General features: G+C 73.0%; 50 protein-coding genes, 1 tRNA gene and 1 riboswitch. Of the genes, 25 read left to right on the plus strand and 26 right to left on the minus strand.

Annotation, left to right across the window (positions count from 1 at the left end):
• Window positions 1-150 precede the first annotated feature (150 nt).
• Genes V6U82_RS22800 through V6U82_RS22810 form a run of 3 tightly spaced genes read left to right on the plus strand, consistent with a single transcriptional unit; the run spans window position 151 to window position 4,923 of the window.
• The gene (locus tag V6U82_RS22800; RefSeq protein WP_334464329.1) at window positions 151-1,968 is read left to right on the plus strand and encodes an ABC transporter; all 1,818 of its coding nucleotides are present in this window, start codon (window positions 151-153) and stop codon (window positions 1,966-1,968) included.
• Window positions 1,969-1,985: 17 nt separating this feature from the next.
• Window positions 1,986-3,644: a GTPase gene (locus V6U82_RS22805; protein ID WP_334464417.1), complete on the plus strand. Its 1,659-nt coding sequence runs from the start codon at window positions 1,986-1,988 to the stop codon at window positions 3,642-3,644.
• Between the two features lie 52 nt (window positions 3,645-3,696).
• On the plus strand, window positions 3,697-4,923 hold the full coding sequence (locus V6U82_RS22810) for a hypothetical protein (RefSeq protein ID WP_334464331.1): 1,227 nt from the start codon (window positions 3,697-3,699) through the stop codon (window positions 4,921-4,923).
• Window positions 4,924-5,013: 90 nt separating this feature from the next.
• Here the strand turns inward: V6U82_RS22810 and V6U82_RS22815 are convergent, their stop codons facing one another.
• Complete coding sequence (locus V6U82_RS22815) at window positions 5,014-5,775, minus strand: hypothetical protein (protein ID WP_334464333.1); 762 nt, start codon at window positions 5,773-5,775, stop codon at window positions 5,014-5,016.
• A 487-nt stretch (window positions 5,776-6,262) separates the two neighbouring features.
• Here V6U82_RS22815 and pdhA point away from each other — a divergent pair, with 487 nt between their 5' ends.
• From pdhA to V6U82_RS22845, 6 genes are all read left to right on the plus strand, one after another.
• Window positions 6,263-7,441, plus strand: a complete 1,179-nt coding sequence (pdhA, locus tag V6U82_RS22820; RefSeq protein WP_128138857.1) for a pyruvate dehydrogenase (acetyl-transferring) E1 component subunit alpha — start codon at window positions 6,263-6,265, stop codon at window positions 7,439-7,441.
• A complete protein-coding gene (locus V6U82_RS22825; RefSeq protein WP_334464336.1) occupies window positions 7,441-8,433 on the plus strand; it encodes an alpha-ketoacid dehydrogenase subunit beta in 993 nt (330 codons plus the stop codon). The genes pdhA and V6U82_RS22825 overlap by 1 nt, the downstream gene beginning before the upstream one ends.
• A gap of 5 nt (window positions 8,434-8,438) precedes the next feature.
• On the plus strand, window positions 8,439-9,908 hold the full coding sequence (locus tag V6U82_RS22830) for a dihydrolipoamide acetyltransferase family protein (protein ID WP_334464418.1): 1,470 nt from the start codon (window positions 8,439-8,441) through the stop codon (window positions 9,906-9,908).
• A 223-nt stretch (window positions 9,909-10,131) separates the two neighbouring features.
• A complete protein-coding gene (locus V6U82_RS22835; protein ID WP_013283356.1) occupies window positions 10,132-10,269 on the plus strand; it encodes a hypothetical protein in 138 nt (45 codons plus the stop codon).
• 347 nt (window positions 10,270-10,616) lie between these two features.
• Complete coding sequence (locus V6U82_RS22840) at window positions 10,617-13,433, plus strand: LppU/SCO3897 family protein (protein WP_334464339.1); 2,817 nt, start codon at window positions 10,617-10,619, stop codon at window positions 13,431-13,433.
• A 119-nt stretch (window positions 13,434-13,552) separates the two neighbouring features.
• Window positions 13,553-15,388: an NHL domain-containing thioredoxin family protein gene (locus V6U82_RS22845; protein WP_128138761.1), complete on the plus strand. Its 1,836-nt coding sequence runs from the start codon at window positions 13,553-13,555 to the stop codon at window positions 15,386-15,388.
• 9 nt (window positions 15,389-15,397) lie between these two features.
• Here the strand turns inward: V6U82_RS22845 and V6U82_RS22850 are convergent, their stop codons facing one another.
• Genes V6U82_RS22850 through V6U82_RS22860 form a run of 3 tightly spaced genes read right to left on the minus strand, consistent with a single transcriptional unit; the run spans window position 15,398 to window position 17,611 of the window.
• Complete coding sequence (locus V6U82_RS22850; protein ID WP_334464342.1) at window positions 15,398-16,147, minus strand: LamB/YcsF family protein; 750 nt, start codon at window positions 16,145-16,147, stop codon at window positions 15,398-15,400.
• Complete coding sequence (locus V6U82_RS22855) at window positions 16,131-17,000, minus strand: biotin-dependent carboxyltransferase family protein (RefSeq protein ID WP_334464344.1); 870 nt, start codon at window positions 16,998-17,000, stop codon at window positions 16,131-16,133. The genes V6U82_RS22850 and V6U82_RS22855 overlap by 17 nt, the downstream gene beginning before the upstream one ends.
• Window positions 16,997-17,611 (minus strand): 5-oxoprolinase subunit B family protein, encoded by a 615-nt coding sequence (locus tag V6U82_RS22860; RefSeq protein ID WP_334464346.1) that lies wholly within the window; start codon window positions 17,609-17,611, stop codon window positions 16,997-16,999. The genes V6U82_RS22855 and V6U82_RS22860 overlap by 4 nt, the downstream gene beginning before the upstream one ends.
• Before the next feature lie 75 nt (window positions 17,612-17,686).
• Between V6U82_RS22860 and trhA the strand changes: the two genes are divergently transcribed.
• Complete coding sequence (trhA, locus tag V6U82_RS22865) at window positions 17,687-18,364, plus strand: PAQR family membrane homeostasis protein TrhA (RefSeq protein ID WP_121685723.1); 678 nt, start codon at window positions 17,687-17,689, stop codon at window positions 18,362-18,364.
• Between the two features lie 63 nt (window positions 18,365-18,427).
• Here the strand turns inward: trhA and V6U82_RS22870 are convergent, their stop codons facing one another.
• Window positions 18,428-18,718, minus strand: coding sequence for a DUF6458 family protein (locus V6U82_RS22870; protein WP_091413749.1), 291 nt, complete (start codon window positions 18,716-18,718; stop codon window positions 18,428-18,430).
• Window positions 18,719-18,835: 117 nt separating this feature from the next.
• Here V6U82_RS22870 and V6U82_RS22875 point away from each other — a divergent pair, with 117 nt between their 5' ends.
• Window positions 18,836-19,372: a SixA phosphatase family protein gene (locus tag V6U82_RS22875; protein WP_334464350.1), complete on the plus strand. Its 537-nt coding sequence runs from the start codon at window positions 18,836-18,838 to the stop codon at window positions 19,370-19,372.
• 10 nt (window positions 19,373-19,382) lie between these two features.
• Here V6U82_RS22875 and V6U82_RS22880 read toward each other — a convergent pair whose 3' ends face one another.
• Window positions 19,383-19,793 (minus strand): winged helix-turn-helix transcriptional regulator, encoded by a 411-nt coding sequence (locus tag V6U82_RS22880; protein WP_334464352.1) that lies wholly within the window; start codon window positions 19,791-19,793, stop codon window positions 19,383-19,385.
• 134 nt (window positions 19,794-19,927) lie between these two features.
• Here V6U82_RS22880 and V6U82_RS22885 point away from each other — a divergent pair, with 134 nt between their 5' ends.
• Window positions 19,928-20,794: an aldo/keto reductase family oxidoreductase gene (locus tag V6U82_RS22885; RefSeq protein ID WP_334464354.1), complete on the plus strand. Its 867-nt coding sequence runs from the start codon at window positions 19,928-19,930 to the stop codon at window positions 20,792-20,794.
• Between the two features lie 9 nt (window positions 20,795-20,803).
• Here V6U82_RS22885 and V6U82_RS22890 read toward each other — a convergent pair whose 3' ends face one another.
• The 4 genes from V6U82_RS22890 to V6U82_RS22905 form a co-directional block, all read right to left on the minus strand.
• On the minus strand, window positions 20,804-21,073 hold the full coding sequence (locus V6U82_RS22890; RefSeq protein ID WP_013283345.1) for a DUF6458 family protein: 270 nt from the start codon (window positions 21,071-21,073) through the stop codon (window positions 20,804-20,806).
• Window positions 21,074-21,258: 185 nt separating this feature from the next.
• Window positions 21,259-23,115 (minus strand): acyl-CoA dehydrogenase, encoded by a 1,857-nt coding sequence (locus V6U82_RS22895; RefSeq protein WP_334464358.1) that lies wholly within the window; start codon window positions 23,113-23,115, stop codon window positions 21,259-21,261.
• Window positions 23,116-23,232: 117 nt separating this feature from the next.
• A complete protein-coding gene (locus V6U82_RS22900; RefSeq protein WP_128137471.1) occupies window positions 23,233-24,360 on the minus strand; it encodes a PP2C family protein-serine/threonine phosphatase in 1,128 nt (375 codons plus the stop codon).
• A gap of 68 nt (window positions 24,361-24,428) precedes the next feature.
• Window positions 24,429-25,061: a septal ring lytic transglycosylase RlpA family protein gene (locus tag V6U82_RS22905; protein ID WP_334464361.1), complete on the minus strand. Its 633-nt coding sequence runs from the start codon at window positions 25,059-25,061 to the stop codon at window positions 24,429-24,431.
• A 160-nt stretch (window positions 25,062-25,221) separates the two neighbouring features.
• Here V6U82_RS22905 and V6U82_RS22910 point away from each other — a divergent pair, with 160 nt between their 5' ends.
• A complete protein-coding gene (locus V6U82_RS22910; RefSeq protein ID WP_334464363.1) occupies window positions 25,222-25,770 on the plus strand; it encodes a phosphoribosyltransferase in 549 nt (182 codons plus the stop codon).
• A 53-nt stretch (window positions 25,771-25,823) separates the two neighbouring features.
• Window positions 25,824-26,237 carry an ASCH domain-containing protein gene (locus V6U82_RS22915; protein ID WP_334464365.1) on the plus strand — a complete coding sequence of 138 codons (414 nt, stop codon included), beginning with the start codon at window positions 25,824-25,826 and terminating at the stop codon, window positions 26,235-26,237.
• Here V6U82_RS22915 and V6U82_RS22920 read toward each other — a convergent pair.
• The 4 genes from V6U82_RS22920 to V6U82_RS22935 all read right to left on the minus strand — a co-directional run bounded on the left by V6U82_RS22920 (window position 26,234) and on the right by V6U82_RS22935 (window position 29,786).
• On the minus strand, window positions 26,234-27,145 hold the full coding sequence (locus tag V6U82_RS22920) for an LLM class flavin-dependent oxidoreductase (RefSeq protein ID WP_128137468.1): 912 nt from the start codon (window positions 27,143-27,145) through the stop codon (window positions 26,234-26,236). The two genes, V6U82_RS22915 and V6U82_RS22920, sit on opposite strands and share 4 nt — an antisense overlap.
• A gap of 21 nt (window positions 27,146-27,166) precedes the next feature.
• Window positions 27,167-28,219, minus strand: a complete 1,053-nt coding sequence (locus V6U82_RS22925; RefSeq protein WP_334464368.1) for a MerR family transcriptional regulator — start codon at window positions 28,217-28,219, stop codon at window positions 27,167-27,169.
• A gap of 77 nt (window positions 28,220-28,296) precedes the next feature.
• Window positions 28,297-28,863: an NUDIX hydrolase gene (locus tag V6U82_RS22930; RefSeq protein WP_334464370.1), complete on the minus strand. Its 567-nt coding sequence runs from the start codon at window positions 28,861-28,863 to the stop codon at window positions 28,297-28,299.
• 29 nt (window positions 28,864-28,892) lie between these two features.
• On the minus strand, window positions 28,893-29,786 hold the full coding sequence (locus V6U82_RS22935; RefSeq protein WP_334464372.1) for a LysR family transcriptional regulator: 894 nt from the start codon (window positions 29,784-29,786) through the stop codon (window positions 28,893-28,895).
• An 88-nt stretch (window positions 29,787-29,874) separates the two neighbouring features.
• Between V6U82_RS22935 and V6U82_RS22940 the strand changes: the two genes are divergently transcribed.
• Complete coding sequence (locus tag V6U82_RS22940) at window positions 29,875-30,270, plus strand: VOC family protein (RefSeq protein WP_334464374.1); 396 nt, start codon at window positions 29,875-29,877, stop codon at window positions 30,268-30,270.
• 9 nt (window positions 30,271-30,279) lie between these two features.
• Complete coding sequence (locus V6U82_RS22945; RefSeq protein WP_334464376.1) at window positions 30,280-30,801, plus strand: GNAT family N-acetyltransferase; 522 nt, start codon at window positions 30,280-30,282, stop codon at window positions 30,799-30,801.
• Here V6U82_RS22945 and V6U82_RS22950 read toward each other — a convergent pair.
• On the minus strand, window positions 30,780-31,391 hold the full coding sequence (locus V6U82_RS22950) for a dihydrofolate reductase family protein (protein WP_334464378.1): 612 nt from the start codon (window positions 31,389-31,391) through the stop codon (window positions 30,780-30,782). The two genes, V6U82_RS22945 and V6U82_RS22950, sit on opposite strands and share 22 nt — an antisense overlap.
• Before the next feature lie 154 nt (window positions 31,392-31,545).
• On the opposite strand from V6U82_RS22950, the gene V6U82_RS22955 reads away from it, so the two are divergent.
• Window positions 31,546-32,283 carry a hypothetical protein gene (locus V6U82_RS22955; RefSeq protein WP_334464379.1) on the plus strand — a complete coding sequence of 246 codons (738 nt, stop codon included), beginning with the start codon at window positions 31,546-31,548 and terminating at the stop codon, window positions 32,281-32,283.
• Window positions 32,284-32,304: 21 nt separating this feature from the next.
• Here the strand turns inward: V6U82_RS22955 and V6U82_RS22960 are convergent, their stop codons facing one another.
• From V6U82_RS22960 to V6U82_RS22970, 3 genes are all read right to left on the minus strand, one after another.
• Window positions 32,305-33,267, minus strand: a complete 963-nt coding sequence (locus V6U82_RS22960) for an alpha/beta hydrolase (protein ID WP_334464381.1) — start codon at window positions 33,265-33,267, stop codon at window positions 32,305-32,307.
• A 99-nt stretch (window positions 33,268-33,366) separates the two neighbouring features.
• Window positions 33,367-34,125 (minus strand): helix-turn-helix domain-containing protein, encoded by a 759-nt coding sequence (locus V6U82_RS22965; RefSeq protein ID WP_334464383.1) that lies wholly within the window; start codon window positions 34,123-34,125, stop codon window positions 33,367-33,369.
• A gap of 229 nt (window positions 34,126-34,354) precedes the next feature.
• A tRNA-Gly gene (locus V6U82_RS22970) sits at window positions 34,355-34,428 on the minus strand.
• Between the two features lie 179 nt (window positions 34,429-34,607).
• Here V6U82_RS22970 and V6U82_RS22975 point away from each other — a divergent pair.
• Window positions 34,608-35,600 carry a zinc metalloprotease gene (locus V6U82_RS22975; RefSeq protein WP_013283326.1) on the plus strand — a complete coding sequence of 331 codons (993 nt, stop codon included), beginning with the start codon at window positions 34,608-34,610 and terminating at the stop codon, window positions 35,598-35,600.
• Between the two features lie 69 nt (window positions 35,601-35,669).
• On the opposite strand, the gene V6U82_RS22980 is transcribed toward V6U82_RS22975, so the two are convergent.
• On the minus strand, window positions 35,670-36,215 hold the full coding sequence (locus tag V6U82_RS22980; protein ID WP_334464389.1) for a pyridoxamine 5'-phosphate oxidase family protein: 546 nt from the start codon (window positions 36,213-36,215) through the stop codon (window positions 35,670-35,672).
• 78 nt (window positions 36,216-36,293) lie between these two features.
• On the opposite strand from V6U82_RS22980, the gene dcd reads away from it, so the two are divergent.
• Window positions 36,294-36,872: a dCTP deaminase gene (dcd, locus tag V6U82_RS22985; RefSeq protein ID WP_013283324.1), complete on the plus strand. Its 579-nt coding sequence runs from the start codon at window positions 36,294-36,296 to the stop codon at window positions 36,870-36,872.
• Between the two features lie 64 nt (window positions 36,873-36,936).
• Here dcd and V6U82_RS22990 read toward each other — a convergent pair whose 3' ends face one another.
• Entirely contained in the window at window positions 36,937-37,968 is a 1,032-nt protein-coding gene (locus tag V6U82_RS22990) for a C40 family peptidase (protein ID WP_334464391.1), read from the minus strand.
• Between the two features lie 13 nt (window positions 37,969-37,981).
• Window positions 37,982-38,116, minus strand: a riboswitch (cyclic di-AMP (ydaO/yuaA leader).
• Between the two features lie 238 nt (window positions 38,117-38,354).
• Here V6U82_RS22990 and V6U82_RS22995 point away from each other — a divergent pair.
• Window positions 38,355-40,388: an N-acetylmuramoyl-L-alanine amidase gene (locus V6U82_RS22995; RefSeq protein ID WP_334464392.1), complete on the plus strand. Its 2,034-nt coding sequence runs from the start codon at window positions 38,355-38,357 to the stop codon at window positions 40,386-40,388.
• 73 nt (window positions 40,389-40,461) lie between these two features.
• Here the strand turns inward: V6U82_RS22995 and V6U82_RS23000 are convergent, their stop codons facing one another.
• The 3 genes from V6U82_RS23000 to V6U82_RS23010 form a co-directional block, all read right to left on the minus strand.
• On the minus strand, window positions 40,462-41,472 hold the full coding sequence (locus V6U82_RS23000) for a C40 family peptidase (protein WP_334464394.1): 1,011 nt from the start codon (window positions 41,470-41,472) through the stop codon (window positions 40,462-40,464).
• Window positions 41,473-41,642: 170 nt separating this feature from the next.
• On the minus strand, window positions 41,643-42,647 hold the full coding sequence (locus V6U82_RS23005) for a hemolysin family protein (protein ID WP_128137973.1): 1,005 nt from the start codon (window positions 42,645-42,647) through the stop codon (window positions 41,643-41,645).
• Window positions 42,640-43,947 carry a hemolysin family protein gene (locus V6U82_RS23010; protein WP_334464396.1) on the minus strand — a complete coding sequence of 436 codons (1,308 nt, stop codon included), beginning with the start codon at window positions 43,945-43,947 and terminating at the stop codon, window positions 42,640-42,642. Before V6U82_RS23010 ends, V6U82_RS23005 begins: the two co-directional genes overlap by 8 nt.
• A gap of 82 nt (window positions 43,948-44,029) precedes the next feature.
• On the opposite strand from V6U82_RS23010, the gene V6U82_RS23015 reads away from it, so the two are divergent.
• The gene (locus V6U82_RS23015; protein ID WP_334464398.1) at window positions 44,030-44,704 is read left to right on the plus strand and encodes a GOLPH3/VPS74 family protein; all 675 of its coding nucleotides are present in this window, start codon (window positions 44,030-44,032) and stop codon (window positions 44,702-44,704) included.
• 21 nt (window positions 44,705-44,725) lie between these two features.
• On the opposite strand, the gene V6U82_RS23020 is transcribed toward V6U82_RS23015, so the two are convergent.
• Window positions 44,726-46,969: a (Fe-S)-binding protein gene (locus V6U82_RS23020; protein ID WP_334464400.1), complete on the minus strand. Its 2,244-nt coding sequence runs from the start codon at window positions 46,967-46,969 to the stop codon at window positions 44,726-44,728.
• 179 nt (window positions 46,970-47,148) lie between these two features.
• Entirely contained in the window at window positions 47,149-47,412 is a 264-nt protein-coding gene (locus V6U82_RS23025; RefSeq protein WP_013283316.1) for a cell division protein CrgA, read from the minus strand.
• Window positions 47,413-47,642: 230 nt separating this feature from the next.
• Here V6U82_RS23025 and V6U82_RS23030 point away from each other — a divergent pair, with 230 nt between their 5' ends.
• From V6U82_RS23030 to V6U82_RS23045, 4 genes are all read left to right on the plus strand, one after another.
• The gene (locus V6U82_RS23030) at window positions 47,643-48,449 is read left to right on the plus strand and encodes a DUF881 domain-containing protein (RefSeq protein ID WP_128137976.1); all 807 of its coding nucleotides are present in this window, start codon (window positions 47,643-47,645) and stop codon (window positions 48,447-48,449) included.
• A gap of 803 nt (window positions 48,450-49,252) precedes the next feature.
• Window positions 49,253-50,149 (plus strand): class E sortase, encoded by an 897-nt coding sequence (locus V6U82_RS23035; protein WP_334464403.1) that lies wholly within the window; start codon window positions 49,253-49,255, stop codon window positions 50,147-50,149.
• A 3-nt stretch (window positions 50,150-50,152) separates the two neighbouring features.
• On the plus strand, window positions 50,153-50,425 hold the full coding sequence (locus V6U82_RS23040) for a hypothetical protein (protein ID WP_334464406.1): 273 nt from the start codon (window positions 50,153-50,155) through the stop codon (window positions 50,423-50,425).
• 5 nt (window positions 50,426-50,430) lie between these two features.
• Complete coding sequence (locus V6U82_RS23045) at window positions 50,431-51,081, plus strand: aminodeoxychorismate/anthranilate synthase component II (RefSeq protein ID WP_334464408.1); 651 nt, start codon at window positions 50,431-50,433, stop codon at window positions 51,079-51,081.
• Between the two features lie 178 nt (window positions 51,082-51,259).
• On the opposite strand, the gene pknB is transcribed toward V6U82_RS23045, so the two are convergent.
• On the minus strand, window positions 51,260-53,095 hold the full coding sequence (pknB, locus tag V6U82_RS23050) for a Stk1 family PASTA domain-containing Ser/Thr kinase (RefSeq protein WP_334464410.1): 1,836 nt from the start codon (window positions 53,093-53,095) through the stop codon (window positions 51,260-51,262).
• Window positions 53,096-53,555: the final 460 nt, after the last annotated feature.

Here is a 53,555-nt window from a genome sequence, read left to right on the forward strand (position 1 = left end):
GGAAGCGACCGCACCACAAGTTGAGTGAACTTGACTCAATAGTGCCACGCGATCGCCAATCCGCAAGTCGGGGTTGAGCCGACCCGGCGCAACCCGACCGTTACTACTGTCCGGTTGTCTTACCTTGCGTCGGTCGGGCACGCTTTAGCGGTGACGACGCATGGCGATTCCGCCACCCGTGCCGGCGCGCCCGCCGTCGCAGCCCGCACCGGAGCCACCACGGGCGACGACCAGCCTGCTCACGCCGCCGACGGCCTGCCCGCCGCGCTCACCGGCCTGCGCGCGGCGATCGGTGCGGCCCGCTTCCCGCTCGCCCTGCCCTCGGCCGAGCCGGCCCGGCACGCCGCCACGAGCCTCACCGACCAGCTCGACGACTACCTGCTGCCCCGGCTGGCCCGGCTCGACGCGCCGCTCCTGGTGGTCGTCGGCGGCTCCACCGGCGCCGGCAAGTCGACGCTCGTCAACAGCCTGGTCCAGGCGCGGGTCAGCGCGGCGGGCGTACTGCGCCCCACCACCCGTTCCCCGGTGCTGGTGTGCAGCCCGACCGACGCGGCCTGGTTCCGGCAGGGCGAGCTGCTGCCCGGCCTGACCCGGACCACCGAGCCCAGCGAGCAGCCGGGCACCCTGCACCTGGTCACCGCACCGGCGCTGCCGCCCGGCCTGGCCTTCCTCGACGCGCCCGACATCGACTCGGTGGTCGACGCCAACCGGGCGCTCGCCGGTCAGCTGCTCGCCGCCGCCGACCTCTGGCTGTTCGTCACCACCGCCGCCCGGTACGCCGACGCCGTTCCCTGGGAACTGCTGCGCGGCGCCCGCGCCCGCGGCACCGCCGTGGCGATGGTGCTGGACCGGGTGCCCCCGGAGGCCGTCGACGAGGTCGCCGCCCACCTGTCCGAGATGCTCGCCGAGCAGGAGCTGGGCGCCTCGCCGCTGTTCGTGCTGCCGGAGACCTGGGTGGACGGGCAGGGGCTGCTGCCGGACCGGATGACCGCGCCGCTGAGCGACTGGTTCGCCCGGCTCGCCGCCGACGCCGGGGCCCGCGCCGCTGTGGTCCGGCAGACGCTCGACGGCGCGCTCGCCGCACTGCAGCCGGTGGTGGAGGCGCTGGCCGAGGCCGCCGACGATCAGGTCACCGCCGCCGACGCGCTGGACGAGCGGGTCCAGGCCGCGTACCGGAGCGCGGAGCGGAGCGTCGACCAGGGGCTCAGGGACGGCCGGCTGCTGCGCGGCGAGGTGCTGGCCCGCTGGCAGGAGTTCATCGGCACCGGCGACTTCTTCCGTGGGCTGGAGGCCCGCATCGGGCGGCTGCGCGACCGGGTGGTCGCGGCGGTCACCGGGCGGCCCGCTCCCGCCGCCGAACTGCGTACCGCGATCGAGTCCCAGCTCGTCACGCTGCTGCGCGGGGTGGCCGCCGAGGCGGCGGAGAACGCGTACACCGGCTGGAAGGCGCACCCGGCGGGCGCGGCGCTGCTGGAGCCGGACCTGGCCCACCCCTCGGCCGACCTGCCGCAGCGCGCCGAGCAGCTGGTCCGCGACTGGCAGCGCGGCGTGCTGGAGCTGGTCCGGGTCGAGGGCGGCGACCGGCGGTTCGTGGCCCGCACGGCCGCGTACGCGGTGAACGCCACCGGTCTCGCCGTCATGATCGGTGTGTTCGCCTCCACCGCGTTCATCCCCACCGGGCTGGAGGTCGCCGCGGGCACCGGCACGGCGGTGGCCGGGCAGACCGTGCTCCAGGCGATCTTCGGCGACCAGGCGGTCCGCAATCTGGCCCGCAAGGCCCGCGTCGACCTGCTCGACCGGGTCGGCAAGCTGCTCGCCGAGGAGGCCGCGCGCTACCTGAGCCGCACCGAGGCCGAGCGCCCGGCCGCCAACGCCGGTGCGGCGCTGCGCTGGGCCGCCGTCGAGGTCGAGCGGGCCCGGCACCGCAGCGGCCTGTTCCCGAGCCCCGAGCAGGACGGTCGCCCGTGAGTAACGTTGTCGGACGGATGCGCGAGGCGATGCGGGGTGACCAGCGGGTCGACCCGGACACCCTGATCGCACGGCTGACCGCGATCCAGCGGTTCCTCGGCGCGGTCGACGGCGACGTGCCCGACGCCCAGCTCGTCGCCGCGCACACGGTGGTCGAGCGCGCGGGCGACCGGCTCGCGCTCTCCGGCCGGCACACGGTGGTAGCGCTGGCCGGTGCGACCGGCAGCGGCAAGTCGAGCCTGTTCAACTCGCTGGCGCGGCTCGACCTCTCGCCGGTGGGCGTACGCCGGCCGACGACAGGTGTCGCGCACGCCTGCGTGTGGGGTCCGCTCGACGGCGCGGTCCGGCTGCTCGACTGGGTCGGGGTGCTGCCCCGGCACCGGTTCGTCCGGGAGAGCCCGCTGGACGCCGACGACGAGTCGAACCTGCACGGCCTCGTCCTGCTCGACCTGCCCGACTTCGACTCGGTGCAGCACGGCCACCGGCTGGAGGTCGACCGCCTGCTCGGCCTGGTCGACCTCGTGGTCTGGGTGGTCGACCCGCAGAAGTACGCCGACCGCGTGATCCACACCAGCTACCTGCGCGAGTTCCACAGACACAAGGACGTCACGGTCGTGGTGCTCAACCAGGCCGACCGGCTGCACCCGACCGAGCTGCCGAAGGTCCTCGACGACCTGCGCCGGCTGCTCGACGCCGACGGGCTGGGCGGGGTTCCGCTGCTGCCGACCGTCGCGGTGGACCCGAACGGGCTGGACGGGCTGCGGGCCGAGCTGGAGCGTACGGTCGCCGAACGGCAGGCCGCCCTGCGCCGCCTCTCCGGCGACGTGGACGCCGTGGTGGCCGGTCTCGAACCGCTCGTGGGGCCGGAGCCGCCGCCTACCCGGCCCGGTGACGCCTCGGCGCAGGAGCTGACCCGGGCACTCGCCGTGGCGGCCGGGGTGCCGACGGTGGCGGCGGCGGTCGAGGGCGCGTACCGGCACCGGGCGGTGGGCAACACCGGCTGGCCGCTGCTGCGGAGCTGGCGCAAGCTGCGGCCGGATCCGCTGCGCCGGTTGCACCTGTCCGGGCGGGATCCGGACGCGCCGGCGGAGAGCCTGGTCGCGGCCACCTCCGTACCCGATCCGACAGCCGCGCAGCGCTCGGCGCTGACGCTGGCGATCCGCGCGGTGGCCGACCGGTCCGGCGCCGGGCTGCCGGCGCCGTGGCCGGCCGCGGTGACCGCCGCAGCCCGGGCCCGGGAGGCCGACCTGCCGGGCGCGCTCGACCACGCGGTCGCCGCGACCGACCTGGGCATGGACCGCCGACCCGCCTGGTGGCGGGCGGTCGGCGTGCTCCAGTGGGTGGTCACCCTCGCCGCGCTCGCGGGCCTGGTCTGGCTGCTCCTCGGGTACGCGGTACGCCTGCTCGGCCTGCCGGCGCTGGAACACCCGACGCTCGGCGTGGTGCCGTGGCCCACCGTCCTGCTGCTCGGTGGCCTGCTGGCCGGGCTGCTCGTCGCGGCGGTCACCCGGCCGGTGGTGGGGTGGGCCGCCCGGCGGGCCCGGCGGCGGGCCGAGGAGCGCCTGCTCACCTCGGTGGGCAGCGTCGGGGAGAAGTACGTGCTGGACCCGGTCTGGGCGGTGCTGGCGCGCTACGGCACGGCCCGGGAGGCGCTGCGCGAGGCGGGACGGCGCTGAACCCGGCGCGCTGACCGGTGTGGGGGCGGCCGGTGCGGCGTAGGGTCGATGCATGGCCACGCCACAGACCCCCTACGACGCGGTACTGCACGCCGCGCGCGACGTGACGAGGCTCGACTCGGCCCTGGACGCGGAGATGCTCGGCGCCGCGTTGCTGGGCAGCGTCTACGCCGTCGCGGAGCACGACCGGGAGCAGGCCGTCCGCGAGTTCGTCACCGGCTTCCTCGCCGCCACCTCCCGGCGCCGCAGCGCCGCCGCGACCACACTGCGGGCCGTCTTCGCCGCCCTGGTGCCCGACGCCGAGGGCGCCGCCCGGGTCCGGCCCGGCGCGTACGCCCCGTCGTGGGCCGGCCAGCTCGGCCGGGTGCGCGTCACCGGCGCCTGGGCCTACGGCGACGTGTACGGCGACCAGACCTCCTACCTCGCCACGTTCGCGTACGACGACGAGGAGGAGGGCGGCCCGGAGCACGCGCTGGTGGCCCTCGTCGACCACAACATCGGCATCACCAAGGACGTGTTCGTCGGCGGCCCGGCCGGACGGATCGTCGAGCAGGCCCGGGAGATCTGCACCGAGGACGAGTTCACCTGGTTCCGCACCGAGGACCCGGCCCGGATGCACGCCGAGGTGAGCCGCCACCTGGCGGTCACCGACGACCTCGCCGAGCTGCCCGCGCAGGGCTCGCTCGCCACCGACCGGGCGCTCGTGGGCGCCCGGCTGGCCGTGCTCCCGGGGCCGACCCCGCCGGCCGGTCCGGCGGTCGTGCCGCCGCCCACCGACGAGGAGCGCACCCGCCTGATCCGCGCCTTCCTCGACTCGCCCGAGGCGACCCGGTTCGGCCTGCCCGAGGTGGCCGACGGCGAGCTGGCCTCGCTGCACTTCTGCCTCGGCCTGCTGCTCGACCACGCGGCCAGCTTCCCGGATGCCGACCCGATGCGGTGGAGCCCGATGGTCGCCGAGCTGTTCCTGCTCGACTGGGTGCACCGCCGGGCCGTGCTGGACATGGACGACGCGGCGATGCTGCCCCGGGTGCTGCGCGCCTGGGCGGCGTACGCGGCCCGGCAGCGCGGGCTGTCGCAGTCGGCCGCCGCCCGGACGGACGAGGCGATCACCGAGATGGTCCCGGAGTTCGCGCGGCTCTACAGCACCGGCGAGCGGCGCAGCCCGGCCACCGCGGCGGTGGCCCAGCTCATGGCGGACGGCGTGGACCCGGACGACCCGGAGGCGCTGAACGCCTGGATCGAGGCGAACCGCCACCGCCTCACCGACGACCCGGCCTAGGCGGCCGCGCCTCGCACGATCGGCGCCGTCTCGGCGAGGTGGCGGCATCGGGCCGACCGGGACCACACCACCAGGCCGTAATGGTGTCGATCATGGCGTGTGGGAAACCGACGGGCTGGCCGCGCCGGACGGATCGGCGGGACCGGACGGATCGGCGGAACCGGACGGGTCGGCGGGCCCGGACGGGTCGGCGGAACTCGACGGGTCGGCGGGGCCGGACGGATCCGATGGGCTGGACGGCTCGGACGAACCTGCCGAGGGCGTCGGCTCGGCGGTCGTGACGGACGGCTCGGGGCTGGGGCTCGGCTCGGGCGTACCCGGGTCCGACGGCGACGGCGACGGTGACGGCGAGGGCACCGGCGACGGGCGCGGCGGGCGGACCGGAGTGGGCCGGACCGGCGTGGACGGCGGCGGGGGCGCGGCGACCGGGCGGGACCGGTGCCGGGAGCCGAGGTCGCTGTCGTCGGGCAGCGCCGGTGCCGCCGGGAGCACCGGCCGCGCCGGGGGCACCGAGGTCACGTCGACGGCCGGGGTGGGCGTGGACGGCACCGGGGCCTGGGTGCCCTGGGGCATCGGGATCACCACCGGGCCGACCGAGGGGGTCGGCAGGAACGGCGTGCTGGTGTCGGGGAGGGCGCTGTTGCCGACGGTGGCCGATCCGGTGCTGATCGCGGCGAGGATCGGCATCGACGCGGTGCCGGCGAGCAACGCGACGGTGAGCAGGTAGCCGCGGCTGGGACCGCCCGTCCCGGGGGCGCGGTGCGCGCCCACGACCCGGCGGTACGGGGAGCCGGGCAGTGCCCGATGCCGGCCGAGGAAGGGCGTACCGGGCGGACCCTCTGGTTCGGACACCGGCACACTCCTCACGCACGGACGGGACGGGAGAGCACACGCGGATATTAGGACAAATGCCGCGTGGAGGCTCATCGCCAGCTTGACCCAGTGACGCTCAGTTCACCAGCCGCAACCGCGTGTCGACACACATTTTGTCCGACGGCCGCACCCGCCACAGCGGACAAAAGCGCTTATCCGTCATGAACCCGATGGAACCTCACCGGCGAGGGAGGCCATACTGTGGGCCCGCTCACCTCCTCTGCAATCATTCAGACACGACGGCAACGCAGCCGCCACCTCCGCGTACCCCGCGGCTGGTGCGGAACGGCGCCGGCGCTCCCGGGCCTGGGTCTGTCACCGACCGACTCCGGCTCACGCCGCGCGGCAACCCCTACCGGGGTCAGGCGCGGTCGCCAGGGACCGACCCGGCACCAGCCGGGCGGGCGCACGAGGTGCTCGGCTCGGGTAACCCCCGGCGCCGGCGCAGACAGACAGGGAGAGACGGATGGCAAAGGGCGACCCCGGGGCCGCCACCCGCAGCAAGCGGGCCGCACCCCGCACCAGACGCGCCGCCGCGACCGGTGAACCGGAACTCGTACAGCTGCTGACCCCCGAGGGTGAGCGGATCGAGAGCGCGCTCGGGCCGGACGGGACCGAGTACCGCGTCGACTTCACCGACGAGGAGTACCGCGGGCTCTACCGCGACCTCGTCCTGGTCCGCAAGCTGGACGCCGAGGCCACCGCCCTGCAGCGCCAGGGCGAGCTGGGCCTGTGGGCCAGCCTGCTGGGCCAGGAGGCCGCGCAGGTCGGCTCCGGCCGGGCGCTGCGCACCCAGGACATGGCCTTCCCGACCTACCGCGAGCACGGCGTGCTCTACTGCCGCGGCATCGACCCGATCATGCCGCTGGGCCTGTTCCGCGGCGTCGACCAGGGCGGCTGGGACCCGAACGAGTTCAAGTTCAACATGTACACGATCGTCATCGGGGCGCAGACCCTGCACGCGACCGGGTACGCCATGGGTGTCGCCATGGACGGCAAGACCGGCGGCGAGGACGGCGAGGCGGTCATCGCCTACTTCGGCGACGGCGCCACCAGCCAGGGCGACGTCAACGAGTCGTTCGTCTGGGCCAGCGTCTTCAACGCCCCGCTGGTGTTCTTCTGCCAGAACAACCAGTACGCCATCTCCGAGCCGCTGGAGCGGCAGACCCGCGTGCCGCTGTACCGGCGGGCCGGCGGGTTCGGCTTCCCCGGCGTCCGGGTGGACGGCAACGACGTGCTCGCGTCGTACGCGGTGACCCGGCACGCGCTGGACAACGCGCGAAACGGCCAGGGCCCGAGCCTGATCGAGGCGTACACCTACCGGATGGGCGCGCACACCACCTCCGACGACCCGACCCGCTACCGCATCGCCAGCGAGGTCGAGGCGTGGCAGGCCAAGGACCCGATCGCCCGGATGAAGGCGTTCCTGACCAAGCAGAAGATTGCCGACGAGTCGTTCTTCACCGAGGTCGACGAGCAGGCCCGCGCCGAGTCGGTGCACCTGCGCGAGCGCGTGCTCGCCATGCCCGACCCGCAGCCGGTGACCATGTTCGACCACGTCTACCCCAACGGCTCTCCCGAGCTGGACGAGCAGCGGGCCCGGTTCACGCAGTACATGGAGTCCTTCGAGGGGAGCGCGCACTGATGGCCACGGAGACGCTCACCCTCGGCAAGGCGCTCAACACCGGCCTGCGGCGGGCCCTGGAGAACGACCCCAAGGTCGTCATCATGGGCGAGGACGTCGGCAAGCTCGGCGGCGTGTTCCGGATCACCGACGGCCTCCAGAAGGACTTCGGCGATCAGCGCGTGATCGACACCCCGCTGGCCGAGTCCGGCATCATCGGCACCGCCGTCGGCCTGGCCATCCGCGGCTTCCGGCCGGTCTGCGAGATCCAGTTCGACGGCTTCGTCTACCCCGCGTACGACCAGATCGTGTCGCAGGTGGCGAAGATGCACTACCGCTCGCAGGGCAAGGTGCGGATCCCGATGGTCATCCGCATCCCGTTCGGCGGCGGCATCGGCGCGGTCGAGCACCACTCCGAGTCGCCCGAGGCGTACTTCGCGCACACCGCCGGTCTCAAGGTGGTGAGCTGCGCGAACCCGCAGGACGCGTACGTGATGATCCAGCAGGCGATCGCGTCGGACGACCCGATCGTCTTCCTGGAGCCGAAGCGGCGCTACTGGGAGAAGGGTCCGGTGGACCTGGACGCGCCGATCGCCGACGCGTACCCGCTGCACTCGGCCCGGGTCGCGCGGCCCGGCACCGACGCGACGGTGCTGGCGTACGGCCCGATGGTGCGTACCGCGCTCGACGCGGCCACCGCCGCCGCCGCCGAGGACGGCCGCGAGTTGGAGGTCATCGACCTGCGGACGATCTCGCCGCTGGACCTGACCGCCGCGTACGAGTCGGTGCGGCGCACCGGCCGCTGCGTGGTGGTGCACGAGGCCCCGGGCAACCTGGGTCTCGGGTCGGAGATCGCGGCCCGGATCACCGAGGAGTGCTTCTACTCCCTGGAGTCCCCGGTGCTGCGGGTGACCGGCTTCGACACCCCCTACCCGGCCGCCCGGGTGGAGGAGGAGTACCTGCCCGACCTGGACCGGGTACTCGACGCCGTCGACCGCACGTTCGGCTGGTGAGCGGCATGTCCCGGATCAAGGAGTTCAACCTTCCCGACCTGGGCGAGGGCCTGACCGAGGGCGAGATCCTCGCCTGGCTGGTCAAGGTCGGCGACGACATCGAGCTGAACCAGCCGATCGTCGAGGTGGAGACCGCCAAGGCGGCGGTCGAGATCCCGGCGAAGTGGGCCGGCCGGGTGCAGGCGATCTTCCACCCGGAGGGGTCCACAGTCGAGGTCGGCGTGCCGATCATCGCGATCGACACCGACCCGAACGCCGGGCCGATCGAGGAGTCGACCACCGCGACCCCCGCGTCGGACCTGCCCGCACCGTCGGCAGCGTCGCTCGCCGCGGTCCAGGTCGCGCCCGCCGAGGGCATGGTCGAGCCGGGCCTGATCGGCGGTGTCGCCCCGGGTGGGCGTACCGCCGTGCTGGTCGGCTACGGCCCGCGCAACGCCCCGGCCAAGCGCCGCCCCCGCAAGGGTGACGCACCGGCCGCGGCACCGGCTCAGGCCGCCGCCCCGGTGGCGCCCGCGCCGGTCGCTCCCGCGCCGGTGGCGCCCGCTCCCGCCCCGGCGGTCAACGGCAACGGCCGGGTCTCCGGTCCGGTGCTGGCCAAGCCGCCGGTCCGCAAGCTGGCGAAGGATCTCGGCATCGACCTGGCCACGCTCACCGGCTCGGGTCCGCTCGGCTCGATCACCCGTGAGGACGTACAGCGGGCGGCGAGCGCGACCCCGGCGGCGGCCGAGCCGCTGACGGTCGCGGCACCGGCCGCGTCGGCCGCGAGGTTCGGCGCGGACCGCGAGCAGCGCATCCCGGTCAAGGGGGTACGCAAGCTCACCGCGGAGAACATGGCCCGCTCGGCGTTCACCGCCCCGCACGTGACGGAGTTCCTGACCGTCGACGTGACCCGGGCGATGAAGGCGCTGGACCGGCTCCGCGACCGGCGCGAGTGGCGCGACGTCCGGGTCTCGCCGCTGCTGCTGGTCGCCAAGGCGGTGCTGCTGGCGGTCAAGCGGCACCCGATGGTCAACTCGACCTGGGCCGGCGACGAGATCGTGGTGAAGGAGTACGTCAACCTCGGCATCGCGGCGGCCACCGAGCGCGGCCTGATCGTGCCGAACATCAAGGACGCCGGGCGGCTCTCGCTGCGCGAGCTGGCGGGCGCGATGACGGATCTGGTGCAGACCGCGAAGTCGGGGAGGACGTCCCCGGCGGACATGTCCGGCGGCACGCTCACCATCACCAACGTCGGCGTCTTCGGCGTCGACACCGGTACGCCGATCCTGCCCCCGGGCGAGTCGGCGATCCTCGCCTTCGGCGCGGTACGGGAGCAGCCGTGGGTGCACAAGGGCAAGGTGAAGCCGCGCCTGGTGACCACGCTGGGCCTGTCCTTCGACCACCGGATCATCGACGGTGAGCTGGGCTCGAAGTTCCTCCGCGACATCGGGGACTTCCTGGCCGACCCGGAGGCGGCGCTGCTCGCCTGGACCTGACGCACCACGCTCCGGTCACGGCCGGTGTGCCACGGGTGAACGCCCGGCACACCGGCCGTGACCTTTTTGGGAACGGAATCATCGGATCCGGGGGCGTGAAGACCTACGATCCGTAGGTGCGTGGTTCAGCTCACCTAATAATCGATGGCGATGGGCGGCCTGGTGCGCTTAAATAGAGACATCAAGGGGCTGACAACCGAATAGCCAGGAGGAGAGACCCAAGATGAGCATGATCGAGCGAATCCGCACCCGCCGCGACGCCAACCGCCGCGCCCGCGCCATCGAACACGCGCTGCGTTCCGCCAACTCGCCCGCGGTCCGCGAGGAGCTTCTCGCCATCGCCCAGCGTCACATGAGCTGACGCCACAGACCTTTCTCACCTCCTCCAGTCCGAAGACCCGCCCGGCACCGGGCGGGTCTTCGGCGTATCGGCATCGGTCGGCACCGGGATTCCACCTCGCTCCACCGCCCGGTACGGTTGGCACGGTCGCCAACCGGCTGACTCCGGACGGACGCGGGACAACGAAACCCATCGACGTCGTCCGGTGACTTTCGGTGACCGCTGATGCTCCCCCGGGCGGCCCCGGGCGACCACCGGATACGGTGCGGGGAGCCCGCACGGCCGGTACCCGCCGGCGACGCCGGTAGCCATGCCGACGGTCCCCCGACCGGCATCGGCGGCCGACCTGTGATGGAGGAGGCGCACCCATGACGTCCGAGGCTCCGCACCGCCCCGGCCAGGAGCCGGGCGAGGTGTCGCCGGGCACCGGCGGACCGGTGCCGTACGGCGATCAGCCGGCGCAGCAGGACAACGGGTACAACGGCGCACCCGACCTCGGCTGGGCACCGCCCCCGCCGGCCGGTCGGCCCGCGCAGCCGGCCCCGGCCTGGGCCGCGAACGACGACCAGCCGCCCGCATGGGCCCCGCCCGCGGGCCAGCCGGTGACCGGGCGGGCGACCGCCCAGGTCCCGCAGCCCGCCTGGGGCGGCAACGACCAGGGCAGTCCCGCCTGGGCCGGTTCCGGTGGCCCCGCCTGGGGCAACCAGGAGCAGCCCGGCCCGGACCGCGGCGCCGAGCAGGCTCCGCCCGCCTGGGCCGCCACGCCGCCGGGCAGCCCGGCCGAGCCGTCGCAGGCCCCCTGGGCCGCCGAGCAGAACCGTCCCGGATGGAACTCCGGCGAGCAGCAGCAGGGCTGGTCTCCGTCCGGTGACCCGGCCGCCCGCGGCACCGGTTACGTGCCCGCCCCGGCCACCGTGCCGAACGAGACCTGGGTCACGCCCGCCCCCGCGGACGACCCGCACCGCTCCGGCGGCTTCGCGCCCACCGGCGGGCAGCACGACGACGCCTCCGGTCGCGCCGGCGGCTGGGCCGCAGCCCCGCAGCCGGACGACCCGAACCGCTCCGGCGGCTGGACCCCGCGCGACGAGCAGCCCGCCGCGTCCGACGACCCGAACCGATCGGGCGGCTGGAACCCGCGGGAGAGCCAGCCGGCCTGGGCGCCGGGTCAGCAGACCGGCGCCACCTGGCCGCCGGCCGACCCGCCCGCCCGGGCCGCCGCAGCGGTCTCGGTGCCCGGCGCCGCCCGGCCGGACAACGCCTGGTCCACTCCGGAGCAGTCCGATCAGGACAACCGCTCGGCCGAGGACAGCGGTGGCTGGCGGGCGACCGGCGGGCCGCAGCACGACGAGGGACAGCGTTCCGGCGGCTGGCCCGCCCCGCAGGCCGAGAACCGGTCCGGCGGCTGGGACGAGCCGGCCCGCGCCGAGGACCCGGACCGCTCCGGCGGCTGGGCCGCCGGGCGTGCCGCGAACCCGGCCGAGCCGGCACAGCCGGGCGGCTGGGAGCCGAACCAGAGCCGGCAGTCCGGCGGCTGGGGCGACGCTGCCGCCGTACCGCAGCAGCGTGACTCCGGCGAGCAGGCCGGCGCCTGGAGCGGCGCGGCCTCCGTACCGCAGCAGCACGAGCCCGGGCGGCCGTCGGACGAGCCCGCGCAGCCCGCCTGGGGCGCCGCCGCGCCGGCCGAGGCCCGCGCGAGCGTGTCCGTGCCGTCACCCGACGCGCCCGCCGGCTGGGGCGGCAACCAGGACGAACGTGCGCCCGAGCCGTGGTCGCCGGCCGAGGCGTGGGGCCGGTCCGAGGACTCCGCACCGGCCTACCAGCCCGCCCCCGCGCCGGGCATCTCCCCCGGCAACGCCGTGCCGCTTCCGGCGCAGCAGCAGCGGGTGCCGGGCGCCGCGCTCGCCGCCTCGCCGCCCGCCGACCACCCGGGCACCGAACCCCAGGGGTACGAGCCGGAGCGCGGCGACGGCGCCTGGGGCGCGTCCCGTGCCGAGGAGCCGCAGCCGCCTGCCGTTCCCGGACCGCGTACCTCCCCGGAGGGCGGCCCGGTCTCGGCGAGCGCGTCGGTCCCGGTGGCCAGCCGGGTCACCCCGCCGTCCGACCAGCCGCTGCCGACCAGCGGCCCCACCCCGCAGCCCCGGGTGTACGGCCGGCCCGCGCGCCCCGAGCCCGAGGACGCCCCCGAGCAGGACGAGCCCGGGTTCCCCGCCCAGGACGGGCCGCCCGGCAACGGCTTCCCCGGCCCGCAGCCACGGTCCGAGGACGCCGACGGCCCGCACGGGTACGCCGGCGCGCCCTCCTCGCCCGCCGCGCCGCCGTCCTTCCCGGTTGGTGTGCCGTCCTTCGTGGACCCGCCCGGCAACACCCGTCCCGCCAACGGCGTGCACCCGGGCGGCGAGCAGCCCGACGCCGCCCGTGACCCGTTCGGCGGCCAGCAGAGCCCGTACGGCGCTCCCGGCGGCCAGGACCCGTTCGGCGGCCCGGGTGGCCGGCCGGACCCGTTCGGCGCGCCGGGCGGCCAGCCCGAGCCGTTCGGCGGCCCCGGCGGCCAGCAGGACGCGTTCGGCGGCCCGGGCGGGCAGCAGGACGCGTTCGGCGGCCCGGGCGGGCAGCACGCGCCGTTTGGCAGCCCGGCCGACCGGCCGGAGCCGTTCGGCGAGCCGGACCGTTTCGGCCCGTCGGCCGGTGGACGTGCCTCGGTCGCGGTGCCCGGCCAGGGCCCGGCGGGTGGCGCGAACGCCTTCCCGCCGCCGCCCCAGCAGGCCCCGCCGGCCTGGTCGCAGGACGGGCCCGGCGCCGAGCCGGAGCAGGGCCGCTTCGACGCGTTCAAGCCGGATGCCACCGAGTCGCAGACCGAGGCGCCCCCGCCGAAGGTGCGCAACGGCCGGGTGCTCGCCGCCGTGCTGGTCGCGGCGGTGCTCATCCTCGCCGTGCCGCTCGGTCTGCTGACGCTGCTCGGCAAGGTCGGCGACGACAAGCCGACCGGTTTCGACCCGGCGGTCGGCTCCTGCGTGAAGCAGTCCGGCACGAGCGCGGTGGCCGCCGACTGCGGTGAGCCGGGCGCGTTCAGCGTGGTGTCGAAGGTGGACAACAAGGACAAGTGCGCCGATCTGTCGCAGCCCTCGGTGTCGGTCGAGGGCGGCGGGACCACCCGGGTCCTCTGCCTGAAGCCCGCCGGCCAGTAACCGCACGTACGCGGAGCGCCCATCCCCCGCCGGGGTGGGCGCTCCGCGCCGTTCCGGTGTGCGTCTGTTCACCCCGGGATCGCCGGGAGCGCGCCGGGCCGGTGCGGCACGATGGGGGCATGAGCGCACGCGTACGGGCACCGGAACTGCGGGGTCGGGCCTGGCTGAACACCGGCGGCAGGGCCGTCACGCTGGCCGACCTGCGGGGCAAGATCGTTCTGCTCGACTTCTGGACGTTCTGCTGCATCAACTGCCTGCACGTGCTCGACGAGCTGCGTCCGCTCGAGGACAAGTACGGCGACGTCCTGGTCGTGATCGGCGTGCACTCGCCGAAGTTCGAGCACGAGAAGGACCCGGCGGCGCTGGCCGCGGCCGTCGAGCGGTACGGCGTGCACCACCCGGTGCTCGACGACGCCGAGATGGACATGTGGCAGCAGTACGCGGCCAAGGCGTGGCCGACGCTGGCCGTGGTGGACCCCGAGGGGTACGTGGTCGCCACCATGGCCGGCGAGGGGCACGCCGAGGGTCTGGCCCGGCTGATCGACGAGCTGGTCGCCACCCACGAGGCGAAGGGCACGCTGCACCGGGGCGAGGGCCCGTACGTGCCGCCGGCCGAGCCGGACACCGTCCTGCGGTTCCCCGGCAAGGCGCTGCCGCTCGACGGCGGGAACCTGCTGGTCAGCGACTCGGCCCGGCACTCCCTGGTCGAGCTGGCCGCCGACGGGGAGACGGTGGTCCGCCGCATCGGCGCCGGTTCCCGGGGGCGTACGGACGGCCCGGCCTCCGCCGCCACGTTCGCCGAGCCGCAGGGCCTCTGCCTGCTGCCGCCGCACGTGGCCGAGGTGGCCGGTTACGACGTGGTGGTCGCGGACACGGTGAACCACCTGCTGCGCGGCGTACGGCTGTCCTCCGGCGAGGTGGTCACGGTGGCCGGCACCGGGCGGCAGTGGCGCTCGACCGTCGACGACCACGCGCACGACGCCCGCGCTGTCGACCTGTCCTCCCCCTGGGACGTGGCCTGGTACGACGACCGGGTGGTCGTGGCGATGGCCGGCATCCACCAGCTCTGGTGGTTCGACCCGATCAAGCGGACCACCGGCATGTACGCCGGGACCACTGTCGAGGCGCTGCGCGACGGTCCGCTGCCGGACGTGTGGATGGCCCAGCCGTCCGGGTTGTCCGTGTCGGCCGACGGCGCCCGGCTCTGGGTGGCCGACAGCGAGACCAGCGCGATCCGCTGGGTCTCCGGCGGCGTGATGCACACCGCCGTCGGTCAGGGCCTGTTCGACTTCGGGCACGTGGACGGCCCGGCCGACCAGGCGTTGCTCCAGCACCCGCTGGGTGTGTGCGCGCTGCCCGACGGCTCGGTGCTGATCGCCGACACGTACAACGGTGCGGTGCGCCGCTTCGACCCGGAGACCGGGCAGGTGGGCACCGTGGCGGACGGGCTGGCCGAGCCGAGCGACCTGGTGCTCACCGCCGACGGCGACGTCCTGGTGGTCGAGTCGGCCGCGCACCGGCTGACCCGGCTGGCGCCGGGCGCGCTGACGTCGGCCGGGGCCGACACGGTGGACGGCCCCCGGCACCGGCTGGAGCGCAAGCCGACCGACGTGGCGGCCGGTGAGCTGACGCTCGACGTGATCTTCACGCCGGCGCCGGGGCAGAAGCTCGACGAGACGTACGGGCCGTCGACCCGGCTCGTGGTCTCGGCGTCCCCGCCGGAGCTGCTGGTCGAGGGCGCGGGCACGACCACCGACCTGTCCCGCAGGCTGGTGGTCAGTGGCGACGTGGCGCAGGGGGTGCTCCAGGTGACCGCTCAGGCGGCGACCTGCGACGCCGATGTGGAGCACGCTGCCTGCCACCTGACCCGGCAGGACTGGGGCGTGCCGGTGCGGGTGGTCAACGGCGGCGCGACCCGCGTGCCGCTGGTCCTGCGCGGCATGGACGAGGCCTGACCGTCCCGGTCAGGCGAACGGGGTGGGGGTCACCCCGGCGTCGATGAGCGCTGCGCGGACCAGCTCCGCGCAGCGCACCGCGCCGGGGGTGTCGCCGTGCAGGCAGATCGACTCGACCGGGGCGGGGACGACCGTCCCGTCCACGGCGACCAGCGCGCGCTCGACGGCCATCCGGACCGCCCGGACGGCCACCTGCTCCGGGTCGGTCACCAGCGCGTCCGGTGAGCTGCGCGGCACCAGCGTGCCGTTGGGGAGGTAGTTGCGGTCGGCGAAGCCCTCGGCCACCACCCGCAGGCCGGCGCCGGCCGCGAGCTGGGCCAGTACGGTGCCGGGCTGGCAGAGCACCGGCAGCTCGTGGTCGTACCCGCTGATCGCCGCCACCAGCGCGGCGGCCTGCGACTCGTCGCGGGCCGCGGCGTGGTAGAGCGCGCCGTGCGGTTTGAGGTAGCGGACCCGGGTGCGGTACAGCCGGCAGAAGGCGTCGAGCGCCCCGAGCTGGTAGATCGTCTCGTCGCGCAGCTCGGCGAAGTCGTACGCGATGTGCCGCCGGCCGAAGCCGGCGAGGTCGCGGTAGCCGACCTGCGCGCCCACCGCGACGCCGCGTTCGGCGGCGCCGGCGCAGACCCGGTGCATGGTGGCCGCGTCACCGGCGTGGAAGCCGCAGGCGACGTTCGCGGAGCTGATCAGGTCGAGCAGCGCGTGGTCGTCGCCCAGCCGCCAGCTTCCGAATCCCTCGCCCAGGTCAGCGTTGAGGTCCATGGAACGTCACCGTAGTGCCTGGCCGGGCCTGGGCGAGCGGGGTCACGTCGTCCACCACTCCGATGACCGGGTACCCGCCGGTGGTGGGGTGGTCGGCCAGGAAGACGAGCGGCCGGCCGTCCGGCGGCACCTGCACCGCGCCGAGCACCAGGCCCTCGCTGGGCAGTTCGCCGGCGACCGCGCGGGTCAGGGCCGCGCCGGCCAGCCGCGCGCCGACCCGGTTGCTGTCCGGGCTCACCGTGTACGCGCCGCGGCACAGCACGTCCAGCGCCCCGGGGGTGAACCAGTCGTGCCGTGGGCCGGGGCGCACGGTGAGCCGCAGTTCGTCCGGGAGCGGCCCGGTGACGGCGAAATCGACCGGGGCGGGTGGACCGGCCGGGGTGCCGAGGGGCAGCCGGTCCCCGTCGCGCAGCGGCGGCGGTCCGAGGCCGGAGAGCGTGTCGGTGGCGCGGCTGCCGAGCACCGGTTCGACAGCGATCCCGCCGCTGACCGCCAGCCAGGTGCGCACCCCGGCGCGGGCCGGTCCGACGCGCAGCACCGCCCCGGCGGGCAGGGCGAGTGGCCGTCCGACGTCCCCCGGGCGTCGCTGTGCGGCCCCGGCCCGCCACTCGACGGCCACGTCGGCCGGGGCGCCGGTGAGGGCCACGGCCACCGCCCGGGTGACGCGCAGCGCGCAGCCGGTCAGGGTGATCTCCAGCCCGGCGGCGTGCTCGTCGTTGCCGACGAGCCGGTTGGCCAGGCGCAGGGCGGCCGGGTCGAGCGCGCCGGAGCGGGGTACGCCGAGGTGCGCCCACCCGGACCGGCCCTGGTCCTGAACGGTGGTGAGCGCCCCGGCCCGCAGCACGTCGATCACGGCGCGTCGACCAGCCGGACGCGGGTGCCGGGGGTGAGCCGGGCCGGCGGGTCGGCGTGCACGTCGAACAACGGCAGGTCGGTGCGGCCGACGAGCAGCCAGCCGCCCGGTGACGCGGCGGGGTAGATGCCCGCGTACGGGCCGGCGAGCGCGACCGAGCCGGCCGGTACCCGGGTACGCGGCGTGGCGAGCCGGGGCACGGCCAGCTCGGGCGGCAGCCCGGTCAGGTACGCGAACCCGGGCGCGAACCCGCAGAACGCCACCCGGAACTCGGTACGCCGCAGCCGGTCGACGACGGCGGGGACGTCCTCGTGCCAGTGGTCCGCGACCTGCGGCAGGTCTTCGCCGTCGTACACGACCGGCACCCGGACCTCGGCGGTGGCCGCGCCGGAGACGGCGGTCCGGGGACGCCAGCCGGCGATCCGCGCGGCGGCCGCCTCCGGGTCCGGTACGCCGTCGAGCAGCACGGTGACCGCGCCGGGGACGATCTCGGTGGCGGTCAGCTCACCGGCCTCGCGCCGGTGCCACAGCTCGGCCCGCCACGCCTGTGCCTGCTCCGGGTCGTCGCAGTCGAGCAGCAGGGCGTACGCGCCGACCGACCGGATCCGCATCCGGTCATCCTCCCGCCGGCTGACGTGACGGTCCACACTACTTGCAAGTAACCTACGCCGTCGTAACCTATTGAGGTGACGACCTCCGCACCGTTCCGGCTCCGGCCGGCCGACATCGGGAAGCCGCGTATGCGCGGCTGGCTGCACGCGTACGCGTTCTTCGCCGCTCTCGTCTGCGGCATCGTGCTGTGTTCGATCGCCGCCGGCCGTCCCGGCTGGGCACCGCTGGTGAGCTGCCTGATCTACAGCTTCACCGTGTGCGGGCTGTTCGGCACCAGCGCGCTCTACCACCGGCGGGTCTGGTCCGAACGCGGCTACCAGATCATGCGCCGGATGGACCACTCGATGATCTTCGTGTTCATCGCCGGCACCTACACACCGTTCTGCGCGCTGCTGCTGGACAACCGGCAGGCCACGATCATGCTGAGCCTGGTCTGGGGCGGCGCGATCGCGGGCGTGGCGGTGAAGCTGATCTGGCCGCACGCGCCGCGCTGGGTCTCCGCCCCGCTCTACCTGGCGCTCGGCTGGGTGGCGGTGGCCATGCTGCCGCAGATCCTGCACGCCGGTGGCGTCACCGCGCTGGTGCTGCTGAGCGTGGGCGGCGCGATCTACAGCGTGGGCGCGGTGTTCTACGCGCTGCGCCGGCCGAACCCGTGGCCCACCGTCTTCGGGCACCACGAGTTCTTCCACGCCTGCACGCTCGTCGCCGCGATCTGCCACCACATCGCGATCTACTTCGCGTTGTTCGCCTGAGCCGGGCGGACCCGGACATGCGCGAGGGCCCCGCGCCGTTGCGGGGCCCTCGGGTTCGGGAGGTCAGGCCGGGTAGCCCGAGCCCGGACGGCGTACCTCGCGGTACTCCTCGCGCACGACGCGGTCGTCGCGCACCGGCACCACCGGCTCGGCGACCACCTGCTCGCGTACCGGGGCGGCCACCACCCGGCGGCGGCTGTTCCAGAAGTAGAGCGTGGTGAGCAGGCCGGCGACGCCGGCGAGCATGAGCACCCAGCCCACCACGTTGAGGTTCAGCCATCCCAGGTTGGCGTCGACGGCGAACGCGAAGATCGCGCCGAGCGCGATGAGGAAGATGCTGGCACCGATGCCCATGACGTCGCCTCCTTGGCGTCCTGCTGGCGTTTCCTGCCCGCCGCGGCCATGGATGAGGTAGCGGCACACATCGACATACCCAGGCGCTTTGATCGTCAATCAGGCAAGCTGGGCGGTATGACGGACGGCAGGAACGGGCAGCGGACGCTGGTGCTGCTGCGGCACGCCAAGGCCGAGCAGTCCGCGGACGGCCCGGACGCGGAGCGGTCGCTCACCGTGCGGGGTCACGCCGACGCGGCGGCGGCCGGTGCCTGGCTGGCCCGGCAGGGGCTGCTTCCCGACGTGGTGCTCTGCTCGCCGGCCCGGCGCACCCGGCAGACCTGGCACGACGCGGCGATGGGCATGACCGGCTCACCGCCGGAGGGCGGCCCGGCCGGTCCGGTCCCGGCGGTGCGGTACGAGGCGACCGCGTACGACGCGCACCCGGACCAGTTGCTGGACCTGCTGCGGACGGTCGAGCCGGCCGCCGACACCGTGCTGCTCGTGGCGCACAATCCGGGTGTCTCGCTGCTCTCGGCCCTGCTCGACCCGCAGCGGGCCGACCCGGACGGGCTGCGTACCACCGATCTCGTGGTGCACCGGCCGACGACCCGGTGGGCCGACCTGGCCCCGGGCGGAGCGCCGCTCACCGCGCGCCACACCGCCCGCGCCTGACCGGTACGGCTCAGCCGACCCGGCTGTCGTAGGCGGCCCGGTTGGTGAGCACGTCGTCCATGTGCGTCTCCGCCCAGACCTTCAGGCCCTGGATCGTCTTGAGCAGCGAGAGCCCGAGTGCGGTCAGCTCGTAGGTGACCGTGACCGGCACTGTCGGCTCCACGGTGCGGGTGACCAGGCCGTCGCGTTCCAGGGCGCGCAGCGTCTGGGTGAGCATCTTCTGGCTGACGCCGGCGAGCGTGCGGGACAGCTCCGAGTAGCGCATCGGGTGCGGGACACCGGCGCAGTCGGCCCCGAACCGGTGGGAGCCGTCGCTGCGCAACGCGGCCAGCACCAGGGTGACCCACTTGTCGGCGATCCGGTCGAGCAGTTGCCGGCTGGGGCACTGGGCCAGGAACGCGTCGTACTCCGCCTTGCTCATCCCCTGCTGCTCCTGTCGCCCGGTGAGCTACACACTTTCAGGTGCCTACTTCCCAGAAGAAAGTTACACCCCGATAGTGGAGTCCGGCGCCGCGACCCGGCGGCGCCGGACGACGAGAGCCAAGAGGTACACGCATGGCCCGCACCACACTTCCCGGCGGCACCTGGACGCTGGGCGACCTGACCGTCACCCGGTTCGGCTACGGCGCGATGCAGCTCGCCGGCCCCGGGGTCATGGGACCACCGGCCGACCACGAGGGCGCCCTCGCGGTGCTGCGCGAGGCGGTCCCGCTCGGCATCACCCACATCGACACCAGCGCGGCGTACGGGCCGTTCGTCACCAACCGGCTGATCCGGGAGGCGCTGCACCCGTACCCGGACTCGCTGCACGTCGTCACCAAGGTCGGCGCGGACCGGGACGAGCAGGGCGGCTGGCCCACGGCCCGGGATCCGGAGAGCCTGCGCCGGCAGGTCCGGGAGAACCTGGAGACGCTGGGCGTGGACGCGCTCGGCCTGGTCAACCTGCGGCTGGGCGACGCCACGGGCCCGCAGCCCGGGTCGCTCGCCGAGGCGCTGGAGACGCTCGCCGCGCTCCAGCAGGAGGGCCTGATCCGCCACCTGGGCCTGAGCAACGTGACGCCGGAACAGGTCGCCGAGGCGCGGTCGATCGCGCCGATCGTCTGCGTACAGAACCGCTACAACCTGGCCCACCGCGGCGACGACGACCTGATCGACGAGCTGGCCCGGCAGGGTGTCGCCTACGTGCCGTTCTTCCCGCTCGGCGGCTTCACCCCGTTGCAGTCCTCGGCACTGTCGGCGGTGGCCGAACGCCTGGGGGCGACGCCGATGGGCGTCGCCCTGGCCTGGCTGCTGCGGCGCTCGCCGAACATCCTGCTGATCCCCGGCACCAAGTCCGTCGCGCACCTGCGCGAGAACGTGGCCGGCGCCGGCCTGGCCCTCTCCGGCGACGACCTCGCCGAACTGGACCGGATCGGCCGCTGAGACGCGGCGTCAGGACGGCGGGGCCGTCGGCGGCGGCGGGTCGGGCGGCGGCGGCATCATCGCGGTCGGATGCGAGAGCCGGTTCTCCTCCACGATGAGCGTGCGGGCCCGCTTGCGGCGGTCCTGCCAGAACCACAGCGTGGTGAGCAGGACGCCCAGCCCGGCCAGGATGAACACCCAGCCGACCGCGCGCAGGTCGATCCACCAGACGTTGGCCCGGATGGCGAAGGTCATGATCGCGCCGAGCGCGATGAGAAAGATGGCGCTACCAATGCCCATGTGCGCTGCACTCCCCCGTGCGATGGCCTTGGGCGTGCTCCGGTCGTGGTCCGCGACGGTTACCCGCCACCGGGCCGCCTATCCACCCCGGGCACACGCACGACGACGGCCGGCGGGCTGGTGCCCGCCGGCCGTCGTCATGAGGGGGAGAGTGACGTCTCAGGGGTGAAAGCCCCCGGAAGGGCTCAGAAGGCCTCCTCCGGGAGGTCCATGATCTCCAGGTCGGTGCCCTCGATGATCCGGCGGTCGGCGCCGATGCGGGGCAGAACCTCGCGGGCGAAGAACCGGGCCGCGGCGACCTTGCCGGTGTAGAAGGACTTGTCGGCGGCGGAGACCTCGCCGGCCAGCGCCTTCAGCGCCACGTCCGCCTGCTTCTGCAGCAGCCAGCCGACCACCAGGTCACCGATCGCCAGCAGGAACCGGCGGCTGCTCAGGCCGACCTTGTAGAGCGCGCGGGTGTCGCCGGCCTGGGCCTCGCCCAGCCATCCGGTCATCACGCCGAGGATGTTCTGGATCTCGGCGAGCGCCTTGCCGAGCGCCTGACGCTCCTCCTTGAGCTGGCCGTTGCCGGCCTCGGAGGCGATGTGCTCCTGGATCTCGGCGGCGACCGCCATCAGGGCCTTGCCGTTGTCCCGGACGATCTTCCGGAAGATCAGGTCGAGGCTCTGGATCGCGGTGGTGCCCTCGTACAGGGTGTCGATCTTGGCGTCCCGGACGTACTGCTCCAGCGGGTAGTCCTGGAGGAAGCCGGAACCGCCGTAGGTCTGGAGCGCCTCGTGACCGAGCAGCTCGTACGCCCGCTCCGAACCGACGCCCTTGACCAGCGGCAGGAGCAGGTCGTTGACCCGCTTCGCCAGCTTGGTGGCCTTCTCGTCACCGGCCGCCTCGGCGATCGCGACCTTGTCCTGCCAGCTCGCGGTGTAGCAGACGAGCGCGCGCAGGCCCTCGGCGTACGACTTCTGCAGCAGCAGCGAGCGGCGCACGTCCGGGTGGTGGGTGATGGTCACCCGCGGGGCGGTCTTGTCGGCCATCTGGGTGAGGTCGGCGCCCTGCACCCGGTTCTTGGCGTACTCCAGCGCGTTGAGGTAGCCGGTGGAGAGCGTGGCGATCGCCTTGGTGCCGACCATCATCCGGGCGTACTCGATGATCATGAACATCTGGCGGATGCCGTCGTGCTTCTCGCCCAGCAGCCAGCCCTTGGCCGGTACGCCGTGCTCGCCGAAGGTCACCTCGCAGGTGTTCGAGACCTTCAGGCCCATCTTGTGCTCGACGTTGGTGGCGTAGACGCCGTTGCGCTCGCCCAGCTCGCCGGTCTCGGCGTCGAAGTGGTACTTCGGCACGACGAACAACGACAGGCCCTTGGTGCCCGGGCCGCCGACGCCCTCGACGCCGACCGGACGGGCCAGCACGTAGTGGACGATGTTGTCGCTCAGGTCGTGCTCACCGGAGGTGATGAAGCGCTTCACGCCCTCGATGTGCCAGGAGCCGTCCGGCTGCTGGATCGCACGGGTACGGCCGGCGCCCACGTCGGAGCCGGCGTCCGGCTCGGTGAGGACCATGGTCGAGCCCCACTGCTTGTCGATGAACAGCCGGGCCCACTTCTTCTGCTCCTCGGTGCCCTCGACGTGCAGCACGTGGGCGAAGGACGGGCCGGAGGCGTACATCCAGACCGGGGCGTTGGCGCCGAGCACCAGCTCGGCGAGCGACCACCAGAGGGCGCGCGGGGCGTTGGTGCCGCCCAGAGCCTCCGGCAGGTCCAGGCGCCAGAACTCGGAGTCCATGAACGCCTTGTACGACTTCTTGAACGACTCCGGCAGCGGCGCGGTGTGCGTCGCCGGGTCGAAGACCGGCGGGTTGCGGTCGCTGTCCGAGTAGCTGGCGGCCAGGTCCTCGCGGGCGAGGCGGTCGACCTCGGAGAGGAAGCTGCGGGCGGTGTCGACGTCCAGGTCCGTGTACGGCGCCTGGCCGAACGTCCGGTCCGCCCCGAAGACCTCGAACAGGTTGAACTCGAGGTCCCGCACGTTGCTCTTGTAGTGGGTCATGCTCGCTGGCCCCGCTTCCCGGACAGGTGTTACCGATCAGTAACTCCAGACTGTATTACTCACCGGTAGGCAACGACAAGCCGATCTCGGAAGTGACAGCGATTACACACTTCCCGTTCACCCGTCGGCGGCGCCGACCTCCCAGCTCGGGACCGGGGAGGCGGTGGTGCTGCGCGGGCCGACGTACTCCATCAGGACCAGCGCGATGTCGTCGTCGAGCCGGCCGTGCACCCACTCGACCAGGGCGGTCTCCAGCGAGGCCAGCCCGTCCCCGACGGTGCCGTGGCCGAGCAGCCGCCAGGCCCGGTCGGCGGTGGGGAAGAACTCGCCGTCCCGGCGCGCCTCGCCCAGCCCGTCGGTGAACAGCAGCAGCCGGTCGCCCGGTTCCAGCCGCTCCACCCGGGGCCGCACCACGGGCATGAAGCCGAGTGGTGGCGCGGGCGCGGGCGGCTCCAGCGGGATCACCGCGCCCCGGCGCAGCAGCAGCGGTGACGGGTGCCCGCAGTTGACGATGGTGAGCGTGCCGCCGCGCTCCTCGACCAGGGCCGCGGTGACGAAGTCCTCGTCACCGACGTTGCGGGCCACCGCGCGGTCCAGGTCGGTCACCACCGCGCGCAGGTCGGCCCGCTCGTACGCGACGTGCCGGTAGGAGCCGAGCACGATGCTGGCCAGGCGGACCGCGTCCAGCCCCTTGCCCCGCACGTCCCCGATGATCATGCGCACGCCGTACGGGGTGTCCATCACCTCGTACAGGTCGCCGCCGATCTCGGCAGTGGCGGTGGAGGAGATGTAGCGGGCGGCCACCGCGAGCGTGCCGACCTGGGGGCCGAGCGGTCGCAGCACCGCCTGCTGGGCGACCGAGGCGAGCCGGGACAGCTCCGCGATCCGGTCCGCCTGACGCTGGCGTATCGCCGCCGTGGCGGCCGCGATCGCGGTGGCCGCCCCGACAGCCGTCACGTTGACCACAGTCACCAGCGGGCTACCCCGTTCGGCGACCGCGAAGCCGATCCCGATGGCGGTGGCCAGGCCGCCGACCGCGAGCACCACCCGCCACGACGCCAGCGCCGCCGCGAGGAACGGCGCGACGACCATCAGCGCGAGGTAGTGCGCAGGTCGGCCGTCCGCCAGCTCCACCGCGACCACGATCGCGAGCAGCGCGAGGGCCGCGCCGAGGCCGGCGCGGGATCCGGGACTCAGCGGGCCTCGGCCCGGCTGGAAGGATTGCGTGCGTACATCGGACAGCATGCCTGATGGACGTGAACGGGAGAATGAACCTGGCCCGTCGGTCGTGGAAGTTCTGCCCGACTGGCCGGTCAGCCGAGCACCTCGTACCGGACGTCCACGTGGCCGAGGCTCGTGGCGGCGATGGTCGCGAACGCGGCGCGGGACAGGTCCAGGCACCGGCCCTCGATGAACGGGCCACGGTCGTTGATCCGCACCACCACGGACTTGCCGTTGTCCGGGTTGGTGACCCGGACCTTCGTGTTGAACGGCAGCGTCTTGTGCGCCGCGGTGAGCGCGTTCGGGTTGAACGTCTCGCCGTTCGCCGTCATCTGGCCCTCGGCGTAGAAGGACGCGCCGCAGGAGCCGCTGTCCACGACCTTCGGGCTGCTCGTCTTCTTCGCCGTCGGGGACGGGGAGGCGGTCCGCGCCTTGCTCCGGGAGGCCGCCTGGGTGCGGCTCGCCTTCGGGCTCGCTGTGGCCTTCGGCGACGGGCTGAGGCTCGCGCTCGGCGAGGCCGACGCGCTCGGCGAGGGGGCGGCCGACGTGGGGGCGGGCGTGCTGGGCAGCGTCTCGACCGCGACCGGTGCGGCGGGCGGCTCGGCGGAGGTGAGCCGCACGGCGCCGACGGTACCGCCGACCGCGAGCGCCACACCGACCGCCGCGGTCGCGGCGATGGCGGCGGGCGAGGAGAACTTGCGGGTACGAAGGTGCCTAGCAGCCACCGGCCCGGTCCTTTCGTCAACTGAACAAACCGGCCCGGACCGTAACGAGAGAAGCACTTCCGAAGTCAACGTGATCATGGTGCTATGCCCGCATTTACCCTGGTACGTGTAGCCGATCACGCCACCGTCGATCGGCCGAACGGCCCACCGATCCGCCAGGATGGAAACCGTGCTGAGTCGTCGCCTGGTCGAACTGTTCCGGTGGATCGACCCCGGTCCGGGCAGCACCCACCTGGTCAGCGACATCTCCGGCTGGTGGCGCGACCCCGAGGTGCTGGCCCAGGTCGGCCCGGCACTGGCCGGGCTGTTCCCCGAGGACCGCCCGACCGTCGTGATCGCCCCCGAGGTGACCGGGCTGCTGCTCGGCCCGCTCGTCGCGGTCGCCGCCGGAGCCGGTTTCCTGCCCGCGTACAAGGACGGCGGCGAGCGGCGCCGGGTCGGACCGACGCGCTGGGCGCAGACACCCCCGGACTACCGGGGACGGCGGCTGCGGGTCGGCGTGGACGGCCGGCGGCTGAACCCCGGCGACCGGGTGCTGCTGATCGACGACTGGGTCGACACCGGCGCGCAACTGGACGCGCTGGGCCGGGTCGTCCGGGACGCCGGGGCCGGCCTGATCGGTGCCGCCGCGCTCGTCGCGACCTGCCCGCCCGCGGTCGCCGAGCGGCTGAGGCTGCGCGCCCTGGTCACCGGCGACGAGTTGCCGTGAGACGCCGGCAAACCGGATGAGCGACGGCGGTACGGTGCCGTAGCGTCGACAGCATGTGGCCCCGCATCGGTGGATTGCGCGCACTCGCCCTCGGCACGCCCGGCGAGCTGCGCACCCGGCTCAACACCCTCGTGCTCTCCGGCGTGAAGACCGCCACCGCCGGGCTGGTCCAGGAGTACGACGACGAGAACGAGGAACTGGAGTACGTCGGCGAGCGGCTGGTCCTGGTCGACGACAACGACGCGTTCGTCGGCGTCGTGGAGGTCACCGGCGTCGACGTGGTGCGCTTCGCCGACGTGCCCTGGGACTTCGCCCGCGCCGAGGGCGAGGGCGACCGGTCGATCGAGGAGTGGCGCGAGGGCCACGGCGCCTACTGGGACCGGCAGGGCACCCCGGTCACCGACGACACCCGGATCGTCTGCCTCCGGTTCCGGCTGGTCTCCACCGAGGGCAGCATCGGCACCTAGCCGGCCCGGCGCAGCTCCGGCAGCAGCGCCGCCGCCTCCACCAGCACCGCCTCGTCACCGGCGTACCAGCTGCTGGCCCGGGGCCAGTGCGTCACCACGTCGGTGAAGCCCAGCCGGGCCGCCCGGGCCACCTGCTCGGCGAGGAAGTCGGCGCTGGTGAGCGAGAACACCGGCGCGGAGTCGAGCGACAGGTAGCGGTCGAGCGTCGCCGGGTCACGGCCGGCCTGCTCCAGCGTTCGGGTCATCCGGTCCGACAGCTCCGCCACCGTGCCCCACCACGCCTCGATGTCGTCGCCGCCGAGCCCGGTGGTGACCCAGCCCTGCCCGAACCGGGCGACCAGCCGCATCGAGCGGGGACCGTTCGCGGCCATCACGAACGGCACCCGGGGCTGCTGGACGCAACCCGGGTTGTTACGCGCGTCCACGGCGGTGAACCACTCCCCGCGCCAGGTCGTGCCGTCCTCCCGCAGAATCAGGTCGAGCAGCTCGGTGAACTCGGCGAACCGGTCCACGCGCTGCCGGGGCGGCAGCGTCTCGCCGCCGAGCACCGCCGAGTCGAAGCCGATGCCGCCCGCACCCAGGCCGAGCAGCACCCGGCCGTCCGACACGTCGTCGAGCGCGGTCACCTGCCTGGCGAACGCCGCCGGGTGCCGGAAGTTCGGCGACGCCACGAGCGTCCCGAGCTTCACCCGGGACGTCACGCCGGCCGCCGCGGTCAGCGTCGTCCACGAGTCGAACCACGGCCCGTCGACCAGGTCACGCCAGCCCAGGTGGTCGTAGGTCCAGGCGTGGTCGAAGCCCCACTCGTCCACCTGGGCCCACCGCCGACGCGCTTCCCACCAACGCTGGTCGGGCAGGATCACGATGCCGATTCGCATGATCGCCAGGGTACGACCCGGGCCGGACATCCCGGCCCGGGTCGCGGGGGATCACGCCGCCAGGTCGGCCACCACGCAGGCGATGTTGTCCGGCGCGCCGGCCGCGTACGCCTGCTCGACCAGGCGCTCGACGGCGCTCTCCGGGTCGTCCGCCTCCGCCAGCGCGGCGTGCAGCGCGCCCGGCTCCACCACGGCGGAGAGGCCGTCGGAGCAGAGCAGATAGCGGTCGCCGGGCAGCGCGGTCCGCAGCGCCAGATCCGCCTCCACCTCCGCACCCGCGCCGAGCGCCCGGGCCAGCAGCGCCCGCTGCGGATGTGCCCCGGCCTCGGCCGGCGTGAGCCGCCCCTGGTCGACGAGCGTCTGCACGTACGTGTGGTCCTGGGTGAGGCGGGACAGCTCGCCGCCGCGAAGCAGGTACGCCCGGCTGTCCCCGACGTGCACCAGCGCGAGCCGGGTGCCGCGTCGGACGAGCGCGGTGAGCGTGGTGGCGGGCTGGTCGGCGTCGGTGGCGTGCGCGCGTACCGCCTGGTCGGCCCGGGTCACCGCGTCGGCCAGCGCGGCGAGCAGATCGGCCTGCGGCGCGTCCGCCTGCTCCAACGGCCGCAGCGCGCCCACCGCCTCCGCACTGGCGGTGGACCCGGCCGGGCCGCGTACGCCGTCGGCGACCGCGAGCAGCGTGGCGCTCGCGTACGCGGTGTCCTCGTTGGAGTCGCGGACCGTGCCGGTCTCGCAGCGCGCCGCGTACCGGAAGGTGGTCTCGGACATGGTGGTGCCCCTCTCGCTGAGCCTGTCGACGAGGAGCGCGACGGCCCGGCCGCGTGCCGCGGTGTCCGCGCTGACCCGCCGCCACCAGGCGTCGAGCGCCTCGGCGGCGGCAGCGGGCGGCAGCCCGCAGACGGTACGGATCTCGGCCAGCGGCATCCCGGCCCGGCGCAGCCCGGCGATCAGCCGTGCCCGGTCCGCCTGCTCCGGCGCGTAGTAGCGGTAACCCGAGTGCGGGTCCACAGCGGCCGGGGGCAGCAGCCCGCAGTCGTCGTAGATGCGCAACGCCTTGGCGCTCAGGCCGGTCGCGCGGGCGAACGCGCCGATGGTCAGCAGTCGCACCGTGTCCTCCCTCGCGCTCCTCGTGCCGGTCACCGCGACCGGCACGGACCACGCTGGGCCTTGCCGCAGGGGACGGGTCAAGGCGTCGCTGCCGCCAGTTTGGTCAGCATCCGGCCCAGATGCGGCTCGATCGTGCCGGCCGGCGCCCCGGCCACCTCGGCGGGCGTCCACCAGCGGATGCCCGCGAACTCCACCGGATCGGGCGTCAACCGCTGGCCGCGGTGAGCGGACAGCACGTACCAGAGGCTGACGTCGGTGTGCCGCTGCTCCGGCGGGCCGACCGTCTCGGTGACGGTGAGGAACGCCGGACGATCGCCGAACGGCGGCGCGAAGACCGCCGCCACGCCCAGTTCCTCCCGCAGTTCGCGGCGCACCGTGTCGGCCGGGTGCTCGCCGGGCTCGACGTGACCGCCGCTGGGCAGCCACATGCCCGCGAGACGGTGGTCGACCAGCAGCACCGCGCCGTCGGCCGGGTCGCGGAGCAGGAAGTACGCGACCAGGTGCGGCGACGGCGTACGCGGCTTGGCCCGGCGGAAGATGTCCTCCGTGCCGGCCAGCCAGGCGAGCGCCGCCTCCCGGTGCCGTGCCTCCTGCTCGTCGCCCGGTGGCAGTTCCTCGACCAGTGCCCGGATCTCGTCCCGCATCCCGCCGATGCTGCCACCCGGGTACGACGTCAGTCCGGCGGGAGCGGGTTGGCGTCAGCAGCCGCGCGGACGAACTCGCGTACCCGGGACGTGGTGTTCCCGGCCGGCCACACCGGACCGCGACAGATCGGCGGCGCGTCGTGGATCGGCACGTAGGCCAGGTCCGGGCGGGCGTAGAAACGGCGGGTCTGCTCGCCCACCGGCAGCACCCCGCGCCCCAGCGCCACGAGCGCCAGCATCTCGGAGAAGCTGCCGCCCACCGGGCCCCTCGGCACCGGGCGGCCGGACGGGGTGCGATCAGGCGTGCGGTCCTGCTTGAACGCGGTCGAGGTCACCGCCGGGTACCGCACCACCGGATGGTCGCCGAGCACCTCCAGCGACACCGACTCCTCGGCCGCGAGCGGATGGCCCGCGGCCACCGCGAGCACCCGGCGCTCGCGCATCAGCACCGGGCCGTTCGCCATGCCGTCGAAGGGGTACGAGGCGATCAGCACGTCGATGGTGCCGTCCAGCAGGCTGGACCGGGTGCTGGCCAGTGGTGCCTCGTGCACGTGCACCTCGCAGTCCGGGTGGCGCTCGGTGAACAGGGCGACCGCCCGCAGCAGCACCGGGGCAGTCGACTCACCGACGTACGCCACCCGCAGCTCGCCGGTGAGCCCGCGCCCGGCGTCGACGGCCCGCTGCACCGCCTCCTCGATGCCGGCCACCAGCGGGCGCATCTCCCCGGCCAGGCGGGCGCCGATCGGGGTGAGCCGGACGACCCGGCTGGTGCGCTCGAACAGCGGCGCGCCGATGCGGCGTTCCAGCTTGCGCACCACGTGGCTGACCCGGCCGGTGCTCACCCGCAGCCGCTCGGCGGTCCGCCCGAAGTGCAGTTCCTCGGCCAGGGTCAGGAACGTCTCGATCTCGTACCGCTCCAGCACCGGAGCACCTCCGTCGTTGCCTGCGGGTCAACGATCGTAGTCCGGATCGGGCTTGGTCCCGGTGGCGTGCCGGACCAGGGTTGACGGCATGCACAACGATCTCGTGACGGTGACCGGTTTCGACCACCTCGTGCTCGCGGTGAGCGACGTCGAACGCTCGCTCGGCTTCTACTGCGGCACACTCGGCCTGGCCCCGGTGCGGGTCGACAGGTGGCGGGCCGGCGAGGTGCCCTTCCCGTCCGTACGCGTCGACGCCGGCACCATCATCGACCTGGTCAAGGGCGAACCGACCGGGTCCGACGTGGACCACTTCTGCCTGGTGGTCGAGCCGGTCGACTGGCAGCGGGTGGTCGACTCCGGCGTGTTCACCGTGCTGACCGGCCCGGTCCCGCGCTTCGGGGCGCGCGGCACCGGCACCTCGATCTACGTCAGTGACCCGGACGGCAACACAATCGAGCTGCGCTGCTATCCGGCCGACGCCTAGCCTGGTCCGATGCCGGAGCTGGAACGACTCGCCGCCCACCACGCGCCCGCCGTGCTGCGGTTCGAGCGGGAGAACCGGACGTACTTCGCCCGGTACGTCCCCGACCGGGGCGACGACTTCTTCACCGGGTACGCCGCCCGGCACGCGGCCCTGCTGGACGAGCAGGAACGCGGCACCTGCCACTTCCACGTGCTGGTCGGTGACCACGGCGCCGTGCTCGGGCGGTTCAACCTGGTCGACGTCGCAGACGGCAGCGCCGAGCTGGGCTACCGGGTCGCCGAGCGCGCCGCCGGGCGCGGGCTCGCCCAAGAAGGCGTACGGCGCGTCTGCGAACTGGCCCGCACCGAGTACGGCCTGCGCCGGCTGGTCGCCTCGGCGGCGCCGGCGAACCCGGCCTCACTGGCGGTGCTCCGCCGTGCGGGCTTCGTGCTCGACGGCTCGGTGTCCGACTGCGAGGTGGATCTGGACGGGCAGCCCGGCCTGCGGCACGTGCTCGACCTCCGCGCGCCCTACGCGGCCGCGTCCCCGTAGGCGGGCGCACCGGCCGGCTCGTACGTCAATTGCAGCGTGCCGTGGGCGTGGGTGACCGACTCGGTGAGCCGCAGCGCGCTCGGCACCGTTCCCTCGCCGAACAGCCGCTTGCCGGTGCCGAGCACCACCGGGTACAGCCACAGGTTGAGCCGGTCGACCAGGCCGAGGCGCAGCAGCGACTGCACCAGGTCCAGGCTGCCGATCACGTGGACCTCGTCGTGGCGGCCCTTCATCTCGGTGACCCGCTCGGCGAGGTCACCGGACACCAGCGACGAGTTCTCCCAGGTCAGCGGCTCGGCGAGCGTACGGCTGGCCACGTACTTCGGCACGCCGTTGAGCAGGCCGGTGAAGGGGATGTCCGCGGGCGCCTTCGGCCAGTAGCCGGCGAAGATGTCGTACGTCTTGCGGCCCAGCAGCAGCGCGTCCATGCTGCTCGCCTGCTGGAACATCACCGCGCCCGACTTGTCGTCGAGCAGCGGCATCTGCCATCCGCCGTGGCTGAAGCCGCCCTCGCGGTCCTCGTCGGGCTCGCCGGGGGCCTGTGCCACCCCGTCGAGGGTCAGGAACTCGGTCACGATCAACTTGCCCATGGGTCTGCTCCTCCGGTCTCCGCTCGTCCCCCTCAGACCCGTCAACGACCCGCAACTCATCGTCGACTCCGAGGAACCAGCCACCTGAGACTGCCCGTAAGATCATTCTCTTCGGCAGGCGTACGCCTCCGGAGTCCTCGAAGGCGGATTCGCCATGATCCCCGATCGGACCGAGATGGGCGGCCTCCTGGACGAGGCGCTGGCGGGTGTGGCCGCCACGTTCCAGGGCATGACCGCGCACCGGCAGGAGTCCAACTGCGAGTGCCACTGGGGCAGCGCGGAGGAACTGGCACTGCTGAAGACGCCGGACGTGCCACTCGACGAAGACCTGCTCCGTCGCACGTACTGGACCACGGACTGGCGCTATCCCGGCCTGCTGCTACGCCGGATCCTGCCCCAACTGACCAGGAGCCTCGTGGCCGGCCGAGTGATGCCCATGGCCGGGATGGAGAGTCTCGGGTACTTGTTCACCAGCGCCCGCTGGCAGGAATGGCCCAAAGGGCAGCGCGACGCCCTGCGGCGGTTCCTGGACGCATGGTGGCTGCACGTCCTGGTCGAGCCCGATGCGAAGGTGCCCGCCCACGAGGCCCTGGAACTCATCGCCGAGATCACCGGCAGGCTCACCCCCTGGTTGGCTGTCTGGACGGAGTCGCTGGCCGATGCGGTGGCCCGGCGACGGCTGGTCACGGCCGTGGAGGAGTGGATGGACGACCTGCTGGTCGACAGGCTCCCCTGGTCGAGTTGGCACAACGAGGACACGTGGGGCGCCGCGCTGTCGCTGTGGGTGATCCGACATGCGCCGGCTCCACTGCGGGAGCACGAAGTGTCGAGCGACGTGCTCGATCACATCGGCCTGCTTGGCCTGCCCTACGCCGATCGGTGGGACGCATAGCTCTCGCGACGGCGACACGGCTCAGCTTCGTGGCACCGGATGGAGGTGGCTGCGCAGGAAGGCGACTATCTCGCGGCGCGCCGGCCGGGCGGCCGGCACCAGACCGGGAGTGCTCAGGAAGGTGTGGGTGGCCCTCGGGTAGCAGGTCAGGCGAGCGTCGGTGCCGTCCTCGCGCAGTCGTTCGAGGTAGCGGCTTCCCTGATCGGCCAGCGGGTCCAGTGCGGCTGTGACGACCAGTGTCGGTGGCAGTCCGGCGAGGTTGTCGAACTTGACGGGTGACACACTGCGCGGGTCGAGGGTGGGTGGCACGCTCACCTTGCGGGCCGCGCGTAGCCGGGACACCGACAGAGTGGGGTTGTCGGCGTTCTCCGTGACGGAGGGGTACTCGGTCATGCTCGCCGTCCAGTCCGTGCCCGGGTAGATCAGCACCTGTGCACGCAGCGGTGGGCCGTCCTTGCGGGCACGCAAGGCGGCGAGTCCGGCGATCGTGCCGCCGGCGCTCTCGCCCATGACCGCGACGGCTGCGGGATCGATGCCCCACTGCGCGGCGTCGTCGACGAGCCGGACGACGGTGTCGTAGCCGTCGTCGATCGGCTGGGGCAGCGGGTGCTCCGGGGCGAGGCGGTACTCCACCGAGACGACCACCGCCGGGCACCGGGCCGCGAGGCGGCTGTTGAGCCAGTCGTTCTGCGCAGCGGTACCCGCGAAGAAACCTCCGCCGTGGAACGAGACGACCAGCGGCAGCTTCCGGCCGGTGTCCTTCGGTCGGTGTACCCGCAGCGTCAGGCGCCGACCTGGCAGATCGATGGAGGTCGCCTCGATGCGCGCGCGGCGGTCCGGGAAGCCGGTGATGATCCGTGCGGCACGAGACGACGCCACGCGGTTGGCCTTCTCGCGCGCGGCGATCATCTCCTCGCCGGTCAGAGCCTCCCAGTCCAGGGTGTCCCTCAGAATCCGGGTGCCCAGTGGGGCTTTGCCTCTCATGGTGTCCTCCGGAACGCAGACGCTGTCGACTCACTGTCACAGCCGGTGCGTGCCGGTGGATTGAACGAATGTCAGGACGGACTTCCCACGGCCTGGGCGTCAGGGCCGGACAGGCCAGGCGACATCGTCGACGGCGAGGAACGGTGCGCTCGCCACGGTCGCGGGCGTCGCTCCGGTGAAGCTCATGACATCTCGGTGGAGGTGCGACTGGTCGGCGTAACCGCTGTCGGCGGCTGCCGCTGCGGCGCTGTGACCCGCGGCGAGGCGATGGGCCGCACGATCGAACCGGATGAGCTGGGCGGCGCGCTTGGGGGTGAGTCCGATCTGGGACCGGAATCGGGCCCACAGCCGCTTACGACTCCATCCGACCTCGGCCGCCAACCGCTCGACCCGCACCTGCCCCCCGCCGGCCACCATCCGCCTCCAGCAGTAGGCGACTTCCGCATCGACCGCGCGGCCCGCGTCGTGACGCCGGGCCAGCGCCACCTCGGCCATCGCGAACCGGTCGTCCCAGGATCGGGCGGCACGCAGCCGCTCCTGGATTCGCGCGGCGTCGCGCCCCCAGAGGTCGTCCAGGGCTGTCACGGTCCCGCTCAGCTCCGATGCGGCACCCAGGACCGCGTGCGCGATCACAGGCGACAGCCGCACCTGAAGGCACGCGAAGCTTCCGGCCTGTCCTCGTCCCTGGGCGCCGGGGCGTGGCGCGAGTCCGGCGGTGACGCAGCCTCGCTGTTGCCGTCCAGCACCGTCCTCGACGACGAGCGGCTGATCGCCGAGGTCGAAGATCACCATGAAGGCGGGGTGCGGCACGACCTCGACCTCGACCGGGGCATCAGCCCGATCGCTGAAACCCGCCATGGTGACCCCCGCCAACCGGCCGGGTCGTGCCGGGACCGTGATGTCCCAAGCAGGCGAACCGGAGCGCACCGGCTCGATAGGTCGCACAACACGATGGTACGGATGACCTCAACCGGGCCCGGATCGGAGCGTCCACTCATTGGCAGGTGATCACCGCAGGCGCTTCCGACACGTTCGGCAACGATTGAGGCCCCAGCCAGGAAACCTGTCCTGAGCTGGGGCCTCACGCTGGAGCGGGTGACGGGAATCGAACCCGCACTGTCAGCTTGGGAAGCTGATGTTCTGCCATTGAACTACACCCGCAGGCGGCATCACTCTACCTGAGGTCACCACGCCCGTGCACCCAGGTATCCCCGCGCACGAAGTTGCACCCCCGCAACATATGGGCGTTCTCAAATCCGTCGATGAGATGTAACGTCTGCCCCACGTTTCCGAACCGGCGTGACACACCCCCTGCCACGCCGTCAGAAAGAGGTGGGCCCATGGGACTCCGTCCCAACCTGCTGACCCGGCGTACCGCCGGTGTCGCGACGTCGACCCTCGCGCTGCTGCTCAGCACCGCCGCCGTCGGCGTCGTCCCCGCTGCTTCGGCCTTCTCGGCCGCCCCGGCCGGCGTCTGCGCCGAGCCGGCCGACGCCCACGCCGACGAACACGCGAACGCGCGCGTCGCGAAGGGCGGCAACGCCAAGCTCGACCCCAACCACCTGACCGCCAAGCAGGTCCGTGACCGTGAGGCCGACCTCGCCGCCGCGCAGCGCGAGCGGGCAAGCTTCCGGACCGGCGCCGTCGCCCCGCTGGCCACCGTGACCATCCCGGTCGTCGTGCACGTCATCCAGGAGAACAGCACCCGGGCCGGCGGCAACATCACCGACTCGATGATCAACCAGCAGATCACCGTGCTGAACCAGTCGTACGCGGGCTCGACCGGCGGCGCCGCCACCGCTTTCGGGTTCCAGCTCACGAAGATCAACCGGGTGACGAACCCGTCGTGGTACCCGATCGTGCAGGGCTCCTCCGCCGAGCGCTCGATGAAGACCTCGCTGCGTGAGGGCGGCAAGAACACGCTGAACATCTACCTCGGCGAGCTGAGCAACGGCCTGCTGGGCTGGGCGACGTTCCCGAAGCGGACGCTGGACAAGATGGACGGCGTGGTCGTGCTGAACGAGTCGCTGCCCGGCGGCACCGCGACCAACTACAACCAGGGTGACACCGGCACCCACGAGGTCGGCCACTGGCTGAACCTCTACCACACCTTCCAGGGCGGCTGCTCCGGCTCGGGCGACAGCGTCTCCGACACCCCGGCCGAGGCGTCCCCGGCGTACCAGTGCCCGACCGGCCGCGACACCTGCTCGACCGCCGGCAAGGACCCGATCACCAACTTCATGGACTACACGTACGACTCCTGCATGTACCAGTTCACCGCCGGCCAGGCGAGCCGCATGCTCACCGCGTGGAACGCCTACCGCGCAGCCTGACCGTCGTACCGCGTACCGGTGCCGGCCCTGTCCTCGGACGGGGCCGGCACCGTTTCGTCGTGGGCCGGATCAGGCGGCCGGGCGGCGGGTGTCGAAGCCGTGCCGGCCACGCCGCCCCTCGGCGGCGAGCGGGTCACGCCGGGCGGGTTCGGCCCCGCGCGGATCGAGCCAGACCCGCACCTGCGGCGGAGCGGCGCCGGGCTGCGCCACCGGGTCGCGCCGCGTCAGCATCGCCGCCTCGACGGTGAACTCGAACAGCCGCCAGTCGCCCTGCGGCGACGCGCGGGCGATCCGGGCCAGCCGGGCCACGGTGGCCGGGTCGGTCACCGGCCGTGCGCGGCCCGCGACATACGCCTCGTCGTCGCTCTCCTCCGGCGGGAACGAGTGCAGCGCGTAGCGGCCGTCGCGTTCGAGGTCGCGGCGCTTCGGCGAGTCGATGACGAAGCACCAGAGGCCGTCTGCGGTGAACACCGGCGACACGGGATGGACCCGGGGGCCGCCGTCGGCGCGGACCGTGGCGAGGTAGCCGAAGCCCGGCCCGTACTGCTGCATCAGGAGGCGGATCTCGTCGGCGAGGCGGGGCTCGTCGGCGGCGAATTCGGACCAGGAAGCCATGTGGACACTCTATCGAACACGTGTACGAAGATGTAGTGCGACACGCAGGTCACCGGCACCTGTCGCTATGGTGTTCCGATGCTGCTCTCCGACCGCGACCTGGTCTCCGAGATCAAGGCCGGCACGCTCGCGCTGGAGCCCTTCGAGCCCACGCTGGTGCAGCCGTCGAGCATCGACGTACGCCTGGACCGGCTGTTCCGGGTCTTCAACAACCACCTCTACACGCACATCGACCCGTCGATCCAGCAGGACGACCTGACCTCGATGGTGGAGGTGCCGGAGGGGCAGCCGTTCGTGCTGCACCCGGGCGAGTTCGTGCTCGCCTCCACCCTTGAGGTGATCTCGCTGGGTGACCAGCTCGCCGGCCGGCTGGAGGGCAAGTCGAGCCTCGGGCGGCTGGGGCTGCTGACCCACTCGACCGCCGGCTTCATCGACCCGGGTTTCTCCGGTCACGTCACGCTGGAGCTGTCGAACGTGGCGAACCTGCCGATCACGCTCTGGCCGGGCATGAAGATCGGCCAGCTCTGCATCTTCCGGCTCTCCTCGCCGGCCGAGCACCCGTACGGCTCGGCCGTCTACGGCTCGCGTTACCAGGGGCAGCGCGGTCCCACGCCGAGCCGGTCCTGGCAGAGCTGGCGCACCTGGCCGACCCGCTGACGGCGCCCACAGTTGTTAATAGGGGCCCCCTCCTCTACCGGAGGCGTTAAGAGGGGGCCCTTCCTTACACCCGGCCGTAGCTGTTGATGTCGCCGTCGTCGACCCGCTTCATGGTGATGGGCTTGCCGGACTGGGAGGCGTGCACCACCCAGCCGTCGCCCACGTACATCGCCACGTGGTGCAGGTCGCTGTAGTAGAAGACGAGGTCACCGGCGCGCAGCTCGGCCCGGCTGATCCGCTGCGTCACGCCGTGCTGCTGGCGCGCGCTGTGCGGCAGCGAGACGCCGCCCTTGGCCCAGGCCGCCATGGTGAGGCCCGAGCAGTCGAAGTGGTCCGGTCCGGCCGCGCCCCAGACGTAGATCTTGCCGATCTGGGCACAGGCGAACTTGACCGCCGCACCGGCCGGGCCGCCGGGGTAGCCGGCCGGGCACGGCGCCGGGCGCAGCGGGCCGCCGCCACCCTTGCCGTACACCTTGAGCCGCAGCTTCTCCAGCTTGGCGATCTCGGCGTCGATCTGCTTCTTCTTCGCCGCGAGCTGGGCCTCGGTACGCGCCAGACCGGCGATCATCTCGTCCAGCGGCTTCTTCTTCGCCGCCAGCTCGTCGCGCAGGGCGGCGACGGAGCGCACCTGCTCGTGCTGGCGGTGCGCGAAGCGGTCGAGCAGTTCCAGGCCGTTCACCAGGTCACCGGGTGAACGGCTGCCCAGCAGCGCGTTCACGGTGGAGAGGTTGTCGCCCTTGTAGGCGTCGGCGGCGAGCCCGCCGACCTGGCCGAGCGCGGCGTCCACCCGGGCCTGGAGGGGTGCGATCTGCCGGCCGAGCGCGTCGGCCTGTTTGCGCCGCGCGGCGAGCTGCCCGCGTACGGCGTTGACCTGTTCGATGACCGGTTCGAGCTTGTTCCAGTCGCGGTCGATCTGGGCCTCGATCTCGGCGACCGAGGGTTCGGCGTGTGCCGCCGTGGCGCCGCCGGTCAGGACGACTGCGGTGCCGACGAGGGCGGCGAGGGCGGTGGTGAAGCGGGACCAGCGGGTACGCGGCACAGCCGTGGACCGGTCGACCGACCGGTTCGACGACGGCCGCGGGGCATGGAGTGCCACCGGGCGTCCGTACTCCTTCTTCCGTACCGCCTACCGGGTTAGCTGACGGATTCGGGCGGGAAGGGAGCCGCCCTACCGCATCGCTGCGGATTCACCCCAGGTACCTGGTTCCCCGGCTCGCCCGCAGGCGACTCGGCGGTGTCGGACCGTCACCGACCGGGTTGGACGGTGAGACGTGCGGCCGACGATTCACCAGAGTAGGGACCACCGTTATCGATCCGCAACTTCCAGCGCCGTGACACTCCGTACGCGGTGTGGGGCCACACCCCGCGCGGAGGTGAAATTTTCTTTCAAGGCTGATTACCCACTGGAAAGGTATTGACCCCTGCGGGTGTGCGGAGTGAGGGTGGAAACGCAGTGACCCCCATCCCTGTCCAGGAGGTTCGATGCACCTCTCCGCCCCGCCGTCGGGCAGACGGATACTGCTCGCCGCCGCCGTGGCCGCAGCCACCGCGCTGGCGACGACCGGCCCGGTGACCGCCGCGCCGGACACGACCGCGCCCACGAGCGACCGGCAACAACAGTACGCCGCCGCCGCGGCCGAGTACGGCGTGCCGCAGAACGTGCTGCTCGGCGTCTCCTATCTGGAGTCCCGCTGGGACACCCACACCGGGCAGCCCAGCACCAGCGGCGGCTACGGCCCGATGCACCTGACCGACGCCGCGCACATCCTCGCCACGCCGGGCAGCGCCCACGTCGACGAGGACGAGGACCCGCGCGGCGACGACGCCCGCCCGCTCAAGCTCGATCCGGCCACGGCCGCCGCGCCGGAGCGGGAGACCCCGCTGCCGCCGGCCTCGCTCCAGACGCTCGACGCCGCCGCCGCGCTGACCGGGCTCGACGCGGGCACGCTGCGGACCGACCCGGCCGCGAACATCCGCGGTGGCGCGGCGCTGCTGGCGTCGTACCAGAAGGCTCTGGGTGGGCCGGTCGGCGCCGGCACCGACCCGGCGGCCTGGTACGCCGCGGTGGCCAAGTACTCCGGCGCGGACACCTCCGACGCGGCGGCGGCCTTCGCCGACGAGGTCTACGACCAGCTCGGCCAGGGCGCCAGCCGGACCACCGACGACGGGCAGCGGGTCACGCTCGCCGCCACCGCCTCGAAGCCGGACCGTTCCCGCCTGGCCCGCCTCGGCCTGCGCAACGCCGAGCGGCCGGACGGGCTGGAGTGCCCGGTACGGCTGGCCTGCGAGTGGATTCCCGCGCCGTACGAGCAGCTCAGCGACGACCCGGGCGACTACGGCAACCACGACCTGGGCGACCGGCCGAAGCAGCAGAAGATCGAGTACATCGTCATCCACGACACCGAGGGCTACTTCGGCCCGAGCGTCGACCTGGTGAAGCGGGCCGACTACCTGGGCTGGCACTACACGTTGCGCTCGGTGGACGGCTACATCGCCCAGCACATCAAGGCCAAGGACGTCGGCTGGCACGCCGGCAACTGGTACGTCAACGCCAAGTCCATCGGCCTGGAGCACGAGGGCTTCGCCGGTCAGGGCACCTGGTACACCGAGGCGATGTACCGCACGTCGGCCAAGCTGGTCCGCCACCTGGCGCTCAAGTTCGGCATCCCGATGGACCGGCAGCACATCATCGGCCACGACAACGTGCCCGGCACCACCGCCGCAACGGTGCGCGGGATGCACTGGGATCCGGGCCCGTACTGGGACTGGTCGCACTACTTCGACCTGATGAAGGCGCCGTTCCGCAGCACCGGCACGCCCCGTACCGGCCTGGTCACCATCGACCCGGACTTCGCCACCAACCGGCCGGCGTTCTTCGGCTGCAACCAGCAGCCGCCGGGCGTCCCGACGCCCACCCCGCCGGCGCAGCCGTGCCCGTCGCGCGGCTCCTCGTCGGTGATCCTGCGGACCGCGCCCAGCCCGGACGCCCCGCTCGTCAACGACCTCGGGCTGCGCCCGGACGGCACGCCGGACACGATGTACATCTCCGACCACGGCGCCCGCGCCTCCGCCGGTCAGACGTACGCACTCGCCGGCCGCCAGGGTGACTGGACGGCGATCTGGTACCTCGGCCAGAAGGCGTGGTTCCACAACCCGGCCTCCGCGCCGACCGCCAAGTGGGCCACCGGCTTCGTGGTGACGCCGCGGCCCGGCAAGGCCACCATCCCGGTGTACGGGCGGGCCTACCCGGAGCAGGCCGCCTACCCGGACACCATCCCGTACCAGACCATCTCGCCGCTGCAGTACACGTTCGCCGCCGGCCAGCGGTACGCGGTCGGCGGGGTGCTGCCCGGCGAGTACTACCGGGCGGTGTCGTTCGACGGTTCGGCCCCGGGTGACCGGACCGTGGTCCGCGGCAAGAACCGCTACGTGCAGGTCCAGTTCGGTCACCGGATCATGTTCGTGAACCTGGACGACGTGCTGGTCCTGCCGTCCCCGGTCGGCACGCCACGCTGACCCGGCACCGCACACGGGAAGGCCCCCGGTCCGCGTGGACCGGGGGCCTTCTCGCTGCCAGGGGTGTTGCGGGTCAGGCGACCCGGACGAAGCCGGCGAGCGGCTGGGTGCTGATGCTCGACACCTGGACCGGTTTGCCGGTACGTGGCGCGTGCACCATCACCCCGTTGCCGAGATAGAGCCCGACGTGGTGCAGGTCGGAGCCGAAGAACACCAGGTCACCGGGGCGGGCCTCGGAACGGGAGACCCTGCGGCCCTCGTTCCACTGGGCGCCGGTGAAGTGGGTCAGCGAGATGCCCGCCGCCTTGTACGCGTACTGGGTGAGGCCGGAGCAGTCGAACGAGTTCGGGCCGGTGGCGCCCCACACGTACGGGTCACCGACCTGGGCGCACGCCGTCTTGATGGCGGTCCGTGCGGCGCTGCTGACCACACCGTCGATCTTGGGGCAGCCCGCCGGGCGGATCGAGGTCACCGGGAGCATGGCGGTCAGCCGCTTGATCTCCGAGTCGATCTGCTTCTTCTTCGCCGCGAGGTCGTTCTGCTGCTTGATCTCCAGCGCGATCAGCGCGTCGAGCTTCTCCTTCTGCTTGTTGTACTCGTCGCGCACCTTGAGCACACCGGCGATCTGGCGGCGCTGGTCGTCGGCGATCCGGTCCAGCATGACCAGCTGCTCGGCCAGCGTGCCCGGCTTGGTGTTCACCAGCAGCGCGCCCAGCTCCTGCGACGGGCCCTGGATGTAGTAGCGGGCCGCGATGTCGCCGACCTTGTTCATGGCGAGCGTGGAGGCCAGCTCCAGCGGCACCATCTTGTCCTTCAGCGCCTTGGACTTCTTCTGGTTGGTGCGAAGCTGCGAGCGGACCTTGTTGAACTGCTCGATGGTGGGTTCGAGCTGCTGCCACTGCTTGTCGATCTGCGCGTCGATCTCGTCCACCGACGGCGCCGCGTGCGCCGGGGCCGTCAGCATTCCGGCGCCGACCGCGGCGGCCGCGACCAGGGTGACCAGACCGTGTACCACCCGTCGGAACCCGGCCCGCCGGCCGGGTGGAGCGCTCGGGGCGTGACGTTGAGGGGGCGTGGTTGCCACCGGCACGGACTCCTTTGCAACCGACCGCCGGGCGCCTCGCGAGAGGGAAGGTCGAGGCAGACGACCCACAGCGGTCGGTGCCCCACATTAGGGAAGGCGTCCGATGGAATCAAGGCGACCGTTTGTTCAATCACGTATCCGCAATCGGTTGCACACCAAGGGTATTCAATTCATCTCCCGACGATGGCTGTCAATACGTCGTCGAGCGTCACCACACCCATCGGCCGACGCCCGTCGCTGACCAGCACCATGTGGCGGCGTTCGCGGCGCATCGCGAGCAGCAGATCGGCGAGCGTACGGTCCGGCGGCACCACCGCCAGCGGCCGGTAGATCTCGGCCGGCACCGGTGCCCGGCGGCTCGCTCCGGCGTACCCGAGCACGTCCTTGACGTGCACGAATCCGAGCACCCGGCGGGTGGACCGCTGCACCACCGGGAAGCGGGACCGGCCGGTACGCGTGGCCAGCACCTCCAGCGACGCCGGTGAGACGTCCTCGGCCACCGTGGTCACCGTCGACCAGGGTTGCAGCGCGTCCGCCGCGGTACGGCTGTGCAGGGCCAGCGCGCCGGTGATCCGGGCGTGCTCCTCGGCGTCCAGCAACCCCTCGGTACGCGCCTGGGAGACCAGCCCGGCCAGTTCCTCGGCCGTGAACACCGTCTTCACCGCGTCGGTCGCCTCCACCCGCCACCACCGCAGCACCTGCCGGGACGCCCATTTCATCGCCAGCAGCAGCGGCTTGGTGGCCAGGCAGAACGCCAGCATGGCCGGGCCGAGCCAGAGCGCCGACGGTTCCGGGCCGGCCAGCGTGATGTTCTTCGGCACCATCTCGCCGACCACCGTGTGCAGGAACACCACCACCGCCAGCGCGATGACGAACGACACCGGGTGCACGGCCGGGGCGGGCAGCCCCAGCGCGGCGAACGGCGACTCCAGCAGGTGCGCCAGCGCCGGCTCGGCGATCGCGCCGAGGCCGAGCGAGCAGACCGTGATGCCGAGCTGCGCCCCGGCGATCATCAGCGGGATCTGGTTCATCGCCGCCAGCGCCAGCCGGGCCCGCTTCGACGTCGCCGCCAGCGGTTCGATCACCGTACGGCGGGAGGCGATCAGCGCGAACTCGCTGCCCACGAAGAACGCGTTGCCGAGCAGCAACACCACTGCCACGAGTAGTTCAGGCACCGTCGTCGGGCTCCTCGGGGCGCACCACCCGCACCTGCTCGATCCGGTGCCGGTCGACCTCCACCACCGTGAACTCGTACCCGGCCTCGTCGACCGTCTCGCCCGGCACCGGGATGTGGCCGAGCCGCGCCATGAGGAACCCGCCGAGCGTCTCGTACGGCCCGTCGGGCAGCCGGAACCCGGTCTGCTCGACGAGCTCGTCGGCGCGCAGCACACCGTCGGTCAGGACGGTCCGCTCGCCGCCGGGCACTGTGAGCTCCACCGGACCGAAGCCGTCCACCGCGTCCGGGTCGAACTCGTCGGCGATCTCCCCGACCAGCTCCTCGACGAGATCCTCCACTGTCACCACACCGTCGGTGCCGCCGTACTCGTCCACCACGATCGCCAGGTCCGCCCCGGCGGCCTTGAGCGCGGCCAGCACTCCGTTCAGGTTCAGGCTCTCCGGCACGTACACCGGTTCCCGGGCGACAGCGGCGACGGTGGTGGCGGCCCGGCCGGCCAGCGGCACACCCAGCGCGTCGGGCACCCCGGCGACGCCGGTGACCAGGTCGAGCGTCTCCTCGTAGACCGGGAAGCGGGTGCGGCCGGTCCGCCGGGACGCCTCCAGCAACTCGGCCACCGTCGTGGTGGCGCGCAACGCGGTCACGTCCACCCGGGGCGTCATCGCCTCGGCGGCCCGCTTGTCGCCGAAGCGGATGGTGCGGCGCAGCAGCATCGCGGTGTCCGGCGGCAGCGCGCCGGCCCGGGCCGAGATGGCGGCGAGCAGGCCCAGTTCCTCCGGGGAGCGGGCGCTCGCCAGTTCCTCCTGCGGCTCCACGCCGAGGCGGCGCACCAGCCGGTTCGCGGACTCGTTCAGCAGCCGGATCAGCCAGCCGAAGGTGCGGGAGAAGGCCCGCATCGGCGCGGCCGTGGCGAGGGCGGCCGGCATCGGGCGGGCCAGCGCGAGGTTCTTCGGCACCAGCTCGCCGAACAGCATCGAGATGAGCGTGGCCAGGGCCAGCGCGAGCAGGCCGGAGAAGCGTTCCGCGCCGCCGAGCGGGTGCAGCAGCGGCGTGAAGATCCGGGCCAGCGCGGGCTCGGCCAGGTAGCCGGTGAGCAACGCGGTGAGCGTGATGCCGAGCTGCGCGCCGGAGAGCTGGAAGGACAGCTCGCGCAGCGCGCGGCGTACCGTGGCGGCCCGGCCGTCCCCCTCGTCGGCCCGCCTGTCGATCTCCGCCCGGTCGACGGTGACCAGAGCGAACTCGGCCGCGACGAAGAACGCGTTGCCGGCGGTCAGCAGCACGAAACCGACCAGGGGCAACAGCGTCAGAAGCAGAAGGCCGTCGATGCGCGTGATTGTGGCACGCGCGCGCCGACGGCGGACCCCCCGTAGCGTGGTGCGCATGGACGGTCTGCTGCTCACCGACGAACTGGTCCTGCTCGCGTACGACGACGACGGCGCCAACCGGCTCGGTCGCCCGCACCTCGACTACGGCCTCGCCGGGGCGGTGCTGCTGGAACTGGCGCTCGCCGGGCGGGTGGAGGTGACGGACAAGCGGCTCGTGGTGACCGACCCCGCCCCCACCGGCGTACCGCTGCTCGACGAGGCGCTGGCGACTGTCGGATCCGGCCGCCCGCGCAAGCCGAAGGACTGGATCGGCAAACTCGCCAAGGGACTGCCGGACCGGGTGCTCGGCGGGCTCGTCGACGCGGGGGTGCTGCGCCGGGAGTCCGACCGTGTGCTGCTGGTCTTCCCGCGTACACGCTATCCCTCGCCGACCGGCGCGGAGCCGGCGGTGGAGACCGCGGCCCGGGAGCGGATGGCGGCCGCGCTCACCGGCGACGGCCCGGTCGAGGCCCGGACCGCCGCGCTGCTCACGCTGACCCGCGCGGTCGGCCTGGACCGCAAGATCTTCCGCGAGCTGCCGAAGGAGCGGGTCAGGGCGCGGATCGACGAGATCGCCGCCGGTGACTGGGCGTCGGCCGCCGCCAAGAAGGCGATCGAGGAGATGCAGGCCGCGCTGCTGGTCGCGACCACGGCCGGGACCGCGGCCATCATGACCACCACGACCAGCTGAACGCGACGGCGGGTGTACGCCTCAGCTTGCGGTCGGCGCGACCTCCGGCTCACCGGCCGGGGCCTCCGGCTTGACCGAGCGCAGCAGCACGCTGGCCACGTCGACCACCTCGACGTCCTCGCCCGCGCCCTTGCCGTTCACGCCGTCGTTCAGCATCGTCGAGCAGAACGGGCAGCCGACCGCGATGGTCTTCGCCCCGGTGGACATGGCCTCCTCGACCCGGTCCACGTTGATCCGCTTGCCGATCTTCTCCTCCATCCACATCCGGGCGCCGCCGGCACCGCAGCAGAAGGAGCGCTCGCTGTTGCGCGGCATCTCGACGAGGCCGCTGTCGCGGCCTGCACCGGAATCCGAGGCTGCGCCACCGCGGCCGTCTCCGATGGCACTGCCGAGCACCTCGCGCGGCGCAGCGAAGATCCGGTTGTGGCGGCCCAGGTAGCACGGGTCGTGGTAGGTCACGCCGCCGTCGACCGGCTGCACCGGGGTGAGCTTTCCGGCGCTGACCAGGTGGGCCAGCAGCTGGGTGTGGTGCACCACCTCGAACTCGCCGCCGAGCTGGCCGTACTCGTTGCCCAGGGTGTTGAAGCAGTGCGGGCAGGTGGCGACGATCTTCCGCTTGCTCTTCTCCCGGCCCTCGAACGCCTCGTTCAGCGTCTCGACGTTCTGCTGGGCCAGCATCTGGAAGACGAACTCGTTGCCGATACGGCGGGCCGGGTCACCGGAGCAGGTCTCGCCCTCGCCCAGGATGGCGAACTTGACGCCCGCCTCGTTGAGCAGCGTGGCGACCGCGCGGGTGGTCTTCTTGGCCCGGTCCTCGAACGCGCCGGCGCAGCCGACCCAGAACAGGTACTCGAAGTCGTCGACCTCGCCGACGCGCGGCACCTCGAACCCGAGGCCCTTGGTCCAGTCCTCGCGGGTGTTCTGCGGGGCTCCCCACGGGTTGCCCTTGTTCTCCAGGTTGCGGAGCATGACGCCGGCCTCGGACGGGAAGCTCGACTCGATCAGCACCTGGTAGCGGCGCATGTCGACGATGTGGTCCACGTGCTCGATGTCCACCGGGCACTGCTCGACACAGGCGCCGCAGGTGGTGCAGGACCAGAGCACGTCCGGGTCGATGACGCCGCCTTCCTCGGCGGTGCCGATCAGCGGCCGGTCCGCCTCGGCCAGGGCCAGCACGTCCATGTGGGCGAGCTGCGCCTCGGTGGCCTTCTCCTCGCCGGTCAGGTCCTTGCCGCCACCGGCCAGCAGGTAGGGCGCCTTGGCGTACGCGTGGTCGCGCAGGCTCAGCACCAGCAGCTTCGGCGACAGCGGCTTTCCGGTGTTCCAGGCGGGGCACTGCGACTGGCAGCGACCGCACTCGGTGCAGGTGCTGAAGTCGAGCAGGCCCTTCCAGGTGAACTGCTCGACCTGGGCGACACCGAACTGGTCCTTCTCCGGGTCGGCCTCCTCGAAGTCCAGCGGCTTGCCCTCGCTGGTCATCGGGCGCAGCGGGCCCAGGCCGGAACCGGCCGGCTTCTCCGGGTCGCGCTTGAAGAAGATGTTCGGGAAGGCCAGGAAGCGGTGCCAGGCCACGCCCATGGTGACGTTCAGCGAGATCACGATGAGCCAGGTCATCGAAATGGCGATCTTGATGAGCGCGGCGACGCTCACGCCCGCCTCCCAGTTCGGGAGGACCGAGCCGACCGCGTGGCTGAGCGGGGCGGCCCAGACCGGGTACTCGAAGTGGTCGGTGGCGACCTTGAAGCCCCGGATCACGAACCCGAAGATCAGGACCAGCAGGACGACCCACTCGACGAAGTAGCCCTGCCACATGGTCGAGCCGGTGAACCGGGAGCGGTTCTCCGCGCGGCCGGGCCGGTTGCGCAGCCGGATCGCCATCAGCACCAGGATGCCGACCAGGCCGAGGATGCCGATCCACTCGGTGACCAGACCGAAGACCGTCCAGTGCCCGATGATCGGCAGCCCGCCGCCGGTCGAGACCACCTCGAAGTAGGCCTCCAGCACCAGCAGCGACAGCACGATGAAGCCGACCATCACGAACCAGTGGGCGGCGCCGACCACGCTCCACTTCAACATGCGGGTGTGACCGGCGGTCTCCACCAACATCTTCTTCGTACGCGCGCCCTTGTCGCCGAACCGCTCCGGCGCGGGCTGGCCGAGCCGGATGACGGCGGTCATCTTCATGACCGCGCGCACCGCAAGCCACACCGCCACGGCGGTGATGGCGGCCGCGAGGATCGTGGTGACGATCTGGACGCTGCCCATCGAGTTGGCCTCCCGGTCTGCTGCTTGTCCGTGCAGCCTACGCGCAAGGTTACCCAGCAGTAACGTGAGTCTTCTCGCACCAGGCCACGCCGCCCTGCGCACACCTTAGGTGGAGCGGCACCGAAGCGCCGGGCAGGGGCGGCGTGGCGTGACCTACGCCGGGGTGGGGCAGCGCCGGATCAGCGCCAGCGGGAGAGCAGGATCAGCGACGAGACCATCGCGCCGAAGCCGACGGCGAGGTTCCAGTAACCCCAGCTGGCGACCGGGTACGCCTGCTCGGACAGGTAGTAGAGCACCAGCCAGCCGATGCCAGCCACGATGAGCGTGACCGCCGTGACCGGCAGCCAGATGGGGCTAGGCTTGCGCGTCGACGCCGTCGCCGTCGGACGCACGTCCGTCGGCGGGGTGTACACCTTCTTCTTGCGGACCTGAGACTTGGGCACGACGCTCTCCAGAGGGGGGTACGACCTCGTCCGGCCTGACAACCGGGCGCGAGGGCGACGGTCCATGGCCAATAATGTTCGACAGCTAGCGTAGTCCCGACGGACCGTCCAGGCCACGAATGGGGCCAGGCCGGTGCACTCAGTAACCGGAAAGAGCGGACTTTCCGGGTCGAGCAGGTCGGCTCGCACCGGCGCGGGCCGGAACGAGACGACGGGAAAGGGAACGCCCGGTGGAGTACACGTCCGGCGCCGCCTCCTGGCAGAAGGTCCTCCGCCGCGCGGCAGCCGCCCTGCTGCCCCGGCGCGCCCGCCAGCGCCGCCCCGGCTGGTCCGTCGGCGTACCCCTGATCGCCGCCGCGGCCGGCCTGCTCTTCACCACCACCGCCACCACCGCGGGCGGCACCCCCCTACGGGAGGACCGCCGGCCCCAGCTCACCCAGCTGATCGAGGACCGCCGCGAGGAGGTCGCCGCCAGCGAGGCGAAGGCCGCCCGGCTCCGCGCCGAGGTGGAGGAGCAGACCGCCGCGCTCGCGGGCGCAGACGGGCCGATCAAGACCCAGCGGGACCGGGCCGCCGCCAGCCGGCAGGGCGCCGGATTCACCGCACTCACCGGCAGCGGCGTGACGGTCGAGCTGAACGACGCCGACCGCCGGCCCGACCAGCCGCTGCCCAAGGGCGCCAGCAACGACGACCTGGTGGTGCACCAGGGCGACGTCCAGGCGGTCGTCAACGCGCTCTGGGCCGGCGGCGCGGAGGCCATGTCAATCATGAACGTCCGCGTGCTGAGCACCAGCGCGGTACGCTGCGTCGGTAACACCCTGCTGCTGCACGGCCGGGTGTACTCCCCTCCTTTCAAGATCGTGGCAATCGGCGATCCCGCGGAACTCCAGCGGGCGCTCGCCGCCTCTGAGGGAGTGCGGGTGTTCAAGGAAGTGGCCGACCACTACCAACTCGGGTACGTCGAGCGCGTCTCCACAGTCACCGTGCCGGCGTTCGAGGACTCCACCGCGTTGCAGTCGGCGACGGTGCCCCGGTGACCGGCGGCGACCCCCGGGAACGCGCCGGCCGCGACCGCCGGGAGGAGCCGACAGCGTTCCTCCCCCGGGTCGAGCGTCCGGCCCCGGCGTCGCCACCCCCGCTCGACCTGCCGTGGCCCGACGCCGGACCGGCCCACACCGCTCCGGCCCGACGCGGCCCGGACGCCCGGCCGCCCGTCCCGCCGCCTTCCGCCCCGCCCCGGACCGCCCCGCCGGTCGCTCCGCCGCCGTGGCCGGGTGCTCAGGCGCACCAGCCGACGAGCGCCTCCCGCGCCGAGGCCGACCCCCGGTTCCGCCCCCCGGCGAGCGAGCTTCCACCCGGGGGTACGCCCCGCCCGTCCGGCCCGGCGCACCACGGCCCCGCGCACCACAGCCCCACGCACCACGGCCCCGCGCACCACAGCCCCACGCACCACGGCCCCGCGCACCACGGCCCCGCGCAGAACGGCCCCGCGCCCCACGGACCGGCGCCCCGGGGTGGTCCCGCCCCCGGGATGCGCCCGGCCGCGCCCGGCGACGTCGCGCACCGGCCGGGCGAGCGCCCCTCGCGACCGGAGGCGTACGGACCGGCGGGGCAGCAGAACGCCGTCCGCCACCCCACCGGTGGGGCGATCCCGCCCGAGCGTGGTGGCCGCGGCGGACAGCCACCGCAGACCGGCGCCCGCCCGTGGGAGGCCGGCGGGCGTCCGCCGGAGGACGGTCGCCGACCGGCGGGGGGTGGTGAACGGTCGCCCGGCGTACCCCCTCTCGGCGGGCCGACCGGCGCGGACCGGAACCCTCCGGTCGACCCAGGGGCGACGACGGTGCTGCCCGCCGTCACCCGCCCACCCGCGGACCCCCACCTGGACGCCACCGGGCTGATGGGCGCGGTGCCCCCGCCGCCCGACAACGGGGACGGCGGCGGCACCGAACCGCCCGCCGAGCCACCCCGTCCCCGGCGCGGCGAGCGGGTGGTGCAACTGCGGCCCGAGCAGACCGGCGACGGATACCGCAGCGTCTACTCCGAGCTGACCCGCCCCACCGTCGGCTCCCGGCTGCGCACGCTCGTGCGGGGCACCGGCGAGCTGCTGATCACCTTCGGGCTGGTGGTGCTCCTCTTCGCCGGGTACGAGATCTGGGGCAAGGCGGTCATCGTCGAGGCCCACCAGAACGACCTGAACAGCCAGCTCGCCCAGGAGTGGGGCGCGGCGGCGGACCCGACCGTCGGCCCGACCACCGGGCCGACGGTGAAGCCGAAGCCACCGGCGGAGGGCAGGCCGGTCGCCGGCCTCTACATCCCCAAGTTCGACAAGCACTGGGTGGTGGTCGAGGGGGTCAGCCCGGAGGACATCCGGTACGCGCCGGGCCGCTACCCGGACAGTGCCATGCCCGGCGAGGTGGGCAACTTCTCCGTCGCCGGTCACCGCATCCGCTCCACGTTCTGGCGGCTTGACGAGATGAAGACCGGCGACGCGATAGTGGTCGAGACCAAGACGGAGTGGCTCGTCTACCGGGTCTACCAGCAGCGGATCGTCAAGCCGTCCCAGGTGGAGGTAGTCGCGCCGGTGCCCGGCAAGCCGGGTCAGAAGCCCACCGAGAAGCTGCTGACGCTCACCACCTGCAATCCGAAGTTCGACAACTACCAACGGTTGATCATCCATGCCCGGCTGGACCACACGCAGGCCAAGTCGGCGGGCCGCCCGGCCGAGTTGGAGGCGTGAGCCGTGTACTCGTGGATCTGGCGCAAACTGCCGTTCGGGCTGCCCGGCAAGCTGGTCGGCTCGCTGGTGCTGGCCACCGCCACCGTCGCGCTGCTCTGGTTCGTGGTGTTCCCGTGGGCCGAACCGCTGCTGCCCTTCGACGACGTGCAGGTCACCCAGGAATCCGGCGTACCGGGTGACGGTGGCATCACCGAACCGACCGGGCTGCCCGGCGAGGAGGAGCTGCCGTACAGCACCGAGACGAACAACGCCCCACCCTCCACCCCGAACAGGTGACAGCGATGCGCGTACTGGTGATCGACAACTACGACTCGTTCGTCTTCAACCTCGTGCAGTACCTCGGCCAGCTCGGCGCCGACTGCGAGGTGCGGCGCAACGACGAGATCGACGTCGCCGAGGTGGGCCGCGTCGGCGCCGCCGGTGTCCTGCTGTCGCCCGGCCCGGGCAGCCCGGACCGGGCCGGCATCTGCCTGGACGTGATCCGCGAGTACGCCGGCAAGCTCCCGATCTTCGGCGTCTGCCTCGGTCACCAGGCGATCGGTGAGGCGTTCGGCGCGACCGTCGCCCGCGCGCCGGAGCTGCTGCACGGCAAGACCTCGGAGGTACGCCACGACGGCGTGGGCGTGCTCGCCGGGCTGCCGGACCCGTTCACCGCCACCCGGTACCACTCGCTGGCCGTCCTGCCCGAGACGCTTCCCGACGAGCTGGAGGTCACCGGCCGGACCGCCTCCGGCGTGGTGATGGCGATGCGGCACCGCTCGCTGCCGATCGAGGGCGTGCAGTTCCACCCCGAGTCGGTGCTGACCGAGGGCGGTCACCTGATGCTGGCGAACTGGCTTGCCGCCTGCGGCTACCCCGCGGCGCTGGAGCGCGCCCCCGAGCTGGCCGCCGAGGTCGACGCCCGCCGCCAGGCCGCCTTCTCCCCAGCCTGACCCCCTCCACCCCCGCGCGCGTCCCGCCCCCTTCCCCGTCGATCATGAAGTTGACGGGGACAAATCGGACGCCCAGTGCCGCTAACCTCATGATCAACGGGAGAGGCGGACGGAGATGCGAGCGCGGCGGCGGCCCCGGGGATCGGGGACGCCGCCGCGTCGGTCGGTCAGATGGTGCTCAGCGGTCGGTGCGGGTCGGGGTCACCGGGGGGAACGGGAAGCCGCTGCCGCCGCCGTTACCGCCGCCGTTGCCCGGCGTGCTCGGAGACGTGCTGGGGGTGACGCTCGGCGTCGGGCTGGTCGGCTCCTCCTCGCGCGGCACGTCGACCCGGATGGTCACCCGCTCGCCCTTGGCCAGGCTGGTCCCGGCGGCCGGCGACTGGCTGCTGACCTTGCCCGCCTCGGCCGGGTCGACCTCGTCGCCCTCCTGGACCCGGACCACGTAGCCGGCCTCCTTGAGCCGCTGCTTCGCCTGGTCCTCGGTGTAGCCGCGGACGTTCGGCACCTCGCTGACGTTGCCCCGGGAGACCTTGAGCGTCACCTTGCTGCCCTCGGCGACCGCGCTGCCTTCCTTCGGCGAGACGTCGACGACCTGACCTTCCGGCGCGCTGCCGTTGACGTTCTCGCGCACCGGGATCAGCTTGAGTTCGGTCAGACGGTCGCTCGCGGCGTCGTACGTGCCGCCCGTCAGGTTGGTGGGGATGTTCACCTGGCCCGGGCCGGTGCAGACGTTGACGGTGACCTCGGTGTTCTTCTCCACCCGCTGGCCGAACGACGGGCTCTGGTCGACCACCGAGCCCCGCTCGCACGTGGTGTTCTGCACCGGGTCGCCCTCGGTGAACCGCAGCCCGGCCTGGGTGAGCGCCGCCTGCGCCTCGGCCTGCGAACGGCCCACCAACTGCGGCACCGACACCTTCTCGTTGCCGGCCTGGTTGAGCCAGAGCGCGGTGCCGAGCGCGATCACCGCGAGTACGCCGAGCGCGGCGAACGCCGCGATGACCCAGGACGAGCTCTTGCGCTTGCCCGGGTCACCCACCCGCGCCGCCGGCTGCTGGCGGGTCTGCGGGCCCATCATCTGGGTCTGCTGCGCCTGGTGGTAGCCACCACCCGCGGCGGCGCCCATCGGCATGGTCTCGTCGGCCGGCATCACCGGGGTGGCGAGCACCGGCCGGCCGGCGGCGGCGCGGAGCAGGTCCGCCCGCATCTCGCCGGCGCTCTGGTAGCGGTTGAGCGGGTTCTTCGACAGCGCCTTGAGCACGATCGCGTCGACGGCGGGGTTGACGTCCGGGTTGATCGTGCTGGGCGTCGGCGGCTGCTCCCGCACGTGCTGGTACGCCACACTGACCGGGCTGTCCCCCACGAACGGCGGGTGGCCGCAGAGCAGCTCGAACAGCACGCAGCCGGCCGCGTAGACGTCGGAGCGGGCGTCGACCGCCTCGCCGCGCGCCTGCTCGGGAGAGAGGTACTGCGCGGTGCCGATGACCGCGCTGGTCTGCGTCATCGTGGTGGCGCCGCTGGCCAGCGCCCGGGCGATGCCGAAGTCCATCACCTTGACCTGACCGGTCTGGGTGAGCATCACGTTCCCGGGCTTGATGTCCCGGTGGATGATCCCGTGCCGGTGGCTGAACTCCAGCGCCGCGCACATGTCGGCGCAGATCTCCAGCGCCCGGCGCGGCTGGAGCCGCCCCTCGACGCCGAGGACCTCCTTGAGGGTCCGGCCGTTGACGAACTCCATCACGATGAACGGCAGGGTCTCGCCCGTGGGGGCGGTCTCCTCGCCGGTGTCGTAGACGGCGACGATGGCCGGGTGGTTGAGCGAGGCGGCGTTCTGCGCCTCGCGGCGGAACCGCATCTGGAAGGTGGCATCCCGGGCCAGGTCGGCACGGAGCATCTTGATCGCGACATCCCGCCCGAGCCGGAGGTCACGGCCGCGGTGCACCTCGGCCATGCCGCCGTAGCCCAGCAGCTCGCCGACCTGATACCTGCCACCGAGCAGGCGGGCCTGCGCTGTCATCGCGTCTCTCGTCCTTCGCTCGTCGTCGTACCGCCGCCGGCCGGCAGGAGGCGTACCTCACGACGGTACGACGTGCGGACCGGATAGTCGCCTCCGTACGCCCGCACCGCGCCGGAGGTCACGCTCACACTTGCCGGAGCGGCTGCGGTCTCACCGTATTTCCGGTACAGGAACGAAATCACGCCCGAGCAGAGGATGACCAGTACGGCCACCACGATCGCGGTCGTCCACAGGCCCGACCGGGAGCGCCGGGGCGGTGCGGCGGCGGGCGGTCGCGCGTACCCCAGGGGGTTGTGCTGGGGCACGGGGCGTGGCTGCGGGACGGGGGCCGGGCCGCGCGGCGCCACCGGCGGGCGGGGTTGCGGGGCGGGGTGCGCGGCCACTGCCGGGCGCGGCGCGGCGAGCGGGGGGCGGGCCGGGGACACGGGCGGTCTGGGCTGCGGGCGCGGGGGGGGGAAGT

It is taken from the genome of Micromonospora sp. CPCC 205554, from assembly GCF_036902745.1.
GTDB lineage: Bacteria > Actinomycetota > Actinomycetes > Mycobacteriales > Micromonosporaceae > Micromonospora > Micromonospora tulbaghiae.

Coding starts and splice junctions, on each gene's coding strand:
- V6U82_RS22805 (WP_334464417.1), top strand. CDS start 1,986: ATGCGCGAGGCGATGCGGGGTGACCAGCGGGTCGACCCGGACACCCTG.
- V6U82_RS22810 (WP_334464331.1), top strand. CDS start 3,697: ATGGCCACGCCACAGACCCCCTACGACGCGGTACTGCACGCCGCGCGC.
- pdhA (WP_128138857.1), top strand. CDS start 6,263: ATGGCAAAGGGCGACCCCGGGGCCGCCACCCGCAGCAAGCGGGCCGCA.
- V6U82_RS22825 (WP_334464336.1), top strand. CDS start 7,441: ATGGCCACGGAGACGCTCACCCTCGGCAAGGCGCTCAACACCGGCCTG.
- V6U82_RS22830 (WP_334464418.1), top strand. CDS start 8,439: ATGTCCCGGATCAAGGAGTTCAACCTTCCCGACCTGGGCGAGGGCCTG.
- V6U82_RS22835 (WP_013283356.1), top strand. CDS start 10,132: ATGAGCATGATCGAGCGAATCCGCACCCGCCGCGACGCCAACCGCCGC.
- V6U82_RS22840 (WP_334464339.1), top strand. CDS start 10,617: ATGACGTCCGAGGCTCCGCACCGCCCCGGCCAGGAGCCGGGCGAGGTG.
- V6U82_RS22845 (WP_128138761.1), top strand. CDS start 13,553: ATGAGCGCACGCGTACGGGCACCGGAACTGCGGGGTCGGGCCTGGCTG.
- V6U82_RS22850 (WP_334464342.1), bottom strand. CDS start 16,147: ATGGACCTCAACGCTGACCTGGGCGAGGGATTCGGAAGCTGGCGGCTG.
- V6U82_RS22860 (WP_334464346.1), bottom strand. CDS start 17,611: ATGCGGATCCGGTCGGTCGGCGCGTACGCCCTGCTGCTCGACTGCGAC.
- V6U82_RS22870 (WP_091413749.1), bottom strand. CDS start 18,718: ATGGGCATCGGTGCCAGCATCTTCCTCATCGCGCTCGGCGCGATCTTC.
- V6U82_RS22875 (WP_334464350.1), top strand. CDS start 18,836: ATGACGGACGGCAGGAACGGGCAGCGGACGCTGGTGCTGCTGCGGCAC.
- V6U82_RS22880 (WP_334464352.1), bottom strand. CDS start 19,793: ATGAGCAAGGCGGAGTACGACGCGTTCCTGGCCCAGTGCCCCAGCCGG.
- V6U82_RS22885 (WP_334464354.1), top strand. CDS start 19,928: ATGGCCCGCACCACACTTCCCGGCGGCACCTGGACGCTGGGCGACCTG.
- V6U82_RS22890 (WP_013283345.1), bottom strand. CDS start 21,073: ATGGGCATTGGTAGCGCCATCTTTCTCATCGCGCTCGGCGCGATCATG.
- V6U82_RS22895 (WP_334464358.1), bottom strand. CDS start 23,115: ATGACCCACTACAAGAGCAACGTGCGGGACCTCGAGTTCAACCTGTTC.
- V6U82_RS22900 (WP_128137471.1), bottom strand. CDS start 24,360: ATGCTGTCCGATGTACGCACGCAATCCTTCCAGCCGGGCCGAGGCCCG.
- V6U82_RS22910 (WP_334464363.1), top strand. CDS start 25,222: ATGGAAACCGTGCTGAGTCGTCGCCTGGTCGAACTGTTCCGGTGGATC.
- V6U82_RS22915 (WP_334464365.1), top strand. CDS start 25,824: ATGTGGCCCCGCATCGGTGGATTGCGCGCACTCGCCCTCGGCACGCCC.
- V6U82_RS22920 (WP_128137468.1), bottom strand. CDS start 27,145: ATGTCCGGCCCGGGTCGTACCCTGGCGATCATGCGAATCGGCATCGTG.
- V6U82_RS22930 (WP_334464370.1), bottom strand. CDS start 28,863: ATGCGGGACGAGATCCGGGCACTGGTCGAGGAACTGCCACCGGGCGAC.
- V6U82_RS22940 (WP_334464374.1), top strand. CDS start 29,875: ATGCACAACGATCTCGTGACGGTGACCGGTTTCGACCACCTCGTGCTC.
- V6U82_RS22945 (WP_334464376.1), top strand. CDS start 30,280: ATGCCGGAGCTGGAACGACTCGCCGCCCACCACGCGCCCGCCGTGCTG.
- V6U82_RS22950 (WP_334464378.1), bottom strand. CDS start 31,391: ATGGGCAAGTTGATCGTGACCGAGTTCCTGACCCTCGACGGGGTGGCA.
- V6U82_RS22955 (WP_334464379.1), top strand. CDS start 31,546: ATGATCCCCGATCGGACCGAGATGGGCGGCCTCCTGGACGAGGCGCTG.
- V6U82_RS22960 (WP_334464381.1), bottom strand. CDS start 33,267: ATGAGAGGCAAAGCCCCACTGGGCACCCGGATTCTGAGGGACACCCTG.
- V6U82_RS22965 (WP_334464383.1), bottom strand. CDS start 34,125: ATGGCGGGTTTCAGCGATCGGGCTGATGCCCCGGTCGAGGTCGAGGTC.
- V6U82_RS22975 (WP_013283326.1), top strand. CDS start 34,608: ATGGGACTCCGTCCCAACCTGCTGACCCGGCGTACCGCCGGTGTCGCG.
- V6U82_RS22980 (WP_334464389.1), bottom strand. CDS start 36,215: ATGGCTTCCTGGTCCGAATTCGCCGCCGACGAGCCCCGCCTCGCCGAC.
- dcd (WP_013283324.1), top strand. CDS start 36,294: ATGCTGCTCTCCGACCGCGACCTGGTCTCCGAGATCAAGGCCGGCACG.
- V6U82_RS22995 (WP_334464392.1), top strand. CDS start 38,355: ATGCACCTCTCCGCCCCGCCGTCGGGCAGACGGATACTGCTCGCCGCC.
- V6U82_RS23015 (WP_334464398.1), top strand. CDS start 44,030: ATGGACGGTCTGCTGCTCACCGACGAACTGGTCCTGCTCGCGTACGAC.
- V6U82_RS23020 (WP_334464400.1), bottom strand. CDS start 46,969: ATGGGCAGCGTCCAGATCGTCACCACGATCCTCGCGGCCGCCATCACC.
- V6U82_RS23045 (WP_334464408.1), top strand. CDS start 50,431: ATGCGCGTACTGGTGATCGACAACTACGACTCGTTCGTCTTCAACCTC.
- pknB (WP_334464410.1), bottom strand. CDS start 53,095: ATGACAGCGCAGGCCCGCCTGCTCGGTGGCAGGTATCAGGTCGGCGAG.